Source organism: Streptomyces sp. NPDC127108 (assembly GCF_042677545.1).
In the GTDB taxonomy this organism is placed as follows: Bacteria; Actinomycetota; Actinomycetes; order Streptomycetales; family Streptomycetaceae; genus Streptomyces.
The window spans coordinates 57,060-114,730 of the sequence record NZ_JBHXTE010000005.1 but is presented as its reverse complement, the minus strand read 5'-3'; the positions used below and the strand labels follow the sequence as shown (position 1 = coordinate 114,730).

Here is a 57,671-nt window from a genome sequence, read left to right as displayed (position 1 = left end):
ATCACGTCACGGTCGCCGGAAAGGACCACGGACTGCGGCCCGTTGACCGCGGCGACGGAGAGGCGGTCGCCCCACCGGGCGACCTTCGTGTCCAGGTACGCCCGCGTGGCCGTCACCGAGATCATCCCGCCGAGGCCCGCGAGCCGCGCCTGCGCCTTGCTCCACAGCGACACCACCCGCGCCCCGTCGTCCAGGGACAGGCCGCCCGCGACCACGGCCGCCGCGATCTCGCCGACGCTGTGCCCGAGCACCGCGGCCGGCCGCACCCCGAAGGACCGCCACAGCTCGGCCAGGCCCACCATCACGGCGAACAGGGCGGGCTGCACCACGTCGTCGCGGTCCAGGGACGCCGCGTCGGGCGTACCGCGCAGCACGTCCTCCAGGGACCAGTCGATGTACGGGGCGAGCGCGCGGGTGCTCGCGTCGACCGAGGCACGGAACACGTCGGAGTCGTCGAGGAGTCCGGCCGCCATGCCGAGCCACTGCGGGCCCTGGCCGGGGAAGACGAACACGGCCCGGTCGAGCGCCCCGGCGACCCCGCTGATCCGGGTGGCGCTGCGGCCGCCCTCGGCGAGCGCCGTCAACTCCTCGACGAGTCGGCCCTCGTCGTCGGCCCACAGGACGGCCCGGTGCCGCGCCGACGTCGGTGCGCGCCCGGCGTGCTCCTCGGCGGCGTCGGGGGGAGCGGAGGCGTGGGCGGCCGCCAGGGACAGGCCGAGGTCCCGCACCGCGGGCCGGTCCTCGGCGTGGAGCGCGAGCAGCCGCTCCGCCCGCGTGCGTACGGCCTCCGGGGTGGCCCCGGAGACGACCAGCGGGATCGTGCCGCTGCGGAAGAGGGGTTCCCCGGCGGGCCCGGCATCGGTGCGCGTGCGGTCGGCAGACACGGTTCTACTCGCTCTCGGTCTAGGCGGATGCCGTGCGGCGGCACGGGGCGGAAGGGGCGGCCGTGGCGGAACTCGTCGGAGCGGTCCGAAAGAAGGCCGTGCGGTATTTGGGCGGCGTTATTTCTCCGTCAGGAAATCGCGGGGGCCCGGTCCAGGTCCAAAAACTCTGGGTCTCATAGCGAGACGTGCCGCGCCCCGATTCGACACATGCCGTCGGGCCGCACTCGGGCTGAGTCCGAACGTACCCCGTCGCCGAGCCCTGGTGAACCGAGGAAAGGCTCACCGAGGAGGGCTGTCCCGGTGACGGGACACGGCTGGCCAGGGCTTGTACGGACTGCGTGGACTGGCCGTTCCGAAGGTCATTCCCGCACCCCGTGAAAGTGGCGTGAGAACGGTCATTGCGCCACCTCTGACCTGCGGTTAAGTGCATCTGGAACACCTCTCTGAATCGGGTGTTGAGAAAGTACAGTCACCCCCTTTGGGAAATATCGAGCGACGCATCGCGGTGAAGGCGTGAGAAAGGACATTCACGCCATCTGCGCAGGACGCGTCCGATGTGCCGGGCAACGGCCCGTCAGGTTGAGAACGGTGGGCGGTCCGACGGGTGAAATCCGGTGGTCGGACGGCCCCGAACTCGTTGCGTTACGGTTCCCCGGCAGGCAAGCGAGACCGGAAACCAATGGGGGAGTGGAGAGACGGTCCGGGCCGACGGAAGTGCGCCGCACTTTGAGTCGATCCGCCTTTCTCCACGGCTCTCCGAGGCACCGGCGAATGCTGGGTTCCGTTGCGCTGCCATGGCTCGCCGCCGCCCCACCGGCGCCGCGAACTGTTCGCTCACCGCGTCCCGCTACGGAATTTCTGAGCCTCTGGAGCCTTCGTGACCGACCCCCATGAGTCTTCCGCCACAGCCCTGCCCGTCCCCGACGTGACCGTCGCCGCGCTCTTCGAGCGACAAGCGGCCACGACACCGGACGCGGTGGCGGTCGTCGGCGGAACCGACGTCGCGTGGACCTACCGTCAGCTCGACGAGCGCGCCGACCGCCTCGCACGGGTGCTCACCGGGCACGGCGTGCGCCAGGAGTCGGTCGTCGGCGTGGCGCTGCGCCGGTCGCCCGAGTACGTCGTATCGGTCCTCGCCGTGCTCAAGGCGGGCGGCGTCTATCTGCCGGTCGACCCCGACTACCCGGCCGAACGCCTCGACTTCATGCTGGGCGACGCCGCGCCGACGGTCCTGGTGACCGACACCGAGTCCGCCCGCACCCTGCCCCCGAGCGCCGTCCCGCACCTCGTCCTCGACGAGCCCGGCACGAGCGGGACGATCGCGCGGAGCGAGCCGCGCACGACCGACGCCCCGCAGGCCCCGGCCGCGACCATGCACGGACACCCCGACAACCTCGCCTACGTCATCTACACCTCCGGCTCGACCGGCACCCCCAAAGGCGTGGCCGTCACCCACCGCGACGTGGTGACCCTGGCCCTGGACGGCCGCTACGCGGGCGGCGCGCACACCCGCGTCCTGCAGCACGCCCCGCTCGCCTTCGACGCCTCGACGTACGAACTGTGGGTGCCCCTGCTCTCCGGCGGCACCCTCGTCGTGGCCCCGCCGGGCGTCCTCGACGCGACCGCCCTGGCCGCCCTCATCACCGAACACCGCGTCACCGCCGCCTTCATGTCCGCCGGTCTGTTCAAGGTGGTCGCCGAGGAGCGGCCGGAGAGCTTCACCGGGATGCGGGAGGTGTGGGCCGGCGGCGACGTGGTGTCGCCCGAAGCGGTGCGGCGGGTCCTTCGCGGCTGCCCGGACCTGACCGTCGTCAACGGCTACGGCCCGACCGAGACGACGACGTTCGCCCTGTGCCGCCCGGTGTCCGAACCCGCCGACGTGGCCGAGCCGTTCCCGGTCGGCTGGGCGATGGACAGCATCGACGCGTACGTCCTGGACGACGCGCTGCGCCCGGTGGCGCCCGGCACCAGCGGCGAGCTCTACCTGGCGGGCCCGGGCCTCGCCCGCGGCTACCTGAACCGCCACTCCCTGACCGCCGAGCGCTTCGTGGCCTGCCCCTTCGGCGAGCCCGGGGAGCGCATGTACCGCACCGGCGACGTCGTCTCCAGCACCCCGGACGGCGAAGTGAGCTTCGAGGGCCGCTCGGACGCCCAGGTGAAGATCCGCGGCTTCCGCATCGAGCCCGGCGAGATCGAGGCCGCCCTGGAACTGCACCCCCGGGTGGCGCACGCCGTGGTCGTCCCGCACGAGGGACGCGGCGGCAAGCAACTGGTCGGCTACGTCGTCCCGGCCGCCGCCGACGCCGCCCAGTCGGCCGAACGCGGCGGCGGCACGGGCCACTTCGCCCTGGAGGCGGGCCTCGGCCCCGGCGAGCTGCGCGCCTTCCTGGCCCGCACCCTCCCCGAGTACCTGATCCCGGCCGCGTTCGTGGTCATCGACGCGCTGCCGCTCACGGCCAACGGCAAGCTCGACCGGGCGGGGCTGCCGCAGCCGGAGTTCCGCGGCGCCGCCTACCGGGCGCCGCGCACGGAGCGGGAGGAGATACTCGCGGCGCTGTTCGCCGAGGTCCTCGGCGTGGAACGGGTCGGCGTCGACGACGACTTCTTCGTCATCGGTGGCGACAGCATCCAGTCCATCCAGCTCGTCACCCGGGCGCGCGCCCGCGGCGTGGCGCTCAGCACCCGGGAGGTCTTCGAGCGGCGCACGGTCGCCGACCTCGCCGAGAGCGCGGCCGCGAACGCGGCGGACTCCGCCGGGACCGGTGAGGACGCCCCGGTCCTTGAGGAGTTCGAGAGCGGCGGCATCGGCTTCGTACCGCATCTGCCGGTGACGCGCTGGCTGCGCGACCGCGGCCCCGGCTTCGAACGGTTCCTCCAGGCGATGGTCCTCGACCTGCCCCAGGGCATCGACGAGGCCGGGCTCGCGGCGACCCTCGGCGCGGTCGTCGACCGGCACGACCTGCTGCGGGCCCGCCTGGTGGACGGCGTACTCAGCGGCCTGGTCACCCAGGCCCCGGGGTCGGTCGACACGGCGTCGCTCGTCCGGCGCGTCGAGTGCGCGGGCCAGTGGGACGCGGACGAGTGGCACAAGTCGCTGCTCGCCGAACTGGACGCCGCCGCCGGGCGCCTCGACCCCGTCGCCGGGACCGTCGCGCAGTTCGTCTGGTTCGACGCCGGACCGGAGCGGGCCGGACGGCTGCTCCTTGCCCTGCACCACCTCGTCGTCGACGGTGTCTCCTGGCGCATCCTGATGCCGGACCTGGCGGCGGCCTGGCAGCAGGTCAGCGAGGGCCGGGCACCCGAACTCGCGCCGGTCGCGACCTCCGTGCGCCGCTGGTCGCACGCCCTCGTCGAGGAGGCGGGCCGCCCCGGCCGCACCGCCGAACTGGCGCACTGGAAGTCCGTCGTCGACGGCCCCGACCCGGTCCTCGGCACCCGGCGGCTCGACCCCGCCGTCGACGTCGTCGCCACCCTCGGCAAGGTGCGGGTGCAACTGCCCCCCGCCGTCACCGAGGCGCTCCTGACCACCCTGCCCGCGACCTACCGGGGCGGCGTGAACGACGGCCTGCTCGCCGCCCTGGCGATGGCGGTCGCGCGGTGGCGGCGTGGGCGGGGCGTCGCTGAGCCGTCCACGCTGATCCGGCTCGAAGGGCACGGCCGTGAGGAGGCCGTGGCGCCGGGCGCCGATCTGTCGCGCACCGTCGGCTGGTTCACCAGTGTCTTCCCGGTCCGCCTGGACCTCGCGGGCACAGACCTCGACGAGGCCTTCGCGGGCGGCGCCGCCGCGGGCCGCGTCGTCAAGACCGTCAAGGAACACCTGGCAGGCATCCCCGACAAGGGCATGGGCTACGGCCTCCTGCGCTACCTCAACCCCGAGACCACCGACGCCCTCAAGGGCCACGAGGCCGGCCAGATCTCCTTCAACTACCTGGGCCGCTTCTCCGCCGCCGCCGACATGCCCGAGAACCTGCGCGGCCTCGGCTTCACGCAGACCCCCGGCCTGACGGAACTGGCCGAACTGGACGCGGGCCAGGACCCCCGCATGGCCGCCCTCGCCGAACTCGACATCAACGCCCACGTCACCGACACCCCCGAAGGCCCGTGCCTCGGCGCCCTGTTCACCGCCCCCCAAGGTGTGCTCAGCGCCGCGGAGGTGCGCGAACTCGCCGACCTGTGGTGCACCGCCCTCACCGGCCTCGCCCGGCACACCGCCGACCCCGACGCCGGTGGCCTCACCCCCTCCGACGTGCTCCTCACCCCCGTCCGGCAGGGCGACATCGAGGACTGGGAGCAGCGCTACCCCGGCCTGTCCGACGTCTGGCCGGCCTCGCCCCTGCAGTCCGGACTGCTCTTCCACTCCAAGCTGGTCGCCGAGTCCGGATCCGACTTCGACGCCTACCACGAGCAGTACGTCCTGCACCTGACAGGCCCCGTGGACACCACCCGCCTCCGCACCGCCGCGCAGGCCCTGCTCGACCGCCACCCCGCCCTGCGCGTCGCCTTCGTGCCCGGCCCCGACGGCGACCTGGTCCAGCTCGTCGTCGACGGCGTCGAGGTGCCCTGGCGCCACCTCGACCTCACCGGCCACGCCGAGGCCGAACGCGCCACGGCGTACGAGGACTTCCTCGCCGAGGACCTCAAGGCCCACTTCGACCCGGCCGCGCCGCCGATGCTGCGCCTGGCCCACATCACCACGGAGAGCGGCCGGCACGCCGTCGTCCTGACCGTGCACCACGTGCTGGTGGACGGCTGGTCGCTGCCGCTGATCATCCAGGACCTGCTGCAGCTCTACGCCGCCGACGGCGACGCCTCGACGCTCGGCCGGGCCCGCAGCTACCGGGAGTACCTGGCCTGGCTGGAGCGGCAGGACCCCGAGGAGTCCCTCCGCGCCTGGGCCGACGAACTGGAAGGCGTCACGGAGCCGACGCTGATCGCGCCCGCCGCCCTCGACACCGCGAGCACCGGCATCGACCAGACCGACGTCCCGCTCGCCCCCGCCCAGGTCCGTGAACTCGCCGCCCGCGCCGCCGAGGCGGGCGTCACCCTGAACACCCTCGTCCAGGGCGCCTGGGGAGTCCTGCTCGGCCAGCTCACCGGACGGCAGGACGTGGTGTTCTCCGCGACCGTGTCCGGACGGCCGCCCACACTGCCGGGCGTGGACTCCGTCGTCGGCATGTTCCTCAACACCGTTCCCGTACGCGTCCGCTGCGCACCCGCGAACCCGTTCACGGCGGTCCTGACGGAACTCCAGGACCGGCAGGCCGCCCTCCTCGACCACCACCACCTCGGCCTCACCGACATCCAGCGCGGCACCGGGCTCGCGGCGCTCTTCGACACCGTGGTCGCCTTCGAGTCGTTCCCGCTGGACCGCACCGGCATCGCCGAGGCGAGCGAGGCCGCCGGGATCGCGGTGAGCGGCCTGCGCTCCTTCACCGCGAGCCACTACCCGGTGACCCTGTTCGTCTACCCCGACGGCGCCCACCCGCGCCTGACCGTCCAGTACCAGCGGCACGCCCTCGACGCGGCCGCCGCCGACGACCTGGCCACCCGCCTCGGCCGCGTCCTGACGAGGCTCACCGAGGCACCGGGCACCCCCGTGGGCCTCGTCGACCTCCTCGACGACGGCGAGCGCCACCGGATCGTCGGCGAGTGGAACGACACCGCGGAGCCGACGGCCGCGCACACGATCCCCGAGCTGATCGAGAAGCAGGTCGCCGAGACGCCCGACGCCACCGCCGTGGTCTGCGGCGAACACTCCCTCACGTACCGGGAGCTGAACGCCCGCGCCAACGTCCTCGCCCGTGAGCTGTGCGCGCGCGGCGCCGGACCCGAACAGGTGGTGGGCCTGGCCCTGCCGCGCACGGCGGACCTCGTCACCGGCATGCTCGCCGTCCTCAAGTCGGGCGCCGGGTACCTCCCGATCGACCCCGCCTACCCCAGCCACCGCCTGGACTTCATCCTCGCCCAGGCCCGCCCGGCGCTGATCCTCACGGACTCCGCGACCGTCGGCGTGCTGCCGAGGACGGACACGCCGTGCCTCCACCTCGACGACGTGGACCTCCAGGGCGCGCCGGACCGGCAGGGGCACGACGACCCCGGCAGGATCGAGCCGCCGAGCCCGGACCACCTGGCGTACGTGATGTACACCTCCGGCTCCACCGGCACCCCCAAGGGCGTCATGATCACGCACGCCAACGTGGTCAACGGCGTCGCCCGGCTCGCCCGGCGCGTGGGCGTGGACGCGTCCACCCGGATGCTGGCCGGCACCTCGGTCAACTTCGACGTGTCCGTGTTCGAGATCGTCACCACCCTCTCCCGGGGCGGCTGCGTCGAAGTGGTCCGCGACGCCATGGTCCTCGGCGAACGGAACTCCCTGACCGCCGACGTGATCAGCACGGTGCCGTCGGTGTTCGCCGAACTCCGCGACCAGATGGCCACCATCACCGGCCTCAGGACCGTCGTGTTCGCCGGTGAGGCACTGCCCGCGTCCCTCGTCGCCAAGGTGCGCGCGGCCCTGCCCGGCGTGCGCGTGATCAACGCCTACGGCCAGAGCGAGTCGTTCTACGCCACCACCTTCACCGCCGACGACACCTGGCAGGGCACCGGCAGCGCGCCCATCGGCACCCCGATCGGCAACATGCGCACCTACGTCCTCGGCCCCGGCCTCACCCCCGTACCGCCGGGCGTGGTCGGCGAGTTGTACGTGGCGGGCAGCCTCGGCCGCGGCTATCACCGGCACCCGACCCTGACCGCCGAGCGCTTCGTCGCCGACCCCTACGGTCCGGCGGGCGCGCGCATGTACCGCACCGGCGACCTGGCCCGCTGGAACGCCGAAGGGCAGCTCGAATACGCCGGGCGCGCCGACGACCAGATCAAGATCCGCGGGGTGCGCGTCGAGCCCGCCGAGGTCGAGGCCGCCCTCGTGGGCCACCCCGATGTGGCGCAGGCCGTGGTCGTGGCGCGGGACGTCACGGGCAAGGCGGGCAAGCAACTCGTCGGCTACGTGGTGCCGGAACCGGAGGCGGACGCCGGAGCCGGGGGACAGGGCGGGGCAGGCCGTACCGGCGCCGCGGTCACCGCCGGCACCCGCACGGCCGGAAGCGCCGACGCCCTGAACGCCGCCCTGCGCGAGCACCTCACCGCGCTCCTCCCGGCCCACCTGGTGCCCACGGGCCTGGTGGCCCTCGCCGAGATCCCCCTGACCGCCAACGGCAAGGTGGACCGCAAGGCCCTGCCCGACCCCGCGCCCGCCGCGCGGAGCGCCGGGCGGGCCCCGCGCACTCCGCAGGAGGCGCAGCTCTGCTCGTTGTTCGCCGAGGTGCTCGGTCTCGACCGGGTCGGCATCGACGACAACTTCTTCGACCTGGGCGGCCACTCCTTGCTCGCCACCCGTCTGACCAATCACATCCGCGACAGCTTCGGCGTCGACGTTCCCATCCGCGCGGTGCTCGACTCCCGCGACGTCGCCGACCTCTCGCGCACCGTCCTGGGGGCATCGACCACCAGGCGGCCCCGTCTGCAGAAGATGAACAGGAGTGCAAAGTAAATGATCCCGTTGTCCTATGCACAGCGCCGCCTGTGGTTCATCGACCGTTTCGAGGGTCCTTCGGCCACATACAACCTCCCGTTCCTCATCGAGCTGACGGGTGAGCTGAACGTGGCGGCGCTCACCGCGGCCGTACGGGACGTGGTGGTCCGGCACGAGAGCCTGCGCACCCTGATCATCGACAACGCCGACGGCGTACCGGCTCAGGAAGTGGTCGCCGCCGAGGACGTCCGCCTGGACGTGCCGCTCGTCGAGGTGGCGCCCGCCGACCGGGACGCGGCCGTCACGGACGCGGCCCAGTACGCGTTCACGCTGGCCGAGGAGATCCCCGTACGGGCCACCCTGTTCCGCAGCGGCCCCCAGGACCACCAGTTGCTCCTGCTCGCCCACCACATCGCCACCGACGGCGAGTCCATGGCCCCGCTGGTCCGTGACCTCGCCGCCGCGTACGCCGCGCGCGCCGACGGCGCGGCGCCCGACTGGCCCGAACTCCCCGTGCAGTACGTCGACTACACGATGTGGCAGCGCGACCTGCTCGGCGACGAGAACGACCCCAAGAGCATCCTCGCCACCCAGCTCGACTACTGGCGCGGCGAACTCACCGGCGTCCCGCAGCCGCTGCGCCTGCCCGCCGACCGGCCGCGCCCGCCCGTGGCCGGACGCCACGGCGACGTGGTGGACTTCCGAATCGACGCGGAGCTCTACGGCCGCGCCGAGGAGCTCGCCCACCGCACCGGCGTGACCGCGCCGATGGTCTTCCAGGCGGCGCTCGCGGCGCTCCTGCAGCAGCTCGGCGCGGGCGCGGACGTCACCATCGGCTCCACCGTCGCGGGCCGCATGGACAGCCAGCTCGACGACCTGGTCGGCTTCTTCGTCAACACCTGGGTCCTGCGCACCGACCTGTCCGGCACCCCGTCCTTCGAGGACCTGCTCGGCCGGGTCCGCGAGAAGGCCATGGCCGCCTACGACCACCAGGACGCCCCCTTCGAGCGCCTGGTGGAGATGCTCAACCCCGAGCGGTCCACGGCCTACCACCCGCTGTTCCAGACGATGTTCACCTGGGAGACCCACCGCTCGGTCACCCTCGAACTCAGCGGCGGCCTCACCGCCCGCTGCACCGGCCTGCCGACGCCGACCGCCAAGTTCGACCTGGAGTTCAGCTGCTTCGCGGACCCCGACGAGCCGGGCCTCTCCGTGTCCCTGGAGTACGCCACCGAGCTGTTCGACCGGTCCACGGCCGAAGCCGTCGCCGAGCGCTACGTCCGCCTGGTGCGCCACCTCGTGGACGCGCCGGAGCGGCCCGTCGCCCTCGCGGACGTCCTGGAGGCCGGGGAGCGCGAACTCGTCCTCGGCACGTTCAACGAGACGTCGGCGCAGACGCCAGAGGTGAGCATCGCGGGCCTGGTCGAGGACCGGGCCGCGGCGACACCCGACGCGCTCGCCGTGGTCCACGACGACACCGAACTGACCTACGCCGAACTCGACGCGCGGGCCACGCTGCTCGCCCGTGAGCTGATGGCGCGCGGCGCCGGACCCGAGAACGTCGTCGGCCTGGCGCTGCCGCGCTCCGCCGACCTGGTCGTGGCGATGCTCGGCATCCTCAAGTCCGGTGCCGCCTATCTGCCGATCGACCCCCGCTACCCCAGCACCCGCCTGGACCACATCCTCCGCGACGCCCGCCCGTGCCTGGTCCTGACCAGCGCCGACACCGTGGGCGTGCTGCCGACGACGGACGTGCCGACGCTGTTCGTCGACGACGTCGACTTCGACGCGGACGGCTCGGGTGCGGCGGACGGCGAACTGCCGCGTGTGCGGCCCGGGAACGCGGCGTACGTGATGTACACCTCCGGATCCACGGGCGTGCCCAAGGGCGTGACCATCACACACCGCGACGTCGTCAACGGCGTGCTGCGCCTGGCCGACGCCATCGGCATCGACGCGGGCACCCGCACGCTCGCGGGCACCTCCGTCAACTTCGACGTGTCCGTCTTCGAGACCATCACCACGCTGGCCGTCGGCGGCACCCTCGAAGTGGTGCGCGACATCCTGGTCGTCGGCGAGCGCGGCGGCTGGTCCGGCGGCATCATCAGCACCGTCCCCTCCGTCTTCGCCGAACTCCTCGACCAGGTCGGCGGGAAGCTCCAGGCCGACGCGGTGGTCTTCGCGGGCGAGGCCCTGCCCGCCTCGCTCGTGGAGCGGGTGCGCGAGGCCATCCCGGGCGTGCGCGTCGTCAACGCCTACGGCCAGACCGAGTCGTTCTACGCCACCACCTTCACCGCCGACGACACCTGGAGCGGCACGGGCAGCGCGCCCATCGGCACCCCGCTCGGCAACATGCGCGCCTACGTACTCGGCCCCGGCCTCGAGCCGGTGGCACCGGGCGTCGTGGGCGAGCTGTACGTCGCGGGCAACGTGGCCCGCGGCTACCACGGCCGGGCCGCGCTCACCGCCGAACGCTTCGTCCCCGACCCCTACGGCGGGCCCGGCGCGCGCATGTACCGCACCGGCGACCTCGCCCGCTGGACCCCGGACGGACACCTGGAGTACGCGGGCCGCGACGACGCGCAGGTCAAGGTGCGCGGCTTCCGCATCGAGCCCGGCGAGATCGAGGCGGCCCTCACCGCCCACCCGGGCGTCGCGCAGGCCGTGGTGACCACCCACTCCGGCCGCGGCTCCACCCGACTGGTCGGCTACGTCGTGCCGGTGGACTCCGGCGAGGGCGGCCTCGACAGCGTCTCCAGCCTCGGCGACCTGGACCTGGACCTCACGGCGATCGTGTCCGCGCGGGACCTGCGCCGGTTCGTCGCCGGGCGGCTGCCGGAGTTCATGGTGCCGTCGGTGTTCGTCATGCTCGACCGCCTTCCGCTGGCGCCCAACGGCAAGCTCGACCACAAGGCGCTGCCGGAGCCGGAGTTCACCGGCGGCGAGTACCGCGCCCCGCGCACCGCCGAGGAACACACCCTCGCCGCCGTCTACGCCGAGGTCCTCGGCCTCGAACGCGTCGGCGTCGACGACGACTTCTTCGCCATCGGCGGCGACAGCATCCGCTCCATCCAGGTGGTCTCCCGCGCCCGCGCCCAGGGCGTCGACGTCACACCCCGGCAGATCTTCGAGTGCCGCACCGTGGCCGAGCTGGCGCAGGCGGCGGGCGAGGGCCCGGGCCGTGCCGTCCTCGACGAGCTGGACGGCGGCGGCGTCGGCTTCGTACCCCTGCTGCCCATCGGGCACTACCTGACCCAACTGGGCGGCGGCACCGACCGGTTCACCATGTCGATGACCGTGGACCTGCCCGCGGGCATCGACGAGCGCGGCCTGCTCGCCACCCTCGGCGCGGTCCTCGACCGGCACGACATCCTCCGCTCCCGCCTCGTGACCGAGCCCGCCCCCGGACTGGACGTGACAGGACCCGGCACGGTCGACGCGGGCGCGCTCCTGCGCCGCGTCACCTGGAGCGGTGACTGGGACGGCGCCTGGCGCGACCAGGCCGCCGCCGAACTCGACGCCGCCGCGGACCGCCTCGACGCGCGGCGCGGCGTGATGGCGCAGTTCGTGTGGTTCGACACGGGCACCGACGCCCCGGGGCGGCTCCTGATCCTGCTGCACCACTTCGTCGTCGACGGCGTGTCCTGGCGCATCCTGCTGCCCGACCTCGCCGAGGCCTGGCGCCAGGTCCGCGAAGGACACACCCCCGAACTCCCCGAGGTCACCACCTCCGTACGGCGCTGGGCACACGCCCTCACCGACGAGGCGGCCACCGAGCGGCGCACGGGCGAGCTGGCGCTCTGGCGCGCCATCGTCACCGGCCCCGACCCGGACCTCGGCGGGCGGCCGTTCGACCCGGCGGTGGACGTGTGCGCCACCGTGCGGACGGTGCACATGGACCTGCCGACGGCGGCCACCGAAACGCTGCTCACCACCCTGCCCGGCGCGTTCCGCGGCGGCGTGAACGACGGCCTGCTCGCCGCCCTCGCCCTCGCCGTCGCCAAGTGGCGGCGCGGCCGGGGCATCGCCGACGACGCGTCGGCCTCGACCCTGATCCGCCTGGAGGGCCACGGCCGCGAGGAGTCGGCGGCACCGGGCGCGGACCTGTCCCGCACGGTCGGCTGGTTCACCAGCGTCTACCCGGTGCGCCTGGACGTGGCGGGCGTGGACGTCGACGACGCCCTCGCGGGCGGCCGCGCCGCCGGTGCCGCCGTCAAGGCCGTCAAGGAACAGCTCCTCGCCGTGCCGGACAAGGGCGTCGGCTACGGCATGCTGCGCCACCTCAACCCCGAGACAGCCGAGATCCTGGAGCGCTACCCCACCGGGCAGATCTCCTTCAACTACCTGGGCCACTACACGGGTTCCGGCAACATGCCCGAGAACCTGCGCGGCCTCGGCTTCACCCAGGCCGACGGCACCACCGAGCTGATCGCCGACCTCGACGCCGACATGCCCGCCCTCGCGACCCTCGCGGTGAGCGCCTACGTCACCGACACCCCGCGGGGCCCCCGCCTGGACGCCCGCCTCGACTTCCCCTCCGGCCTGCTGTCCGAGGCCGAGGCCGAGGAACTCGCCGCCCTGTGGCGCACGGCCCTCGAAGGCGTCGCCCGGCACGCCGAACAGCCGGACGCGGGCGGCCTGACGCCCTCCGACGTGCCGCTGGTCACCGCCGACCAGGCGCAGCTCGAGGCCTGGGAGGAGCGCCACCCGCACCTCGCCGACGTCTGGCCGCTGACCGCCATGCAGGACGGGCTGCTCTTCCACGCGGAACTGGCCGGCGCCTCCTTCGACGCCTACCAGATGCAGCTCGTCTTCCACCTGAACGGCGAGGTCGACGGCGCCCGGATGCGCGCCGCCGGACAGGCGCTCCTGGAGCGCTACCCGACCCTGCGGGCCTCGTTCGTCATGGCCGACAACGGCCGCCGCGTCCAGCTCGTGCACGAGCACGTCGAGCTGCCCTGGGACGAGTACGACCTCAGCGGCCTCCCCGACGGCGAGCGCGAGCAGCGGCTCAAGCGCCACCTCGCCGAGGAGCACGCCCGCCACTTCGACCCGGCCACCGCGCCCCTGGTGCGGATGTCCCTGGTCAAGCTGGCCGCCGACCGGTGGGAGCTGGTCTTCACCGCCCACCACGTCCTGTTCGACGGCTGGTCGCTGCCCCTCGTCATGGAGGACCTGCTGCGCCTGTACGGCTCGGGGGGCGACGCGAGCGGCCTCGGCAGGATCCGCGACTACCGCGACTTCCTGACCTGGCTCGCGGACCGGGACGAGGGCGCGGCCGCCCGCGCCTGGGCCACCGAGCTGTCCGGCGTCGAGTCACCGACGCTCCTCGCGCCGGGCGCGGCCGACAGCGACGCGGAACCGGCCGGCATCGCCATGGCGGACGTACCGCTGTCCCCGGAGACGGGCCGCGACCTTGCGCGCCGGGCCGCCGACCTCGGCATCACCCTCAACACCCTGATCCAGGGCTCCTGGGCGGTCCTCCTCGCGGGCCTGACCGGACGCCAGGACGTGGTGTTCGGCACCACGGTCTCCGGCCGTCCGCCCCAGGTCACGGGGGCCGACGAGATGGTCGGCCTGTTCATCAACTCGCTGCCGGTGCGGGTGAACTGCGCCCCGGGCACCACCCTGCGGGAGCTCCTCACCGAGCTGCAGGAGCGCCAGAGCGCGCTGCTCGACCACCATCACCACGGGCTGCTCGACATCCACCAGGCGGTGGGTCTGCCGACGCTCTTCGACACCATGGTCGGCTACGAGTCCTTCCCGATCGACGCCGTCGCCCTCAGCGAGGCCGGTGCCGCCGCCGGCATCGAGCTGACCGGCATCAGCCCGCTCAGCGGCGCGCACTACCCGCTGGTCGTCATGGCGCTCGCCGAGCCGCACCTGAAGGTGGGCATCGAGTACCGGCCGCACGTGTTCGACTCCGCCCAGGTCGGCGCCATCGCGGGCCGCCTCGCGCGGATCCTCGAGCTCCTGGCGCGCGACGCGGACACCCCGGTGGCCGCCCTCGGCATCCTGGAGGACGACGAGCGCAAGCGGATCCTCACCGACTGGAACGACACCCCCGCCGCGATCGCCGAGCAGACCGTCCCGCAGGTCTTCGAGACGCACGTCGCGCGGACCCCGGACGCCCCCGCCGTGGTGGACGGCGCCCGCACCCTGACGTACCGGGACCTGGACGAGCGGGCCAACCGCCTGGCCCGGGTCCTGGCCGCGCGGGGCGTGGGGCAGGAGTCCGTGGTCGGGCTCGCCCTGCCGCGCTCCGTGGAGCAGATCGTGTCGCTCCTGGCCATCGAGAAGGCGGGCGGCGCCTATCTGCCCGTCGACCCCGAGTACCCGGCCGACCGCCTCGCGTTCATGCTCGGCGACGCCGACCCCACCCTCGTCGTCACCGACGCGCGCATCGCCGCCGGTCTGCCCGAGAGCCCCTGCCCGTTCCTGGTCCTCGACGAGCCCGACACGGCCGCCGAGATCACCGCGGCCTCGACGGAGCCGCTGGCCTCCGCGCAGGCCGGGCACCTGGACCAGCTCGCCTACCTGATGTACACCTCCGGCTCCACGGGCCGCCCCAAGGGTGTGGGCGTGACCCACCGGGGCGTCGTGAGCCTCGCGGCCGACAGCTGCTACGCGGGCGGCAACCACGAGCGCGTCCTCATGCACAACGCGCAGGCCTTCGACGCCTCCACCTACGACCAGTGGATCCCCCTGCTCGGCGGCGGCACCATCGTCATCACCCCGCCGGGACGCCTGGACGCGGCCACCCTGGCCGCGGCCGCGCGCGAGCACGACGTGACCGGCGTCGTCATGACGGCCGGCCTGTTCATGGTCATCGCCGACGAGATGCCCGAGGCCTTCACCGGCGTGCGCGAGGTCTGGTCGGCCGGTGACGCGGTGGCGCCCGCCCTGGTGCGGCGCGTCCTCGACACCTGCCCCGGCCTGCGGGTCGTCAACGGCTACGGGCCCACCGAGGCCACCATGGCCACCTCCATCCACAACATGGACACCCACGAGGACATCGGCGAGGTCGTACCGATCGGCCGCCCCCTCGACAGCACCCAGGTCTACGTCCTCGACGCCGCGCTGCGGCCGGTGCTGCCCGGCGTGCCCGGCGAGCTGTACATCGGCGGGGAGCGCCTGGCCCGCGGCTACCGCAACCGCCCGGGCCTGACCGCCGAGCGCTTCGTGGCCTGCCCCTTCGGCGCGCCGGGGGAGCGGATGTACCGCACCGGCGACGTCGTGGCCTGGACCGAGGAGGGCCTCCTCGTCTTCCACGGCCGCGTCGACACCCAGGTCAAGATCCGCGGCTTCCGCATCGAACCCGCCGAGGTCGAGGCCGCCCTCTCCACGCACCCGGGCGTCGCCCAGGCCGTGGTGACGGTCCAGGAGGACGAGGCCGGCGAGCGGCGCCTCATGGGCTACGTGGTGCCGCACCTGGACGGCACCGGCCAGAGCGCCGCCGCCGAGCGCCAGGTCGAGGAGTGGGAGACCATCTACGACCAGGTCTACTCCGCGGCGAACACCGTCTGGGGCGAGGACTTCACCGGCTGGGACTCCACCTACACCGACCGGCCGCTCGCCCTGCACGAGATGCGCGAGTGGCGGGACGCCGCGGTCCGGCAGATCCTCAGCCGGGGGCCGCGCCGCGTCCTCGAAATCGGCGTCGGCTCCGGCCTGTTGATGGCACACGTCCTGCCGCACGTCGAGCAGTACTGGGCCACCGACCTGTCCTCCGCCGTCATCGAGCGCCTCGCCCACGAGGCCGAGCAGGCCGGGTACGCCGACAAGGCGACCCTGCGCCACCGGGCCGCCGACGACGTGACCGGGCTGCCCCAGGGCCACTTCGACACCGTCGTGCTCAACTCGGTGGTGCAGTACTTCCCGGACGCCGACTACCTCGACCGCGTCCTGGCGCAGGCCTTCGAACTCCTCGCGCCCGGCGGCCGGATCATCGTCGGCGACGTCCGCAACGCCGCCACCCTGCGACTGTTCCGCGCGGGCGTCCAGCACGCCCACCAGCCGGAGGCCGCCACATCGCAGGCCAGGGCCGCGATCACCCGCGCCATGCTGATGGAGCAGGAACTGGTCCTGGACCCGGAGTGGTTCACCCAGTGGGCCGCGCGGCACGGCGCCGCCGGCGTGGACATCCGCCTCAAGCCCGGCCGCGCCCACAACGAACTCACCCGCCACCGCTACGAGGCCGTGCTGCACAAGCACCCCGCGGCGCCGGTGGAGTTCACCGAGGCGCCCCCGCTCTACTGGGGCCGTCAGGTCGGCGACCTGCGCGAACTGGCCCAGCTGTGCGCCGCTCGCGAGGACACCGAGGTGCTGCGGGTCGTGGGCATCCCCAACGCCCGCCTCACGGAGGAGGTGGACCTCGCGGTCGCCGCGGGGCTGATGACCGCCCCCGCCGTCACGGGTCCGGCCGTGGACCCGCAGGACGTCTGGGACCAGGCCGCCGAGCAGGGCTGGACGGTGCTCCTGACCTGGTCCGGAGCGGTGGCCGAGAGCTTCGACGTGCTGGTGTTCCCGCAGGGACCCGAGCTGCCCCACCAGTTGACGGGCCTCTTCGTGCCCGCCGGGCGCGCCGAGCGCGAGCTGGCCAGCGAACCGGCCGCGGCCGGACGCATCGGCACGCTCGTGGGCTCGCTGCGCGACTACCTCACCGAGCGCCTTCCCGCGCACCAGGTGCCCGCGTCGGTGGTGGCCATCGCCGAGGTGCCGCTGATGGCCAGCGGCAAGCTGGACCGCAAGGCGCTGCCCGTCGCCGACTTCGTGGCCCAGGCCACGGGACGGGACCCGCGCACCCCGCAGGAAGAGCTGCTGTGCGGCCTGTTCGCGGAGGTGCTCGGCCTGGACCGGGTCGGCATCGACGACGACTTCTTCGCGCTCGGCGGCCACTCGCTGCTCGCCACCCGCTTGGTGAGTCGCATCCGCGCCGTCCTCGGCGTGGAGCTGCCCATCCGCGCGGTGTTCGCCGCGCCGACGGTGGTTGGCCTGTCCGGTCACCTCTCCGAGGGCGACCGGGCCCGCCCGCCGATGGTCCGCGTCGACCCGCGCCCGGAGCAGGTGCCGCTGTCCTTCGCCCAGCGCCGCCTGTGGTTCCTCGACAAGTTCGAGGGCCCGTCGGCCACGTACAACGCGCCCTTCCCGCTGCGTCTCACGGGCGAGTTGGACCCGGACGCGCTCGCGGCGGCGGTACGCGACGTGGTGACCCGGCACGAGAGCCTGCGCACCCTCTTCGCCGAGGACGCCGACGGCACCCCCTACCAGCGGGTGCTCCCGGCCGCCGAGGTGCGCCTGGACGTGCCCGTCGTGGACGTGGCGGCTGCGGACCTGACCGCCGAGATCATGGAGTTCGCGTCCTACCGCTTCGACCTGGCCACGGAGATCCCCGTGCGCACGGTCCTCATGCGGCTCGCCGAGCGCGACCACGTCCTCGTCCTGATGGTCCATCACATCGCCAGTGACGGCTCGTCGATGGCGCCCATGTTCCGGGACCTCGCCGACGCCTACGCGGCCCGGCTCGCCGGGCAGGCACCCCGCTGGCCCGAACTCCCCGCCCAGTACGTCGACTACACCCTGTGGCAGCGCGACCTCCTCGGCGACGAGAACGACCCCGACAGCCTCCTGACCGCCCAGTTCGACTACTGGCGCGGCGAGCTGACCGGCGTACCGCAGCCCCTGCAACTGCCCACCGACCGCACCCGGCCGCCCAAGGCCAGCCACCGCGGCGCCCACGTCGACTTCGCCCTCGCCCCCGACACCGTCGCGGGCATCGGCGAACTCGCCCGGGAGCGCGGCGCGACCGTGGCGATCGTCCTGGAGGCGGCGCTCGCCGTGCTCCTGAACCGCCTCGGCGGTGGCGACGACGTCACCATCGGCTCGCCGATCGCCAACCGCACCGACGAGAACCTGACCGACATGGTCGGCTTCTTCGTCAACACCTGGGTGCTGCGCGCCCGCCTCGACGGCAACCCCACCTTCAACGACGTCCTCGACCAGGTGCGCACCAAGTCCCTGGCCGCCTACGACCACCAGGACGTGCCGTTCGAGCGCCTGGTGGAGGTCCTCAACCCGGAGCGCTCCACGGCGTACTCGCCGCTGTTCCAGGTGATGTTCGCCTGGCAGAACTTCAACCGGCAGGACTTCGAACTCTCCGGCCTGCAGGTCGAGTTCGAGCGCGTGCCCAACGACACGGTCAAGTTCGATCTGTTCTTCAACATGGCCGACCTGCCCGGACGGGGCGTCCTCGGCGTCCTGGAGTACGCCACCGACCTGTTCGACGAGGACACCGCCCGCACCATCGCCGACCGCTTCGTGCGGCTCCTCGACCGGCTCGCCGCCGAACCCGCGCGGCCCGTCGCCACCGTCGACCTCGTCGAGCCGCACGAACGCGACCTCGTCCTGCGCGGCTTCAACGACACCGCCGCCGAGACGCCCGACCTGACCGTGCCGCAGCTCGTCGCCGAGCAGGCGGCCCGGACCCCGGACGCGACGGCCGTCGTCTTCGGCGAGGAGCAGCTGACCTACGCCGAGCTGGAGGCCCGCACCGACCGGGTCGCCCACGCCCTCGCCGCGCGCGGCGTCGGCCCGGAGACGATCGTCGGCCTGAACCTGCCGCGCTCGGCCGACCTCGTGGTGGCCATGCTCGGCATCCTCAAGGCGGGCGGCGCCTACCTGCCGATCGACCCCAAGTACCCGAGCACCCGCCTGGACCACATCCTCGACGACGCCCGCCCCGCCCTGGTCCTCAAGAGCCTCGAAGACCTCGGCGACCTGCCGGACGGCGCCGCGGACGCCCCGGTCACGGCGGCCCGGCCCGCGAACGCGGCGTACGTGATGTACACCTCCGGGTCCACCGGCGTGCCCAAGGGCGTGACCATCACGCACCGGGACGTCGTCAACGGCGTGCTGCGCCTCGCGGAGTCCGTCGGCATCGACGCGGAAACCCGCACCCTGGCGGGCACCTCGGTCAACTTCGACGTGTCCGTCTTCGAGACCGTCACCACGCTCGCCAAGGGCGGCACCGTCGAGGTCGTCCGCGACGTCCTCGTCATCGGTGAGCAGGGCGGCTGGTCCGGCGGCGTGATCAGCACCGTCCCGTCCGTCCTCGCCGGGCTGCTCGACCAGGCCGACGTGGACATCACGGCGGACGCCGTGGTGTTCGCCGGCGAGGCCCTGCCCGCCTCGCTCGTGGAGCGGGTGCGCGAGGCCATCCCGGGCGTGCGCGTCGTCAACGCCTACGGCCAGACCGAGTCGTTCTACGCCACCACCAGCACCATCGCCGAGGACGGCACCGGCGCCGCGGGCGCCCCCATCGGCGCCCCGCTCGGCAACATGCGCGCCTACGTCCTCGGCCCGGGCCTCACGCCCGTACCCGTCGGCGTGGTGGGCGAGCTGTACGTCGCGGGCAACGTGGCCCGCGGCTACCACGGGCGGGCCGCGCTGACCGCCGAACGCTTCGTGCCCGACCCGTTCGGCGGGCCCGGCGCGCGCATGTACCGCACCGGCGACCTCGCCCGCTGGCGGGCCGACGGCCAGCTCGACTACGTCGGCCGAGGCGACGCGCAGGTCAAGGTGCGCGGCTTCCGTATCGAGCCCGGCGAGATCGAGGCGGCCCTCACCGCCCACCGCGCGGTGGCCCAGGCCGCCGTGGTCGCCCGGGAGGTGCGCGGCAGCACCCAGCTCGTCGGCTACGTCGTCCCGGTGGAGGTCGACGAGACGGGTGACAACTACGACATCACCGCCGGTGTCGAGGCCAGGGACCTGCGCAAGTTCGTGTCCGCGCGACTGCCCGAGTTCATGGTGCCCGCCGCCTTCGTGATGCTGGACCGCCTCCCGCTCGCCCTGAACGGCAAGCTGGACCACAAGGCGCTGCCGGAGCCGGAGTTCACCGGCGGCGCCTACCGGGCGCCGCGCACCGCCGAGGAGCACACCCTCGCCGCCGTGTACGCGGAGGTCCTCGGCCTGGAGAGCGTCGGTGTCGACGACGACTTCTTCGCCGTCGGCGGCGACAGCATCCGCTCCATCCAGGTGGTCTCCCGGGCCCGCGCCCAGGGCCTCGAGGTCACGCCCCGGCAGATCTTCGAGCTGCGCACGGTCGCGGAGCTGGCCGAGGCCGCGGCCGCGGGCCGCACCGGCACCGTCCTCGAGGAGCTGGAGGGCGGCGGCGTCGGCTTCATGCCGCTCCTCCCGATCGGGCACTACCTGCTCGAACTGGGCGGCGGCAGCGACCGGTTCACCATGTCGACCGTGGTCGACCTGCCCGCGGGCATCGACCACGACGGCCTGGCCGCCACCCTCGGCGCGGTGATCGACCGGCACGACATCCTCCGCTCCCGCCTCGTCCGCACCGGCGACAAGGGCCTGGAGGTCGCCGAGCCGGGCACGGTGGACGCGGCCGCGCTGATCCACCGCGTGCAGTGGCGGGACGGCTGGGACCGGCCCGACTGGCACGAGCGTGCCGCGGCCGAGCTGGACGCGGCGGCGGGCCGTCTCGACCCGGACGCCGGGGTGATGGCCCAGTTCGTCTGGTTCGACACCGCCGCCGCGTCCGATGACACCGAAGGCGCCGGTACGCCCGGACGCCTGATCCTCGTGCTGCACCACTTCGCCGTGGACGGCGTCTCCTGGCGCATCCTGCTGCCCGACCTCGCCGAGGCCTGGCAGCAGCTCGACCAGGGCCGCACCCCCGAACTCGCCCCGGTCACGACCTCCGTACGCCGCTGGTCGCACGCCCTTCAGGAGCACGCCACCGACGCCGACCGCGTCGCCGAACTCCCGCTGTGGCAGCGCATCCTGGACGGACCGGACCCGACCATCGGGTCCCGCCCGTTCGACCCGGCGCTCGACGTGCGCGCCACCGTGGAGACCGTCCACCTCGAACTTCCGGTGGCCGCGACCGACACGCTCCTCACCACGCTGCCCGCCGCCTTCCACGGCGGCGTCAACGACGGCCTGCTCACCGCGCTGACCGTCGCCCTGGCCCAGTGGCGGCGCGCACGCGGCGTCGACGAGCGCGAGGCCTCCTCGGCCCTGATCCGCCTGGAGGGCCACGGCCGTGAGGAGAGCGCCGCACCGGGCGCGGACCTGTCCCGCACGGTGGGCTGGTTCACCAGCATGTTCCCCGTACGCCTGGACGTCGGCGGCTTCGACCTCGACGACGCCGCCACCGGTGGCCGGGCCGCGGGCGGGGCCGTCAAGGCCGTCAAGGAGCAGCTGAACGCCGTACCGGACCACGGCATCGGATTCGGCCTGCTTCGCTATCTCAACGCCGAGACCGCGGCCGCGCTCCAGGGCCACGGCACCGGGCAGATCTCCTTCAACTACCTCGGCCGGTTCGCCGCCGCCGACATGCCGGAGAGCCTGCGGGGCCTCGGCTGGACCGCCGCCGCGGACGTGGACGACCTGTTCGCCCAGCCCGACGCGGACATGCCCGCCATGGCCACCCTCGAAGTCACCGCGTACGTCACCGACACCGAGGACGGACCGAGGCTGAGCGCGGGCATCGGCTTCCCCGGCGGGCTGCTCACCCGGGACGAGGCACAGCAGCTCGCGGACCTGTGGCGCACGGCCCTCGAAGGCCTCGCCCGGCACGCCGAGCGGCCCGACGCGGGCGGCCTCACGCCGTCGGACGTGCCGCTCGTCAAGGTCAGCCAGCGCGACCTCGAAGTGTGGGCGGAGAGCCACCCGGGCCTGGTGGACGTGTGGCCGGTGACGGCGATGCAGTCGGGCCTGCTGTTCCACAGCATGATGGCCGACTCGTCGTTCGACGCCTACCACGTCCAGCTGACCTTCCACCTCTCCGGCGACGTCGACCCCGAGCGCATGCGCAGGGCCGGTCAGGTCCTCCTCGACCGGTACCCGAACCTGGGCGCCGCGTTCGTGACCAGCGCGGCGGGCGAGCCCGTCCAGCTCATCCGCGACCGCGTCGAACTGCCGTACAAGGTCGTGGACCTGCGCGACCTCTCCGACGCGGCGCGCGACGCCGAGCTGGAACGGCTGCTCGCCGCCGACCACGCGGACCACTTCGACCCGGCGAAGCCGCCCCTGATGCGGCTGACCCTGGTCCTGATGGAGCCGGGCCGCTCGGAGCTGGTCTTCACCGCCAGCCACGCCCTGTACGACGGCTGGTCGATCCCGCACCTCCTGCAGGACCTGATCCGCGCCTACGGCACCGACGGCGACACCTCCGAGCTGCCGCGCGTACGCCCCTACCGGGACTTCCTGACCTGGCTCGCCGGGCAGGACCGCGACACCTCGGCCCGCGCCTGGGCCGCCGAGCTGGACGGCGTGGACACGCCGACGATGCTCGCCGGAGCGGGCGGCTCACCCGTCGGCGGCGACGGCGACGGCGGCTTCGGGTCGGCCGAGGTGCCGCTGTCCACGGAGACGTCCCGGTTGCTCTCGCAGCGGGCCGCCGAACTGGGCGTCACCCTCAACGTCCTGGTCCAGGGCACTTGGGGCGTGCTGCTCGGTGCCCTGACCGGGCGGCAGGACGTGGTGTTCGGCACCACCGTCTCCGGCCGCCCGCCGCAGGTGCCCGGCGTCGACGACATGGTGGGCCTGTTCATCAACGCCCTCCCGGTGCGCGTGCGTTACTCGCCCGAGGACACCCTCGCGCAGGTGCTCACCCGCCTCCAGCAGAGCCAGGCCGTCCTGATGGACCACCAGAACCACGGTCTGAGCGACATCCAGGACGCCGCGGGCCTCGGCACCCTCTTCGACACGATGGTGGTCTTCGAGTCCTACCCGATCGACCGGGCGGGCCTGGTCGAGGCGCACGACGAGGCAGGCATCGCCATCACCGGGGCCCGCCCCGTCACCGGCGCCCACTACCCGATGGGCGTCGCCGCGGAGGCCTCCCCGCACCTGCGCACGGGCCTGCACTACCAGGAGAGCCTGTTCGACCCGGCCACGGCCGCACGCATAGCCGCCGGCCTCGGCCGTCTCCTGGAGCAGCTGGCCACCGACCCCGCGACCCCGCTCGGCCGGCTCGACCTGATGCCGGAGGCCGAGCTCGAGCGGGTCGTCGCCGCCTGGAACGACACGGCCACCCCGGCGGCCGCACGGACCATCCAGGAGGCGTTCGCCGAGCAGGCCGCGCAGGGTCCGGACCGGATCGCGGTGACCCTCGGCGAGGAGCGGGTGACCTACCGGGAACTGGACGAGCGGACCGACCGGCTCGCCCGGGTGCTCGCCGCGCGCGGCGTCGGACAGGAGTCGGTGGTCGGACTCGCGCTGCCGCGTTCGGTGGCACAGGTCGCCGCGGTACTGGCCGTGTTGAAGGCGGGCGGCACCTATCTGCCCGTCGACCCGGACTACCCGGCCGAGCGCCTCGCGTACCTCCTCGGCGACGCCGCGCCGGTGCTCCTGGTGACCGACGCGGAGACGTCGGAGCGTCTCTTCGACAGCCCCTGCCCGCACCTGGTCATCGACGAGCCCGGCACCGCGGCCGAGATCGCCGGGGCCGACGCGGGACCGCTCGCCGCGGCCGGCGCGGGACACCCCGACCAGCTCGCCTACGTGATGTACACCTCCGGCTCGACGGGTCTGCCCAAGGGCGTCGGCACGACCCACCGCGACGTGGTGCTCCTGGCCGCCGACAGCTGCTTCCACAGCGGCCGCCACGAGCGGGTGCTGATGCACAACCCGCAGGCCTTCGACGCCTCGACGTACGAGATCTGGATCCCGCTGCTCGGCGGCGGCACGGTCGTCGTCGCCCCGCCCGGACGCCTGGACGCCGCGGCCCTCGCGAAGCTCGTCTCCGAGCAGGGCGTGACCGGCCTCGCCCTCGCGGCGGGACTGTTCATGACCATCGCCGACGAGAGCCCCGAGTCGTTCCGCGGGGCCCGCGAGGTGTGGACGGTCGGCGACGTGGTGGCCCCGGCCTCGCTGGAGCGGGCGCTGCGCACCTGCCCCGGTCTCCAGGTCGTCAACGGCTACGGCCCGACCGAGACCACCGCGGCGACCTCCCACCACTTCGTGACCGACCCCGAGAACATCCCCGGCACCGTGCCGATCGGGGGACCCATGGAGAACACCCGCCTGTACGTCCTCGACACGGCACTGCGGCCGGTTCCGCCCGGCGTCCCCGGCGAGCTGTACGTCGCCGGAGCGCGCCTGGCCCGCGGCTATCTGGGGCGGCACGCCCTGACCGCGGAGCGCTTCGTGGCCTGCCCCTTCGGCGGTCCCGGGGAGCGGATGTACCGCACCGGTGACGTGGTGGCCTGGACGGAGGACGGCGGCCTGGTCTTCCAGGGCCGCGCCGACACCCAGGTCAAGATCCGCGGCTTCCGCATCGAACCCGGCGAGGTCGAGGCCGTCATCGCCTCCCACCCCGGCGTCACCCAGGCCGTGGTGATCGCCCGCGACGACCGGGGCACCGGCAAGCGCCTCGTCGCCTACGTCACCCCGGCCGAGGGCGACGGGCCGGACACCGAGGCGCTGCGGGCCTTCGCCGCCGAGCGGCTGCCGGAGCACATGGTGCCGGCCGCGTTCGTCACCCTGGAGTCCATCCCGCTGTCCGGCGCCGGAAAGGTCGACCGCAAGGCGCTGCCCGCCCCCGAACTCGTCAGCGGCGCCGCCTACCGCGCCCCGCGCACCCCGCAGGAAGAGGTGCTCGCGGGCCTGTTCGCCCAGGTGCTCGGCGTGGAGAAGGTGGGCATCGACGACAACTTCTTCGACCTCGGCGGCCACTCGCTGCTCGCCACCAAACTCATCAGCCGCATCCGTACGGTCCTGATGGTCGAGGTGCCGATCCGCCTGGTGTTCCAGTCACCGACCGTCGCCGACGTGGCCGCGCACCTGACCGGGGGCTCCGAAGCCACCGGGCACAGCGACCCGTTCGGCGTGGTCCTTCCCCTGAAGACCGGCGGCACCAAGGCGCCGGTGTGGTTCATCCACCCGGGCTTCGGACTGTGCTGGTCCTACCTCGGCATGGCGACCCAGCTCGGCGACCGCCCGGCGTACGGCATCCAGGCGCGCGGCTTCGACGGGGCGCCCCTGCCGGAGACCTTCGCGGACATGGTCGCCGACTACGCCGACCAGATCCTCTCCGTCCAGCCCGAAGGCCCCTTCCACCTCGTCGGCCACTCCATCGGCGGCCCGATCGGCCAGGCCGTCGCCGTGGAGCTGCAGCGCCGGGGCCACGAGGTTCCCCTCGTCGTCCTCCTCGACGCCGTGCCGGGCGACTGGTTCGCCGCCCAGGAGGACGCGCGCCTGGACCTGTACGAGGCCAGGGACTTCCTGGAGAACTACCTGCCGGGCGAGGAGGACGGCGACGACCGGCGGGCGCTCATCGACAACGGCGCCGCGCTGATGGTCCAGCACGGCCGGATGGTCCGGGAGTTCAGCCAGCCGACCTACCGGGGCACGGCCCTGTTCTTCAAGGCCACGCAGAGCCCCGAGGCCCAGGCCGCCTTCTGGGAGCCGCACATCGAGGGCGACCTGCACACCTACGACATCGACGCCACGCACCTGGGCCTGAACGAGCCCGGGCCCGCGGCCGAGATGTGCTCCATCATCACCCGCCACCTCACGGACTAAGGACAAGGGAGCCAGCATGAGCACCAACCCCTTCGACGACGAGAACGGCACGTTCTTCGTCCTCGCCAACGACGACGAACAGCACTCCCTGTGGCCGCAGTTCGCCGAGGTCCCGCTGGGCTGGCGCGTCGTCTTCGGCGCCGCGGACCGCGCCGCCTGCCTCGCCTACATCGAGGAGCACTGGACGGACCTGCGGCCCAAGAGCCTGCGCGAGGCCATGGCCGCGGGCGCGTGACGACGGCCCCCGTCGGCCGCGTACGCCCGCGGACCCCGCACACCACCCACCGCGCACAACCCCCGAAAGCCGAGCAGTGCCCGAAGAGAGGGAACGAACGAACATGACCGAACTCGCCGACCGCTGGGGACTGAACCCGCTGCACTTCTGGATGTGGGGACGCAGCCCGGAGCACCCCGTGAAGATCGATGAAAACGGCGTGGTCCACATGTACGGCTACGACGAGATCGTCGGCGTCTACAGCAGCCCCAAGGAGTACTCGGCCAACGTGAGCGCCGCGCTCATGGGTGACTCCGCGGCCGCCGACGCCTTCAACCAGGGCACGCTCCTGCAGGCGGACCCGCCGGGCCACACCAAGCTGCGCAGGCTCATCAGCGGCGTGTTCACCCCGCGCATGGTGGCCGAGCTGGAGCCGCGCATCGTCGAGATCACCAAGGGTCTCCTCGACGAGGCGGAGGAGCGCGCCACCGGCAACCAGCTGGAGCTGGTCGACGCCCTCACCTACCCGATGCCGGTCATGGTCATCGCCGAGATGCTGGGCGTGCCGCAGAGCGACCGCGGCCTGTTCAAGCAGTGGGTCGACCAGATGATCGCCGCCGCCGGGGACATCTCGGTGGGCGGCGAGGAGTCGGCGGAGGACGCCGACGTGGCGGCCGCGCTGCGGCACGTACCGGAGTTCCTCGCCTACCTCCAGCAGCACGTGGACGAGCGCCGCTCGAAACCGCGGGAGGACCTGCTCACCAAGCTCGTCCAGGCGGAGGTCGACGGCGAGGGCCTGAGCGACGCGGCCGTCGTGAACTTCGCCAACGAGCTCCTCATCATCGGCCACACGACCACCAGCGCGCTGCTCGGCAACATGCTGCTGTGCCTGGACGCGCACCCCGAGCACTTCGCCCGGCTGCGCGAGAACCCCGAGATGGTCTCGGGCGTGGCCGAGGAGACCCTGCGGTTCCTGAGCCCGATCGCGGGCTCGTACCGCATCGCCGCCGCCGACACGGAGGCGGCCGGGGTCAAGGTGCCCAAGGGCTCGCTCGTCTCGCTGTGGCTCGGCGCGGCCAACCGCGACGAGCGGCGCTTTGAGCGTCCCCACGAGTTCGACCCCTACCGTGACCCCAACCCGCACCTGGACTTCGGCCGTGGCATGAAGTTCTGCATCGGCGCGCCGCTGGCCCGCCTGGAGGCGCGCATCGCCATCAACGCGCTCCTGGAGCGCTACCCCGTGCTGCGCACGGACCCCGCCAACCCGCCGGAGTTCCTGCCGGTGGAGCAGGCGATCGGCGCCACGAAGCTGCTGCTGCGCACCGACTGACGGGACGCGCCCGGCACACGACGGAGCGAGGCGGGACCGGTGTCGCACCGGCCCCGCCTCGCCCGCGTGCCCCAGGGCCTGGTGGCCATGGCCCCGGCACGCAGGACCTAGTGGACGGGGAGCGGCGCGCGCCGCTCGCTCTCCGGCCTGGGGCCGAAGATGCGCCGCTCCGCCTCCGTGATCGGCACGTCGTTGATGCTTGCCTCGCGGCGGGCCATCAGCCCTTCCGCCGTGAACTCCCACAGCTCGTTGCCGTAGCTGCGCCACCACTGGCCGTCCAGGGTCCGGCACTCGTACTGGAAGCGCACCGCGATCCGGGGGCCGTGGAAGTCCCACAGCTCCTTGCGCAAGGCGTACTCGCCCTCACGGGACCACTTGTCGCGCAGGAACGCGGTGATCTCGTCCCGGCCGGTGAGGAACCGGTCCCTGTTCCGCCAGACCGAGTCCACGGTGTACGCGAGCGCGACGCGCTCGGGGTCGCGGGTGTTCCAGGCGTCCTCGGCGGCCTGGACCTTCAGCAGTGCCGTCTCCTCGTCGAACGGGGGGAACGGAGGGCGTGACGTCATGTCGGCTCCTTCATGTGCTCATGCTGACCAGAGCTGGAGAACGCTCGTTCTCCGCCTCGTCGACTATCGTAGAGAACGCTCGTTCTCATGGGTAGCGAACTTGCCTCCGAGGCAAACGGAGGCCCGAGGGAGGCCGTCGACCGATGGACGCCACAGCCACAGCCACCGCCGCCGAGCGGGCCCTTGACGCGGCCGAGCGGCTCTTCTACCAGCGGGGCATCCAGTCCGTCGGCATGGACCAGATCCGCACCGCGTCCGGCCTGTCCCTCAAACGCCTCTACCAGCTCTTCCCCGCGAAGGAACGCCTGGTTGAGGCCTACCTGGAGCGCCGCGACAAGCGCTGGCGCCGCGACCTCGCCGAGCACGTCGAGCGGCACGAGGACCCCGAGCGGCGCATCCTGGCCGTCTTCGACTGGCTGGGGGAGTGGTTCGCGGAACCCGACTTCAACGGCTGCGCCTGGATCAACTCGTACGGAGAGCTGGGCGCCAGCTCGGAGCCGGTCGCCCGCCAAGTTCGCCTGCACAAGGCGGCGTTCAAGGAGTACGTGGCGGACCTGGTGGCTCGCGCGGACCTCCCCGACAGCCTCGGCGAGCAGGTGTTCCTCCTCGCGGAGGGCGCGATGGCGACAGCAGCGATCACCGAATCCCCGTCCCCGGCCACCCACGCGTCCCAGGCCACCCGCCTCCTGATCACCGCGACCCGCAAGGCGTAGCCGGTCCCGACGAACGACCGGACCGCCCCCGCGTCCCCCTGCGCCCTGCCGTGCCCTAACGTCACGGGGATGACCGGGACACCTGGGACGGCGGAGCCCGCATACCTCGCTGCGGTCCGGAAGTCGTACGACACCGTGGCGGTCGACTACCTCCAACGCGTCAGACCTCCGGCGGAGTTGGACCCGCTGTCCCGCGCGATGCTGGCCGCGTTCGCGGCGGACGTGCGGGAAGCCGGTCGCGGGCCTGTCGCGGATGTGGGGTGCGGGCCTGGGCTGGTGACGGCGTATCTGGCCGGGCTAGGTGTGCCCGTTTTCGGTGTCGATCTGTCGGCCAAGATGGTCGAACTGGCCCAACGGGCCTTCCCCGAGCTGCGCTTCATGGTGGGGTCGAGCACCGCCCTGGACATCGAGGACGACACCCTCGGCGGCATCCTCGCCTACTACTCCACCCACCACACCCCACCCGAGCTGCTGCCCCTCGTGTACCGAGAGTTCCACCGCGCGCTCGCTCCCGGCGGCCGCCTGATGATGGTCGGCCACGTGGGTGACGGTGAGTGTGTCCGCCCCACGCATGCGTACGGTGGCCATCCGGTGTCGTTCGCGTCGCACCTGGTGCCCGTGGAGCGGATCGTGGAACTCCTGGGCCTGGCCGGACTCGTCGTCACGGCACGGCTGGTGGAGGAGCCCGAGGCAGGGGCGACGAGAACGCTCGCCACGTTCCTTGCGCGGAAACCGGCAAGTGGCGCGAGGCGGCGATGAGGAAGAGGGGAGGACGGGGACGGGTGTGATCGACAGCTGGGAATGGGACGAGACCTTGTTCGCGGGGGCGGCCGCCTACTACGCGCGGGGAAGGCTCCCCTACGCCCCCGGCCTTGCGGAGGTGCTCGCCGAGGCCCTGCGGCTCGACGGGCGGGGTCGCCTCCTCGACGTGGGGTGCGGCCCGGGCACGGTCGCGCTGACTCTGGCCGACCTGTTCCGTGAGGTCGTGGGTGTGGACCCGGACGCAGGCATGATCGCCGAGGCGGGGCGGCAGGCGGAGAGGGCGGGTCTTGCCGGGAGGACGCGTTGGGTGCGGGCCCGCGCCGAGGACCTGCCCGCGGGCCTCGGCACGTTCACGGCGGTCAGCTTCGCCCAGTCGTTCCACTGGATGGACCGCGACCTGGTCGCGGCGACCGTGCGGGACATGCTCCGCCCCGGCGGCGTACTCCTGCACGTCTCGGACCTCAAGACGGAACCCCCCGCCACAGAGGCCCTGCCCGACCCGGCGCCGCCCCGCGCCGCGATCGACGACCTGGTCAGGGCCTACCTCGGCCCGGTCAGGCGAGCGGGTCGGGGGACCTTGCCGCAGGGCACGCCCGGCGGCGAGGCGGCGGTGTTCACCCGCGCCGGATTCTCCGGCCCGGAACGGTACGTCGTGCCCGGCGGCCAGGCCCTGGCCCGCGACCACGACGACGTGGTGGCCGCGGTCTTCTCGATGTCCTTCTCGGCCCCGCACCTGTTCGGCCCGCACCGCGCCGCCTTCGAGGCGGACCTGCGCCAAGTGCTCCAGGAAGCCTCCCCGTCGGGCCGGTTCTCGGAACGCCGGCCGGGGACGGAGGTCTTCGTCTGGCACAAGCGGCCGTCCGGGGGAGCGGTGGGGTGACGCACGGCTGCCCCTGAGCACGTGATGGCTCGGCCATCACGCGTCAGCTACCGCAACCGCCTCCTCCTCGCCCGTCAGTCGGCGTGGCGCAGTGCCCGCAGGAGGCGTTCGAGGGCCGCCCAGGTCTCGGCCGGGTCGGTGGGGCCGTCGGCGGAGGCCAGCCACAGGGCGGCCTCGTTCATGGCGCCGGACAGGAGATGGGTGAGGGGTGCCACGGGCTGTGGGGGGAGGGTGCCCTCGGTGATGAGGGCGGTCAGGGCGTCGCTCAGGTGCTGGGCCGAAGACGCCTCGTCCATGGCGCGCCAGGCGCTCCAGCCCAGGACGGCAGGGCCGTCCACGAGCATGATCCGCTGAATGTCCGGCTCGGCGGTCACGGTGAGGAACTCACGGCAGCCCGCCGTGAGTTGATCCCAGCGTTCGGTGTGTGCCTCGGCCGCCTCGGCCACGCGTCGGCCCACCTCCCGCTGCACCTCTTCGAGGACGGCGCCGAAGAGGTCGGCCTTGCTGTCGAAGTGGTGGTACAGCGCGCCCTTGGTCACGCCCGCGGCCTCGACGATCTGCGCGAGGCCCACCGTGCCGTAGCCCTGGGCGGCGAACAGCTGCCTGCCCTCCCGCAGCAACGTCCGTCTGGTGTGCTCCCGTTGCTGTGCCCGGACGCCCCGCTGGTTCATCGCGCTCCACTCGGTCGACGGTTGACGTACCGATAGTACGCGACTACCGTCTTTCGCATACCAACGGTATGCGAACTAGGGGCGACCATGAAACTGACCGGCTTCTATCCCGTGATCGGCACCGCCCGCCTGGCGGAGTCCCGGGACTTCTACACCCGGCTCCTCGGCTTCGAGACCACCTTCGAGGCCGACTGGTACGTGAGCCTGCGCCGCCCGGGCGACTCGCCGTACGAGCTGGCCCTCCTCGACCACACCCACCCGACCGTCCCGGAGGCCTACCGCCTCCCCGTCCAGGGCCTGCTGCTCAACTTCGAGGTCGAGGACGTCGACGCGGAGTGGGAGCGACTCGTCGTACGCGAAGGACTGACCCCCGCCCTGGAGCTGCGCAGCGAGGACTTCGGGCAGCGGCACTTCATCGTGGCCGACCCCTCGGGGGTCCTCGTCGACGTCATCACTCCCATACCGCCGAGCGGTGAGTACGTCAGTCAGTACGTGGAGGAGTGAGGGAGAGGGTCAGATCAGCCGCCACAGATGGTCCGCGGTGCCGTTGTCCTCGTACTGCACGACCTGAGCGCTGTTCGACGTCGACATGCCGTCCACCCCGAGGACCTTCCCGCTGTGGCGGTTGCGGAGCAGGAACCAGCCGTCGCCCTTGTCGACCCGCTCCCAGCGCAGATGCGCGGCGCCGTCGTCGCTGTACTGCACGCACCGGGCGCTGTTGGCCGTCGAGGCGCCTTCGACGCCGAGTACCTTCCCGCTGTGCCCGTTGCGCAGGGTGTGACCGCCTTCGCCGCGGTCGACCAGCTGCCACGCGTGGTCGCCCGTGCCGGAGTTGTCGAATTGCACCACGCGTCCGCCGTCGTCCAGGGACATGCCGTCGACCGCCAGGACCTTGCCGCTGTGCCGGTTCCCGATCCGGTGGTAGGCGGGCTCGGGCGTCCAGGGGCGGCCGTCGGGGGCCGCCGTGGGGAACGCGGTGACGCGCAGGCGTGCCGCGCCCATCGGGATGAGCGTCACCTCCTCCCGCGGTGCGGTGGCACGGGCCGGACCGCGCTGGAGCGGGGCCACCACGTGTTCGTCGTCCGCGACCCATTCCTTGAGGCGCCGGGCGCGGCCCCGCATGCGTACCGGAGTGCCCTCCTGCGTGAAGGGGTCGCCGGTCAGCGGCCCTGCTTCGGAGATGAAGGAGAGGTCCGCCTGCGGGGCGGGTGCGAGCGCGTAGTTCCACGGCGTGGTGGCGTGCACCGCCAGGTGCGGGAAGGCGTCCGTACCGGCGTACCGCTCGTAGGACTCGCCGATGCGCAGAGAGTAGGTCAGGGGCCCGTGGTCGACGCTGACCGCTCCGTTCTTCCACGTGCGCACGGTGGTGCGCTGGGGCAGCCGGAGCGTGACCCGGTCCCCGTCGCGCCAGGTCCGCTCGACCTCGGCGAAGGCCGGTCCGTCCGGTGCCCGAAGGCGCGTGCCGTTCACGGCGAGGCGGGGCCGGTCGCACCAGCCGGGGATGCGCAGGCGGAGCGGGAAGCGGACGGGCTCGTCCAGGGCCAGGGTGAGGGTGACGGTCTCCTTGAAGGGGTAGTCGGTGTCCTCGGTGACGGTGACAGAGGTGCCGTCGCCGACTCTCGCGGTCACGCGGCACGGCGCGTACATCGCCGCCGCGAGTCCTCGGTCCGGGGTGGCGAGCCACAGCTCCTCGGTGAAGTAGGGCCAGCCCATGCCGTAGTTGTGCGGACAGCAGCGGTACTGGTCCACGCCGGGCTGGAACGCCTGCATCGCGAAGCCGTTCTGGAACTGCCCTTGCGTCTTGCGGCGGTTGTCGAGGTCGACGCTGTTGGCGCTGGTGACGTAGTGGACGCCTGATCCGGTGGGGTCCGTCGCGGCGGGGAGCAGGTTGAAGGCCAGTTCCTCGCAGAGATCGGCCCACACCGGGTCACCGGTGATGCGGGTGAGGAGTTCATGGCTGGCCATGAACTCGACGATCCCGCAGGTCTCGAAGCCCTGCCGCGGGTCGCCGAAGCCGGGCCGCGCGTTCTCGTCCCCCGCGAAGCCGCCGCCGGGGAACTGGCCGTACGTTCCGATCGCGGTCGCGTAGTTCCGGTACGCGGCCCGGGTGTGCGCGTCCTTCCCGGAGCGCAGCGCGTACTGGGCGGGCTCGCGGAAGCCCTGTGCCACATTGACGTTGTGCCAGTCGGCGACGCCCGCGGACCAGTCGACGCCATGGGTGTGCATCTTGTCGGCGAGGTCCAGGAGGAACGGCTCCTTCGTGTGGTTGTAGAGCCAGAAGGCGACGTCGAGGCCGTCGCCCCAACGCTTGGCCACCCAACCGGAGTCGAAAGCGGTGGGGCCCTGGGCGTTCATGAAACGCAGGAAGCGCGTCATGAGCGGCACGATCCGCTCGTCCCCCGTGAACTCCTGGTGTGAGCGCAGCGCTTGGAGAAGCGGCAGGTACGGCCAGAAGTCCGGGCCGCCGTGGTGCTGGGTGCGCAGCCGTCCGGGCCCGAAGAACCCGTCCGGCTCCTGGGTCGCGACGATCGCGTCGATCCACCTGCGGCCGGCGGCCAGCGCGGCGCGGTCCCCGGTGAGAGCGGCGAGATCCACGTATCCCCGCAGCCAGTAGGGCACCTCCTCCCACCCCGGCTTGTCCGGGTGCACCCAGCCGGATTCGTCGAAGGCGAGGAAGTGCGAGACCTCCGCGTACCTCCCGAAAAGACCGCCGAGCAGGAGGTCGAGCTGACCGCGTAACCAACCGCGCGCGGTGACGCTGCCCAGCGGAAGCCGCTGGAAGGCCATGGGTGCCAGGGGTGCGAGGTTCGGGCCGTACAGCCCGGCGCGTGGCGGGGAGGCCGCTTGTGCGAGGGCGCCGGTCGCCGCGTTCATCCCGCCGGCCGCGCCGAGGGTGACCGCGCCGGAGCGCAGGAGGAAGTGCCGTCGCCCGAGCTGCGTCATGGCTACCGTCCCGTTGTGGTCCGTGCTCACTGGTGGGTGGCGCGCTGTGCGACGAGGGAAAGGCAGGGACGGCCTCGCTGCGGTGGCCGCTCCGGACCTTCTTGCAACGTTGGAAACGAGGGCTGTGGGCATCCCAGCACCGAGTGCCGGTGTTGTCCAGGGGGTGCGCGGGGCGGGAGCTCGTGGAGGGTGCGGCCCGGCGGCGGGAGTCAGCTGAGGTCGCCAGGTGGCGCCATGGCCTTCTCCCTGGGTGTGCCGCACCCAGGCACCGCCCCCGCTCCGCCGCCTAGCCTGGCTCCATGTACGTCAACCACCTGGGAGAATTCCTGCGCGCATGCCGAGCCGGGCTGCGGCCCGAAGACGTGGGCATGCCCAGCCACGGGCTCCGCAGGGTCGCCGGGCTGCGCCGCGAAGAGGTCGCCGTCCTCGCCGGTGTGAACGCCGATTACTACACGCGCCTGGAACAAGGACGAGAGCGTCACCCCTCGGCCCAGGTGCTCGCGGCACTCAGCGGCGCCCTCTGCCTGGACGCGGACGCCCGAGCACACCTGTACCGGCTCGCCGGCATCACGTCGGGCGACCAGCCCTCCGCCCCCTCGGCCGAAATGGTCAGCCCGGCGCTGCGGCAACTGATGGACGGCTACGCGCACACGCCCGCGGTCGTGCTCAGCCGGACACTTGACTTCCTCGCCGGCAATGCCCTGTGCGACGCCTTGTACGCCCCCTTCGAGGCGGCCGACAATCTGGCCCGGATGGTCTTCGCGGACAGTGCGGCCAGGCAGTTCTTCGTGGACTGGGGCCGCGTGGCCGGGGAGACCGTTGCCCATCTCCGGCTGGCGGTCGGCTTCGACCCGGAAAGCCCGCGGCTGGACGAACTCGTGAGGTCTCTCACGGAAAGCAGCCCGGACTTCGCCCGGCTCTGGAACGCGCACGCCGTGCGCGCCAAGACCCGGGACGACAAGAGGCTCCTGCACCCGGACGTCGGCCCGATCACCCTCACGTACCAGGTCTTCGACGTACGGGAGGCCGTCGGTCAGCAACTCGTCATCTACCACGCCGAACCGGGCAGCTCCAGCGCCCAGGCACTGCACCTGCTCGGCTCCCTCCACGCCACACGGGGAAATGCCGAATTCCGTAATGACTACGCAGACGGGGAATCCGGAGATGCCGGGGTGCAGCGAAGGAATACTTAAGTAACGTAGTTTGCCCCCTCGGGTGACGGGATTCCTTAAGCGGTGCACTATTTCTGCTTTCTGTGTGTGCTGCTCGCATCCAGGCGCATTTAAGAATGCTGAAGCTCTGTTACGGTGGGCGGCATGAAATCGCAGAACGAAGAAGTCGTCTCGAATGAAACGCCGGAATTGCCGAGTAATTGGGGACGGTGGGGTCTCGACGACCAGCTCGGGACGCTGAATCTCATCACGGAGGAGACCCGGGCCAGGGGAGCGGCCGAGGTGCGCACCGGACGCACCGTGTCGCTCGCGCTGCCGATCCGGCCGACGCCGCTCATCAGCGGCCCCTTCGCCCCGGCCAGCCAGGAGGCGTCCCCCGTCCGGCAGGTCATGCAGTACACGGGCTTCCCGCCGATAGCGACCGCCGAAGTGCTCACGGTCATCCCGCACCATCCCCGCTCCACACACATCGACGCCGTCGCGCACATGCCCCGGGCGGGACAGGTCTACCCCGGGCGCCCCCTGGACGAGTGCGTGTCGATGGTCGGTGTGCGGCACGGTTCCACGACGGCGTTCGCCGCCGGGGTGGTCACGCGCGGGGTGCTGCTCGACCTCGCGGTGGACGAGCCGCTGCCGAGCGGATACGCGGTCACCGCGGCCGACCTCGACTCCGCCGAGCAGCGGCAGGGCGTCCGCCTGGAGCCCGGGGACGCCCTCGTCGTGCGCTGCGGATGGGACATGACCCCTGTGCCCGGGCGCCCCATGCCCGGCATGAGCCTGGACGCGGTGCGGTGGATGCACCGGCGCGGCGCGTCCCTGTACGCCGGTGACATCGGCGACGCCCACCCCGCCCTGGACCCGGCCTGCCCGGCCCCCCTGCATGGCGTCGCCCTGCCCCTCCTCGGCCTGCCCCTGATCGACGCCGCCAACGTCGACGAACTCGCCGCCGTCTGCGCGGAGTTGGAACGCCATGCCTTTCTGCTGACCGTGGCGCCGCCGCGCATCCACGGACTCACCGGCGTCCCCGTCAACCCGCTCGCCCTCTTCTGAAAGAGCTTCTGGAACCCGGAGCGGTCGCCTTGGGTGAGTCCCCAGGGCAGACTGATGTCACTAAGTGACGTTCCGGTCGAGGTCGAGGTGGCAGGCGCCGCCCTCTGGCCACAGCCAGCACTGCCACCCCCACAGCACCGCAGAAGGCCGACCCGTCATGAATGCCCCCGACCCGCACCCGCCGGCCCGCCCCGCACCGCACGAGAGCCATCCGATGAACGAGCAGCACCACTTCCCTCCGCGGAGGACCGTGCGAGGGGAGTTCGTGGCCCGACAGGACGAGCGAGGCGTCATCGACCAGCTGACGGCCGCAGCCGCAGCCGGACGCGGCGGGTCCCTGGTCGTGGCCGGTGACGCGGGGATCGGCAAGTCGACGCTGATCGACACGGCGACGGAGGCGCTGGACCAGTACGAGGTGCTGCGGACCAGCGGCGCCGAATTCGAGCAGGACCTCCTCTACGCCGCTCTGTACCAGCTGTGCGCCCCCGTCCTCGACCGGCGGGCGAAGCTCCCCCCGGTGCAACGGGAAGCGCTGGAGGCCGTGTTCGGACTCGGCAAACAGACCTCCCCGGAGCCCTTGACGGTAGGACTCGCCGTGCTCGGGCTGCTGCACGAGGTCGCGCGCAAGCGCCCCGTGTGCTGTGTGGTCGACGACGCCCAGTGGATCGACGACGCGTCCCGCCAGGTGCTGGTGTTCGTGGCCCGGCGCGTGGAGGCCGAGCGGATCGCGGTGGTGTTCGCCGCCCGCGACGCCGCCGGGGTCCCGGGCCTCGCGGCTCTGCCGCAGCTGCCCCTCGTGGGGCTGAGCCACGAGGACGCGCGCCGTCTCCTCGGCACCGTGGCGCGGTCCGGCCTCGACGCCGAACTCGTGGAGCGCATCCTGGCCGAGGCCGCCGGCAACCCGCTCGCGCTGCTGGAATTCGCACACGACGACGGGGTGTTCGGGGTGCCCGGCACGCGCCCTTCGCTGTCCCACGTCGGGACCGCGCTGGAAGCGCAGTTCGTCCACCGCTTCGAGCAACTGCCGCCCGACACCCGGTCGGTCGTGGTGCTCGCGGCAGCGGAGCCCGTCGGAGACCTCGCCTTGCTGCGACGGGCGGCGAAGGTCCTGAAGCTGGATCCCGAGGCCCTCTCCGTCGCGGAGGACGCGGGACTGGTGGAACTCGGCCCTCAGCTGCGGTTCCGGCACCCCCTCGTGCGCTCGGCGCTGTACACCTCGGCAACCCCGAGACTGCGTCGGAAGGTGCACGGCGCCCTCGCCGAGGCGACCGACGCCGCGACGGATCCCGACCGCCAGGTGTGGCACCGGGCCCACGCCGTCGTCGAGGCCGACGAGAACGTCGCCTCGGAGCTGGAGCGGTCCTCCGAAAGAGCACGTACGCGGGGCGGATTCGCGGCGGCGGCGGCCTTCATGGAGCGGGCCGCGCAACTGACGCCCGAGGCCGGACGCCAGTCCGGGCGGCTCATCGCGGCCGCACGGCTGCGACTCCAGGCCGGCTCACCCGCGACGGCTCGCACGCTCGTCGCCCGGGCCGAGCTCCGGCTGAAGGACCACAGGCGCACACAGGCACGTCTGTTGCGGGCCCGGATCGACTTCCAGCTCGGCCACACCCCGCAGGCGACCGCCGCGCTCGTCGACATCGCCGCACAACTGCCGCCGGACCAGGCCAGGGAGGTGTACCTGGAGGCATTCGCGTCGATCATGTTCAACGACAACCGGCCCGGTCTGCTCAAGCGCCTCGGCACCGCCATCCGAAGACAGGACATGCCGCGTGGGGCCGCCCGGCCCGTCGACCTGCTGTTGCAGGCCCTGTTGGACCAGATCACGCTGCCCGTCGAACAGGCGGTGCCCGCGATGCTCGGCGCGGTGACCGCGTGTCGCACCGCGACCGACCCCTTCGCGGGCAGTCCCTGGCGGATGAACCTGGTCTGCCAGCTCATCCTCGACCTGCGCGAGGACGAGGTCCTGCGGGAGGTGACCGATCGGCAGGTCAAGGCGGCCCGCAGCCAAGGATCCCTGTCCACACTGCCGCAGGCACTGCGCTACCAGGCACTCTCGAGAATCGCGGGAGGGAGCCTGCACGAGGCGGCCGGCATCCTCGCCGAAGCCCAGGCCCTCGACGAAGCCGCGGGTACGGTGCGCGTCATCGGCGTCGACCTGATCCTCGCCGCGTTCCGCGGCGACGCGTACCACTACAGCGAGCTCAAGGGGCTCATGGGCCACGACGGACAACCGTCCGAAACGGTCGGGGAGCAGTTCGCCCGGGCAGTCCTGCACAACGGTCTGGGCAACCACGAAGCCGCATTGCAGGCGGCTCTCGCGGCGCAGAGCCGCCACCAGGCGGGCTCCTACACCATCTGGGGCGTCTACCCCGAGCTCGTCGAGGCCGCTGTGCGCGCGGGGCGCCCCGAGGAAGCCGCGGACGCGGCGGACCTCCTGGAGAAACTGGCACACGCCAACCCCGTCCCCTGGGCCGTCGCCGAATGGCTGCAGGCGAAGGCGCTCCTCGGCCGGGCCGAGGACTGCGACGCGCTGTACCGGGAAGCGGCCGCACACTTCGCGCGGACCGGTGCCCACATCCACCACGCGCGGTCGCGACTCGTGTACGGCGAATGGCTGGACGGCGAGGGCCGCCCCGCGGAGGCCCGTGTCGAACTGCGGGCCGCCCAGGAGACGCTGTCCTCCTTGGGCGCCGGTGCCTTCGCCGAACGTGCCGCGAGGAGACTGCGAGCCGCGGGCGAGAAGCCGCGCCCACCGGAAGCAGATGACGACCCGCTCGGTGTGCTCACCGCGAGGGAGCGCCTCATCGTGAACAAGGTGGCCGCGGGCGGGTCGTCCAGGGAAGTGGCCGCGGCGCTGTTCCTCAGCCCGCGCACGGTCGACACGCACCTGCACAACGCCTACCGCAAGCTGGGAATCTCCTCACGCCAACAGCTCCGCAAGCTGTCGAGCTGAGCGTCGTCCGCCTTCAGGGGCACGTGTGGCTTTCCGGCAGTAACCCGAAGTTGGCGCTGTTTTCCTGCAAGATTCATGCCTCTTCGCATGCCACCATCACGATGGTCGCGTTCGCCGCCATGGCCGCCCCACACCACGGGGCGCACGACTGCCGCTCGGCGCCGGACCCGCGTGTCCGGCGGGCGCACCCATGTCGGCGTCCACCCCCACCTGCAGGAAGGCAAGGAGGCATGATGTCTCGACCACGTTCCGTACGACCGGGCCGCCGCACCACCGCCCTGGCGCTCAGCGTCGCCGCGGTGCTCGGAGCGGCGGGCGCCACGAACGCGACCCCGCGCCCCGACACACCGGCTGCGGCCGACGCGGCACCGGTCCCGACCATCGACTGGAAGTCCTGCGGCAAGCCGGAGTTGGCCGACTTCCAGTGCGCGACCACCGAGGTCCCCACCGACTACGACTCCCCGCGCGGCGCGACCACCACCATCGCGCTCACCAGACTCCCGGCGACCGACCCCAAGAAGCGTATCGGTTCGCTGTTCACCAACCCCGGCGGCCCGGGCGCCTCCGGGGTCGAGTTCGTGCAGCGCGCGGGCAAGACCGCGTACGAACCCAGCGTGCGCGAGCACTTCGACATCGTCGGCTTCGACCCCCGGGGCGTCGCGGGGTCGGATCCGGTCACCTGTTTCGCCAACGCCAAGGACGAAGCGGCCGTCATGGGCAAGCTCCCGGCGTTCCCGGTGACGCCGAAGCAGGAGCAGCAGTACATCCGCGAACTGCCGCAGGTCCCCGAAGGGTGCCTGCGGCGTTCGCGCGAGCGGATCGAGCACGCCTCGACGGCGAATGTAGCGCGGGACATGGACCTGCTCCGCCAGGAGGTCGGCGACAAGAAGCTCACCTATGCCGGGTACTCGTACGGCACCTTCCTGGGCGCGACGTACGCCAAGCTCTTCCCCGACAACGTCCGCGCGCTGATGCTCGACGGCACCGTGGAGCCGGAGGGCCGCACGGGGCAGAACGGAGACCCGCGCTCGGTGGTGACCCGGTCCGGTCAGGGCCCGGCAGCGAGCCGCACCTACGGCGAGTTCCTCCGGCTGTGCGGGAAGGCGGGTCCGGACCGGTGTGCGCTGGCCAAGCTGGGCGATCCGCGCCAGGTCACCGAGCGGCTGCTCCAGAACCTCAAGTCCCGTCCGGTGACGATCGACCCGCCGGACGGACCGCCGATCGAGGTCACCTACCCCTACGCCGTGCGGACGCTCTTCGAGGCCATGTCCGCGCCGCGGAACTGGAAGACCCTCGCCGAGACACTCGCGACCGTGGCCACCACCGGCAAGGCCCTCCACCGGCCCTCGCCCAAGGTGACCAAGTACCTCCGCGCCCTGCGCGGACACGACGGTGAGGACTACGCGTCGATCGGAGGGACCCTGGCCAACCTGTGCGTCGACACGCAGAACCGGGTCCAGCCGAAGGACTTCCCGGCGGAGGCCGCGGCAGAGGACGCCAAGGGTCCGCACTTCGGCCGCTACCGCGCCTGGCAGGGCCTGTCCTGCACGGTGATCCACAACGAGGACCACGACGCCTACATGGGCGACTGGAAGCAGACGGTCGACGTGCCGGTGATGGTGGTCGGGACCCGCTACGACCCGGCGACGCCGTACGAGTTCACCCGGCCGTTCGCCGACCACTTCCCCGACGCGCGGGTGGCGACCCTCGAAGGCTGGGGGCACGGGGGAACCCTGCTGCAGAGCACGTGCATGAACCAGCTGGCCGCGCGCTACCTGGTGGAGGTGAAGGCGACCGACGGCGCGAGCTGTCGGCCGGACGCCGAGCCGTTCGCCCCCGTTCCCGCGTCGGCACGACGGTGATGCCGCCCCTGGAGGGACGCCTGGCCGCGTCCTGAGCAGCACCGTCCCGGAGCGGCGACGCCGACAGAGGCCCGGTACTCCTGCGCTCTTCTTGCCCGCGCAGGGGTACCGGGCCTCGCGCGGTTCCGTCGCCGCCCGCGTTCAGGCACGGCCGACGGTCGGCAGGGCGAGCGGAACGTACCGGGTGGCGCGGCCGTGGGCGTCGAGGAGCCAGCCCATGCGTTTGGGCGTGTGCAGGGCGATGGTGCGGTCGCCCACCTCGAGGTGGGGGAATCGCTCGGCGAGGTGGGCCTCGAAGGGACTGATGCCGCCCAGGTCGTGGAGCCAGACCATGACGAGGAGGTTGTGGGGGCCGCTGACGGAGACGGACAGGCGGACCTGTTCCATCCGCGCCAGGGCGGCGCCGATGTGTTCGAGGCGCTGGTGGGGGACCCGCACGCGATAGAGGGCCACGGCGCGGTAACCGGCCATCGGGTGCGCGAGGTCGCAGCGCAACGTGATCTCGTGGTCGCGGAGCATGCGCAGCAGGCGCCGCCGGGCGGCGTACTCGCTGGCGCCGACGGCCGCGCCGAGATCCTTGTAGCTCATCCGGCCGTCACTGCCGAGCGCGGTGCGCAGGGCGTGGTCGTGCGGCGTGTCCCGGGTGCGGGTGTGGATGCCGTACGTGTCACGGCTGCCGGTGCCGCTTTCCGGCAGCAGGGCCCGGCTGGCGGAGGGGATGGCGTGGGTGCGCCAGTCGCCGCCCTCGCTGAAGACGGTCAGGCCGAGGCGTGTGTGCGTGGAACGGACGCCGCGCAGCCCGCCGATGGTGCCGTGCACGGCCCGGCCCAGGGAGTGGAGGTCGGCGGCGGTGACGGAGAGGAACAGGTCGTAGTCGCCTGTCATCTGTTCGACGCTGATCACCCAGGGGAGCTGGGTGAGCGTGTCACTGACGGCGTCGAACTGCCGTGGACTGCAGTGGACGTCGACGAAGGCCACGATCGCCGTGCGCGGCGTCTCGTGGGCGGTGACCCAGGCCAGGCCCTGGGAGCGCAGCCGGTCCCAGTGCCGGGCAGCGGTGGTGGCGTCGACGCCCAGGGCCCGGCCGAGCTGGGACCAGGTGGCGCGGGGCGCGGACTGGAGGGCGTCGACCAGGGCGAGGTCCAGTTCGGAGAAGCCGGTGTCACTTTCCTGCATGAATTCGTGACGGGCGCTGTTTTCCTGCAAGTTTCCGGCCCTTCTGCATGCGAGTCGGACGATGTGGGGGTTCCCCACCAAGGCCGAGTATCGGCCACTTCAGGTAAGGAGCGGCAGGTGCCCCTTCCGCGTTCCCCCGCCGGGCGATCGACCCCGCTGAGCGGGCCGGCCCGCACCACGGTGATATTGCTGTTCGCGGCCTGGTTCATCGATTACGCGGACCGGTTGGTGATCAACTTCGTACTGCCGTCGATCGGCGACGAGTTCGACCTCAGCCGCAGCGAGCAGGGTCTTGTCGTCTCCGTGTTCTTCCTGGCGTACGCGCTGAGCCAGATCCCCGGGGGCGTCCTCGCGGACCGGATCGGCGGCCGCCGGATGGCTCTCTGGGCGCTCGCCGTATGGACCGTGTTCACCGCACTGACCGGGCTCGCCTGGTCGTTCGCCGCGCTGCTCGTGCTGCGGGTCCTGTTCGGACTGGCGCAGGGCGTGTTCCCGTCCGCCGCCACCAAGGTCCTGGTCGAGCGGTCGCAGCCGCAGGAGCGGATGCGGGCCAATGGCCTGATCCTCAGCTCCAACTCGCTCGCGGCGGTGTTCACGCCGTTGGCCGTGGCGCCGCTGGTCGCGGCCTTCGGCTGGCGCTCGGTGTACATCTCCGTCGCCGCGCTGGGCGTCTTCGTCTACATGGCGCTGCGGCTGCGCCTGCCGCCGCCGCTGGTCGACCGGCGGAGCCTGCCCTCCGCCACGCCGGGAGCCGATACCAAGACGCTCCTGAAGTGGGGTGTGCTGTGGCGGTTCGCCGCGATGATGTTCGGCTACAGCCTGATCATCTGGGGTCTCAGCAGCTGGGTCCCGACGTACCTGAAGGACGAACGCGGCGTCGATCTGCACGCGGCGGGCGCGCTGATGGCGATCCCCGCCCTGGCCGCGGCGCTGGCCACGGTGATCGGCGGCCGCTGGGCGGACGGGACGGGCGGTCGGCACCGGAAGATCGTGCTCCCCGCGATGACCGTGGCCGCCGTGTCGCTGCCGATCATGGCGAACGCCTCCAGCGTCGCCCTGTTCATCGCGCTCGGCACCGTGGCCGTGTTCGCCGCGGCGCTGTGCTACATGCCGATCATGGCGGTGCCGATCCGGAGCCTGTCGGCCCTGCACATCGGCGTGGCCAGCGGAATCCTGGTCTTCGGCGGTCAGCTCGCGGGCATCGTCGCACCGACCGTCATGGGCGTGCTCGCAGACGCCTTCTCCTTCCAGGCGGCCTTCACCTTCCTCGCGCTAGGGCCGGTGATCGCCGCGGTCATGGCCTGCCTGACGCCGCAGGACACGGACACCTTCCTCGCCGCGGCCGACGACCGCATCCGCGCCGCGGCACCGGCCGCCGCCCGCCCGACCGAAAAGGAACTGGCATGAGAGTCGTCTTTGCCGACGCGACCGCGCTCGGAGGGGATGCGGCGTGAGCGAGCTGATCATCCAGGACGCCGCCCTCCTCGACCTGGAGTCGGGTGAGATCGTCGCCGGCTCCTCGGTCCGCGTCTCGGGCGAACGCATCGTGGAGGTGGCGCCCGGCGGCCGGATCACCGGCGACGCCCCGGTCCTCGACGCGGCCGGGCGGACCCTGATGCCCGGCCTGATCGACGCCCATGTGCACGCCGCCGTCACCACTCTCGACATGCCGGTCATGGCGCGGCGGCCAGCCTCGCGCATCGGCATCGAGGCCGCCGGGCTCCTGGAGGCCATGGTCCGGCGGGGGTTCACGACCGTACGCGACGCCGGCGGCCTGGACCGCGGCGTCACCGACGCCCTCGACGCCGGTCTCGTCACAGGCCCGCGGGTGTTCCGCTCCGGCCGCGTCATCAGCCAGACCGGCGGTCACGGCGACTTCACCGAGGCCGGCCCGGGCGATCCGCGGCTGTGCGCCTGCCACATCCACAGCGACTGGTTCGCCCACGTCGCCGACGGGGCCGACGCCGTGCGCCGCGCGGTCCGCGAGGAACTCAAGAACGGCGCGCACCAGATCAAGATCATGGCCAGCGGCGGGATCTCCTCACCGACCGACCCCATCGACATGGTGCAGTACACCCACGACGAGATACGGGCCGCCACCTCCGAGGCGGCGGCGCGCGGCACGTACGTCCTGGCTCACGCCTTCGCGCCGCAAGCCATCGTCCGGGCCGTGACCGCCGGAGTGAAGTCGATCGAGCACGGCTTCCTGCTGGACGCCGCGTCCGCGCGCGTCATGGCCGAGCACGGGTCCTTCCTCGTCCCCACCCTGGTGGTCCTGGAGCAACTGGCCGAGTTCGGCCGACGGTGCAACTACCCGGCGGAGAGCCTCGACAAGGTGCATGCCGTGCTGACGGCGGGGACGAACGCCGTCCAGGTGGCTCTGGACGCCGGCGTGCGGGTGGGCTTCGGCACCGACCTGCTCGGCGAGACGCACCCGGCGCAGGGACGCGAGCTGCTGCTCAGGGCACGGGTGCAGTCACCCCTCGACGTCCTGAGGTCGGCCACCACGGTGAACGCCGATCTCCTTGGCCGCTCCGGCGAGCTGGGGACGGTGGCCCCCGGCGCCTTCGCCGACCTCCTCCTGGTCTCGGGAAACCCGCTCGAGGACCTGTCTCTGCTGGCCGACTCCGGTGCCGGGATCGACCTCGTCGTGCGGGGCGGGAAGGCCGTCCACGGTGAGCTGTCCTAGCGACACCGGCTGGCGGCGGGCCCAGCCGCCCCGTGGCCCCGCCGGGCGGCAGCAGGCCCGGCCGACGACGCCCGTCACCGATCCACCGCGAAAGGAAACCCCATGACGTCAGCCGCCCCCCTCATTCCCGTCGAGGACTTCTTCAGGAGCCCGGTCGCCACCGCCGGTTCGATCTCGCCGGACGGTACAAAGATCGCGTACCTGGCGCCCGAGCAGGGTCGGCTGAACGTCTGGATCCGCGGCGTCGACTCCGACGAGGCCGTGTGCGTGACCCACGACCACCACCGCGACGTGCACAGCTACCACTGGACCGACGATCCCCGCCTGCTGCTCTACACCCAGGACGGGGACGGTGACGAGAACTGGCACCTCTTCCGCGTCGACCTGGACGATCCCGACGCCCCCGCGACGGACCTCACCCCCTTCCCCGGAGCCAGACTGCAGGACTTCTGGCAGCCCGCCGGCCTTCCCGGCACCGTCGTCGCCGTCCTCAACGCGCGCAGGCCGGACCAGTTCGACGTCCATCGCATCGACATCGCCACGGGCGGGATCAGCACGGTGGCGCGGAACCCCGGGCATGTCGGCGGCTGGCTGTGCGGCAGGAACGGCGAGCTGTTCGCGACGGTGATACCGACCACCGGTGGTCACGAGATCCACGCGTGGGACACCGACACCGGCACCATGCGGCTCATCACCGCCTATGACGGCGCCGACCTGCCCATGGGACTCACCCCGACCACCGTCACCCCCGACGGCACCGGCATCTGGATCGGCTCCAACCGCGACAGCGACCTCATCCGCCTGGTCCGGCTCGACACGGCCACCGGCGAGGAGACCGTCGTCGACAGCCACCCCACGTACGAACTCGACACCCGCAGCGGCGTCAACCCGGACTACCCGGACCCGCTGATCCTCAGCGGGCGCACCGGCGAGATCCTCGCCGTCCGCTACCTGGGCGCGCGGCAGGTCGTCCACCCCCTCGACCCGCACTTCGCGGCGGTCCACCGGCAGTTGTCCCGGCTGTCCGACGGCGACCTCGCCTCCGTCAGCTGCGACACCGGTGAACGCCGCTGGGTGGTGAGCTTCACCCACGACACCGACCCCGGCGTCACGTACTACTACGACCACGAGACCGGCGAGAGCCGTGAACTCTTCCGCCCGTACCCGCACCTGGACCCGAAGACGCTGGCAGAGAAGCTGCCTGTCTCCTTCACCGCGCGTGACGGCCTCACGGTGCACGGATACCTGACCCAGCCGATCGGCGCCGGACCCGCCCAACTGCCCCTGGTCCTGCACGTGCACGGCGGTCCCTGGTTCCGCGACAGCTACGGATACGAACCCCGCGTGCAGCTGCTCGCCAACCGTGGGTACGCCGTGCTGCAGGTCAACATGCGGGGCTCGTCCGGCTACGGCAAGGCCTTCACCCGCGCGGCCATCGGCGAGTTCGCAGGCCGGATGCACGACGACCTCGTCGACGCCGTCGAATGGGCGGTGAAGCAGGGGTACGCCGACCGGGATCGCGTCGCCATCTGCGGCGGCTCGTACGGCGGTTACTCGGCGCTCGTCGGCGTCACCTTCACCCCGGACGTCTTCGCCGCCGCCGTCGACCTCTGCGGCATCTCCAACCTGGCGAACTTCATCCGCACGCTGCCGGAATTCGCGCGCATCCAGATCGGCAACAACTTCCTCACCTACGTCGGCGACCCCGACGTCCCGGAGCAGGAGGCCGACATGCTGGCCCGCTCGCCGATCACCAAGGTGGATCGGGTCCGTTCGCCGCTGATGGTGGTCCAGGGGGCCAACGACGTCCGCGTGGTGCAGGAGGAGTCCGACCTGATGGTGGCGGCGCTGCGCGCCCGCGGAGTGGAGGTCGAGTACCTGGTCAAGGACGACGAGGGACACCGCTTCCAGAATCCGGAGAACCTCAGGGAGATACACCGTCTCCTGGAGCGCTTCCTGGCCCGCCATCTGGGCGGCGACCAGCCGCCCGCCCGGGAGAGTCGAACGACGGGTGGCTGACAGGCACCCGAGGGGCGCGAGCGGTCATACAGGACGGATCCATCTCGGACTTGAGGAGGCAACGTGAGCAGCATCGCTGAGGGCCGGGAGGCAGAAGGCTGGGAGTACGACCTCGTGCCGCTGCCCGACGGTCGGGTGACGGAAGTGCTGACCTACGGCACGGCGACGGCGGGCACGCTGCTCTGCCACACCGGCACCCCCGGGGGCCTGGTGCCCCGGCCCTTGTTCGGGCGGGTCTGCGACGACCTCGGCCTGCGCTTCGTCATGGCGGGCCGCCCGGGATACGCACGGAGCTCGCCCCGGCCGGGGCGGGTGATCGCGGACATCGCCGAGGACACGGCCCCGGTCCTCGACCACCTGGGCGTCGACACCTTCGTCACCATGGGCGGCTCCGGCGGCGGTCCGAACGCCCTCGCCTGCGCCGCGCTGCTCCCGGACCGCTGCGAGGCCGCGGCGGCCGTGGTCAGTCCGGCGCCGATCGACGCTGACGGCCTCGACTACTACGCCGGGATGGGACCGGAGAACGTCGAGGAGTGGAAGCTGGCCGAGCGGGGCCGGGAGCTCATCGGGCCGTGGCTGAAGCGGACCGTGGCCGGTTGGGGCGACCTCAGCGCCGCGGACTTCGTCGACTCCTACCGCGGTGCGCTGCCGCCCGTCGACCAGGAGCTCTGCACGACCGAGTTCGGTGACGCCTTCGTGGCGAGCACCCGCAAGGCGACGTCGACCGGCGTCGAGGGCTGGGTCGAGGACGACCTGGCGCTGGTCACGCCCTGGGGCTTCGACCTCGGCGCGATCACCACCCCGGTCGCCGTCTGGACCGGCAAGCTCGATCGGATGATCAGCTACGAGCACTCGGTCTGGCTCGCCCGCGCCGTGCCCGGCGCCGATCTGCACGTCATCGCCGGGCACGGCCATCTCAGCGTCGTACCGGCGTATCTGCCGGACATCGTCAGCGACCTGCTGCGGAAGGCGGCGGCACGCCGGGAGTCGGAGGCGAACGATGACAGCGCTGCATGACGAGTCCCTGGTGGCCGACCTCCACAACGACCTCATCCTCCTGGTCGACCACTTCGACCGCCGCGGCCGCACGGACTACTTCGGCGACTTCTGGCTGCCCGAGCTGCGGGCCGGGGGCGTGAACGTCCAGGTGCTGCCGATCTTCATCGACGAGCAGTTCCAGTCCGAGGGCGCCCTGCGCCGGACGCTGCTGCTCATCGAGCGCGTCCACGGGCTGGCCGAGCAGTATCCGCAACTGAGGGTCTGCCACACCGGAGCCGACATCGCGCGAGCGACGGCGGACGGCAGGATCGCGCTGGTCATCGCCCTCGAAGGCGCGCACGCACTCGGCCAGGACCCCGCGTTGATCCGCACCATGGAGCGGGTCGGCGTGCGGGTGGTGTCGCTGGCCCACATGGGCCGCACCCTGCTCGCCGACGGCAGCGGCGTCGACGACTCCTCGTGCGGCGGGCTCACCCCGCAAGGCCTGGAAGTCCTGGCCGAGATGGAGCGCCTGGGCATCGTCTTCGACATCAGCCACCTCGGCGTCGCGGGCGTCGAGGACGTACTGGAGCACGCCCGCCGGCCGCTCCTCGCGACGCACTCGGCGTGCCGTGCCGTCACCGACATCCACCGCAACCTCACCGACGCCCAGCTCAAGGGCATCGCCGCCCTCGGCGGAGTGATCGGGGTGGCGGCAGCCATCCCGCCCTTCATCGACCCGGGCCGCCCCACGGCGGCCCGGGTGGTCGACCACATCGAACACCTCGCCTCGGTCACCTCCCTCGACGCCATCGCGCTCGGCCCCGACTTCATCGACGACTACTACCGGGAGGTCTACGGCGGCTGGGTGATCCCCGGCATGGACGTCACGTGGGCGGAGAGCGAGATCCGGCGGCCCTCCGACCTGCCCAGGATCACCGAGGAGATGGCAGAGCGGGGCTTTGCCGACGCCGACATCAAGAAGGTCCTCGGCGGCAACGCGATGCGGGTGCTCGACGCGGTGATGGGCGTACCCGCGACCGCTGCCGCCCGGACACCGGAGCGAGCCCGGACACCGGAGCGAGCGTCGGCGCACGAGCCGCGATCGCGTGACTGAACACCGCGCACGGCATCAACTCCACTGGAAAGGAAGGGCCATGGTGAGCAACGGCTGGGACGTCATCGTCGTGGGAGCGGGTTCCGCGGGCGCCGCGCTCGCGGCACGCACGGCGGCACGCGGCAGACGGGTGCTGCTGGTGGAGGCGGGACCGGACTACCGGTCGGCGGAGATGAAGGACGTCTGGCGTTCGCCCAATCCGGCGCTCGCGCTCCTCGACCCGGCGGCGAGCGAGGAGCTGATCTGGCCCGACCTGAACGCCGCGCGCACGGACCGGCAGGGGCAGGAGCTGTACTGGCGCGGCCGCGGCACCGGGGGCAGTTCGGCGGTCAACGGGCAGATCGCCATCCGCCCGCCGATGGTCGACTACGAGGAGTGGGCGGCCCTCGGATGCAAGGGCTGGGCCCCCGATGACGTCCTGCCGTACTTCGCCCGACTGGAGGACGACGAGCGGTTCGGCGACGAGCCGTACCACGGCCGCGGAGGCCCGATCCCGGTGCACCGGATGCCGCAGGAGAAGTGGGGAGGCGTCGACAAGGCCCTGGCGCAGACCTGCTGTGCCGCCGGCTACTGCTGGACCGAGGACGTCAACGCGCCCCGGGGGACCGGTGTCTCGCCGTATCCCATCAACTCGCGCGACGGCCTGCGCGTGAGCGTCAACGACGGCTATCTGGAGTGGGCCCGCGACCTGGACACCCTCACCGTACGCGGCGACAGCCTGGTGGACCGGGTGCTGTTCGACGGCGACCGGGCTGTCGGCGTGCGGTTGATCAGCGGGGGAGCGGCGCGCGTCGAGCACGCGGACACCGTCGTGCTCAGCGCCGGTGTCATCCACTCGCCGGCGATCCTGATGCGCTCGGGCATCGGCCCCGCCACACGACTGCGCGAACTCGGCATCGAGGCACGGCAGGACCTGCCCGTCGGCCAGGGGCTGCAGGACCACCCGATGGCGTCGGTGATGCTCCTGCTCACGGAGGAGGCCAGCGGCAAGACCCCGCACGACCGGCACACCAATGTGTGCGTTCGTTGGACCAGCGGTCCCGGCGCGCCCGAGAACGACATGATGTTCGTCGCTCTCAACGAGAACGTGCTGGCCATGGGCTCGGCGACGCCCGGAGCGCGGGTGGGGTCCTACGGCGTGTGGCTGAACCGTGTCCACTCGCGCGGTGTGCTGACGCTGACGTCCGCCGACCCCGCGAAGCAGCCGCTGGTGCGCGAGCGCATGCTGTCCGATCCGAGGGACCTGCCCCGGCTGCGTACGGGCGTACGCGAGCTGGTCGAGCTGGCCCGCGGGCCCGAGACGGAGCAGATCCTGACGGCACCGCTGGAGGAGGCGAACCGGGAGCTGCTCGCGGCGCTGGACGACGACAGCGCGCTCGACGACCACCTCCTGGCCACGGTGGTGGACACGCAGCACGGAACCAGCACGTGCCGTATGGGCGCTGCCGACTCCCCGCACACGGTGGTGGACAGCGACTGCCGGGTCCTCGGCGTGGACGGGCTGCGGGTGGTCGACGCGTCGATCTTCCCGTTCGTGCCCCGCGCCAACACCAACCTCGCCTCGATCATGGCCGGCGAATTGATGGCCGATCGCCTCACGTGAAGGGAACGAACTCGTGCGTACCGCAAAGAACTTGATCGACGGCGTCTGGGCGGACACCGCTCGGGACGCCCTGCTCGACGTCGTGGACCCGGCGACCGAGGAGGTCATCGCCCGGGCGCCCGCCGGGTGCGCGGCGGATGTGGACCGGGCCGTGGCGGCCGCGGTGGCGGCGCAGCCGGCCTGGGCGGCGCTGCCGGTCGCCGAGCGGGTGGCGCGCATCGGCGCGTGGGCGGACGCCATCGCCGCGCACGCGGACGAGCTCGCCGACATCGAGCGCCGGGAGATGGGCAAGCCGCTCGATCTCGGCAGGTCCTTCATCGAGGGCTCGGCCGCCGGGCTGAAGCTCGCGGCGGAGCGGGCGCTGTCCTACGCCTTCGAGGAGACGCTGCCGCACGAGGACGGCGAGACACGGATCGTCCGGCACCCGCTGGGCGCCACCGCGGTGATCACCCCGTGGAACTTCCCGGTCGCGATCCTGCTGAGCGCCCTGGGCCCGCTGCTCGCCGCGGGCAACACCGTCGTCGTCAAACCCTCCGAGCACTCCCCGCTGTCCGCCGTGCGGCTGTGCGAGCTGCTGACGTTGCCGGACGGGGTCGTGAACCTGGTCCTGGGCGACGCCCGTGCCGGTGTGCCGCTGGCCGAGCACGACCGGATCCAGCTCGTGCACTTCACCGGCTCCGTCGCGTCCGGACGGGAGGTGGGCGCCGCGTCCGGCCGTCGGCTGCACCGGGCGGTGCTCGAACTCGGCGGCAAGGACGCCGTGGTGGTGGACGCGGGCGTCGACGTCAAGTCCACCGCGGCGGCCGTCGCGCTCGGCGCCTTCCTCAACACCGGCCAGATCTGCACCTCCATGGAGCGCGTCTACGTCCACCAGGACATCGCCGAGGAGTTCACCGATGCCCTCGTCGCGGCGGCCGCCGCATACGCCCCGGGCGAGGTGCTGGGCCCGCTGGTCGACGAGCGGCAGCGGGACACCGTCCACCGGCACGTGACCGACGCCGTCGAACGCGGCGCCACGGTCCGCACCGGAGGCGAAAAGGCCCCGGGCAAGGGCTACTTCTACCCGCCGACGGTCCTCACCGGCGTCGACGACTCGATGCTGGTGATGACGGAGGAGACCTTCGGCCCCCTCGCGCCCGTCGCCGTCGTGGCCGACTTCGCCGAGGGCCTCAAGCGCGCCGCCGACTCCCGCTTCGGCCTCGCCGCGACCGTCTACACCCGCGACGCGGACCACGTCGCGGCGGCGGCCCGGCTCCCCGCGGCCCTCGTATGGATCAACCAATGGCAAGGCAACAGCCCCGAGATGATCTGGGAGCCCGCAGGTGACAGCGGCACGGGAGCCACCGGCGCGAACGCCGCCTACGACGCGGCCACCCGCCCGTCCTCCGTCATCGTCGCCGCCGCCGATCAGGGACGCGGCGAGTGAGCCGACTCGCGGGGAGTCCGCCAGGGGCACGGCCGACGCTCTCCCGCGCCCCGGGCGGACACCCTGGCGCGGCCTTCGACCGCCGTCAGCGTTCCGCCACCAGCTCGTGCGCCAGGCGGATCAGGTCCGGGATCGACGGATGCGCCGGGGTGCCGCGGTGCCAGGCCAGGACCAGGGGGACCGGCGGGGCGTCGGTGAGGGGGCGGTAGGCGATCGCGGGGTGCGTGTGCATGCGGGGGGTCGCCGACGTGGAGATGCCCACGGCCCGGCCCGCCGCGATGGCCGTCAGCCACTCGTCCGTGTTGGCGACCTCGATCACCGTCCTGGGGCGCGAGGCGGGGGGCCACAGGTCGAGCGTGGTCGTGCCCGCCACCGTGTTGAGGGCGACCGGCCAGGGCGCGAGGTCGGCGAGGGCGAGCTCGTCGCGTGCGGCGAGGGCGCTGTCGGCGGGCACCACCGCCACCCGCTCCTCCCGCATCAGCAGTTCCGTGACCAGGTCCGGAGACCTCAGCTCGCCGCGCAGCAACGCGACGTCGACCTTGCCCCGCGTGAGCCCCGCCGTACGGTCGTCGACGCGGCGCAGCTCCAGCGGCACGTCGGGATGCTGCTCGTCCCAGTGGCGCAGCAGCGGCAGGGTCAGGTCGCCGAGCGCGGCCCAGGGGTGCCCGAGGCGCAGCGGCAGGGCGGCCAGCGAACGGGGATCGAAGGCCGTGTCCACGGCGGCCAGCGCGGCCGCGGCCTGGTCGCGGAACGCCCTGCCTGCGGCCGTGAGTTCCAGATGGTGCGTGGACCGGTCGACCAGGCGCACCCCGAGATGCGTCTCGAGCTGGCGCAGCGTGCGGGAGAGCGCGGGCTGGCCCGTGTGCAGCCGGGTCGCGGCGCGCGTGATCGTGCCCTCCTCGGCGATGGCGAGGAAGGCCCGCAGGTGGCGCAGTTCCATGGTCATGCCTCACAAGCATAACCACCGTTCAGATGGCATTTCACGTGGCGCGTCCGGCTTTCTAGCGTGGGGGCATGACAAACACGAGGGTTCAGGTGGGGACCGCGGCGGCAGGCTCCGCGGTGACGGGGGGCGGGACGGCGGGTCCCACGGGGGCGGGGGTTACGAGTCCCACGGCGGCAGGGGCTGCGAGTCCCACGGCGGGAACCGCCGGTTCCGCGGGGGCGACGCCCGCGACCGGGCGGGGCGCGTCCGCCGCCGGCAGGATACGCAAGGCGGCCGCCCCCGCCAGCGCCGGCAGTCTCGGCGGCATCGGCCTGGTGCTCGGCGGTGTCCTCTCGGTGCAGTTCGGCTCCGCGGCGGCGGCCCTGCTCTTCCCGCGCGCGGGCGCGCTCGGCGTGGTGGCGCTGCGGGTGACGATCGCCGCCGTCCTCCTGCTGGTCGTCTGCCGTCCCCGGCTGCGCGGCCACAGCCGTACGGACTGGGGAGTCGTCGGCGCCTTCGGGCTCGCCCTCGGCGGCATGAACGTCCTCTTCTACCAGGCCATCGACCGCATTCCGCTGGGCCCGGCGGTGACGCTGGAGGTCCTCGGCCCGCTGCTGCTCTCCGTCGTCACCGCGCGGCGGGCGGCGAGCCTGGTGTGGGCCGGGATGGCGTTCGCGGGCGTGTTCCTGCTCGGGCAGGGCAGCTTCGGCGAGATCGGCCTGGCGGGCGCCGGGTTCGCGCTCGGGGCGGGCGCCATGTGGGCGGCGTACATCGTCTTCAGCTCCCGGGCCGGTGCCCGCTTCCCGCGGCTGGACGGGCTGGCCCTGGCGATGGCCGTGGCCGCGCTGGTGAGCCTGCCGCTGGGGATCGGAGCCGCGGGCACCACCCTCCTCGAGCCGAAGGTCCTCGCGATCGGCCTGGTCGTCGCCCTGCTGTCGTCCGGCGTCCCGTACACGCTGGAACTGCTCGCGCTGCGCAGGCTGCCCGCGGCCACCTTCGCCGTCCTCATGAGCCTGGCCCCGGCGGTCGCCGCGCTGGCCGGATTCCTGGTCCTCGGGCAGACGCTGTCGGCGCTGCAGTGCGTGGCCATCGCACTGGTGGTGGGGGCCAGCGCGGGGGCGGTACGGGCCCAGGGAGCGGGGCGGAAGTGAGGGGCGGGGCGGCGGCGGGGCGGGGCCCTTCACCAGCCCCGCCCCGGCCGAGGTGCTCGAACGAGCCCGCAACCTGACCTGAGACCCGGCCCGTTGTAGGGGACGCCGGGACGCCGCCCGGATCTTTGTGGCTTCTGTGAGTACGACCGGCTGCCGAGGCGCGAGAAGACTGCCCGCCAGCGGCCGCGGCCTGCCCCGAGGGGCGGGGCCGGGGCCGGAGCCATGACGAGGCACACGGGAGGGCGGCGCGGTGAGCGTGCAGCAGTACGACGAGATCGGTGAGGCGTTCGAGGGCTTCAAGGCCCTGCCCCTCGCCCGGTACGGAGAGGTGCCCAGCTTCCTGGCGATGGTCGGTGACGTGCGCGGCAAGTCGGTCCTCGACCTCGCCTCCGGCACCGGCTTCTACAGCAGGGAGCTCAAGCGGCGCGGTGCCGCCGAGGTGTTCGGAGTCGACATCTCCGGCGAGATGGTCGCCGCGGCCCGGGCGTTCGAGGACGCCGATCCGCTGGGCGTGCGCTACGAGGTCGGGGACGTCGCCGAACTGCGGCCACAGGAACGGCCCTTCGACGTCGCCCTCGGCGTGCAACTGCTCAACTACGCGCCGGACATCGCCGCCATGGAGCGGATGTGCCACAACGTGCGCCGGAGCCTGAAACCCGGCGGCGCGTTCTTCGTGCTCGCCCAGACACCCGAATACCGCTACGACGGGCCGTCCTTGGCCAAGTACGGCTTCCTCTGCGAGGCGACCGGCGAGGAGATCGAGACCGGCCCGCGCGTGCGGATCACGGCGCTGCTCGACCCGCCGATCTCCTTCATCGGCGCCTGCCCGCGCCGCGAGGTCTACGAACAGGCCCTGCGGGCCGCCGGGTTCAGCGAGGTGACCTGGGTCCCGCTGGAGGTGTCCGACGCGGGCCTGCGCGCGTTCGGCACGGAGTTCTGGGCGGACCTCCTCGCCAACCCGCCGCTGGTGATGCTGCGCTGCCGCGCCTGACCGACCGGCCCGGCGTGGCGAGTCGGTGACGCGGCGGCTCAGCCGGACGCGGTGACGCCGGACTGGACCGCGAGGACCGCCAGCCGGATCCGGTTGTCGCAGCCCGTCTTGGCCATCAGGTTCGCCACGTGCGTCTTGACGGTGGTCACCCCCAGGTGCAGCCGGTCGCCGATCTCCTTGTTCGACAGGCCCTGGCCGAGGAGGCTCAGCACCTCCCGCTCGCGGGGCGTGAGCCCGGCGGGCGGCGTCGCGGCGCTCCGCGCGGGCGGTGCCGTGCCGGTGTGCAGGGCACGCGCGACGATGCGGTCCAACGCGGCCTGGCTGAAGGGGGCCTCGCCGCGGGCCGCGCGCCGTACGCCGTCCAGGAGCTGGGGCGGCGGAGTGTCCTTCACCAGGAAGCCGCAGGCCCCGGCGGCGAGCGCCGGGTAGAGGTGATCGTCGTCGTCGAACGTGGTCAGGGCGAGGACCCGGGTGGCCGGGCGTGCGGCGACGATGCGCCGGGTGGCGGTGATGCCGTCCACGCCCGGCATCCGCAGGTCCATCAGGACGACGTCGGGGGTGAGGTGTGCGGCGAGGCGGACGGCGTCCTGGCCGCCTGCCGCCTCGCCCACGAGGTCGATGTCGTCGGGCTGCTCGAAGAGCATGCGGAGTCCCATGCGGACGAGTTGCTGGTCGTCTACGACGAGAAGGCGGATCACGGGCGCCGCTCCGTGGCTGTCCTGGTCGTGCCCGGTGCGGGTCCTGTGGCGCGCACGGCTCCCGAGGCGGCCACGGCCCCGGAGGCGGCCACGGCCCCGGAGGCGGCCACGGCCCCGGAGGCGGCGACGGCTGGTGCGGTGCTCGTGGTTCCTGTGGTGCTGTTCATGGTTCCTGAAGTTTCCGTGGCTCGGACGGATTCGCTCACAGCCTCGGCGAGGTCGCCGGACCCGGCGGCATCCGAGAGGCTCACGCCCCGCACGCCTGCCTCCTCGTCCGTCGCCTCCTCGTCCGTCACACCACCTTCGAGGAGCGGCAGTTCGGCCCGCAGCCGCCACCCCCGCCCCACGGGCCCGGCCTCCAACCGCCCGCCGAGCAGCCGCACCCGCTCCCGCAGGCCCACGAGCCCGTGCCCGGACGGCCCGGCCGCCCGCACCGCGGCGGCCCGGTGCCCCGAGCGACCCCCGCCGCCGTCGTCCCCACCACCGGCACCGGCACCACTGCCACCGGCGCCCACACCCCCACCGTCGTCCTCCACATCGACCCGCACACCCCCGTCCTCACCGACCCGCACCGTCAGCCACGCCCGTGCCCCCGCACCGGCGTGCTGCCTCACGTTCGCCAACCCCTCCTGGGCGAGCCGCAGCACCGCGAGCCCGCGTGCGGTGTCGACCCGTGCGAGTTCCCCTTCGTCCACGGCGGCCTCGACCGCCGGGCCGGAGCGCGCGCTCTGGGCCACGACCGACTCCAGGGCCGTGGCCAGCGCGCCGGGGGACAGGAGCGGGGAGGCGTCCGGGGCGATGCTGTCGGGGTCCCGCAACACTGCGACCAGGCGGCGCAGGTCGGCCATCGCGGCGGTGCCACCGGCGTGCAGGTCGTCGAGGACGGCGGTGACACGGGGGTCGGGCGCGCCCTCGGTGCCCGCGGCGGGCAGGACGTGCCGGGCGATCCCGACACGTACCACCATGGACGAGACGTGGTGCGCCACCAGGTCGTGCAGCTCACGGGCGATGGCCGTGCGTTCGGCGGTGCTGGCCGTCAGGAGGCGCTGCTCGGCGCGTGCCTGCTCCTGCTCGGCGTGCTCGCGGGCGCGGCGGGCGGCGTCCCGGGTGGTTCGGACGTACGCGCCGAGCAGCAGGGGGACCCCGGCGACGACGCTCATCTTGTAGAGCACGGAAGGAAGTTCGCCGGGGAGGTCGTCCAGCCGGTTCACGACGACGGCACACGCCAGCACGGCGGCCGCGACCACCGGCCGCCGCCCCGCGTGCCGTACCGACACCTCGAAGACGCCGAGTGCGGCCAGCACCTTGAAGGCCACGACCGGCTCCGCGCCCCAGGCGTGCGCGGCGACAAGCAGCCCCGACCGCGCCACCGCCGCCGCGAACACCCACCTGACCCCGGCCGGACACAGCGCGACACCCACGGCCGCCCACACCCAGTCGGCCGCCTGTGAGGGCCGCTGGACCAGGAGGAGATAGCCGAGCAGCGCGCCCGCGGCGACCAGGACGCGTACCGGCGCGTGCTGACGGTCGAAAGCGGCTTCCACCCATGATCGGTTCACCGGGACAACGATAGGCGCCGCCGCGGCACCGGGGTCCTGCCGAGGGAGGAGGCCCCCCGCGCCCGCCTCCTCCCAGTGGCCGCCGCACCGCCCCGTCGCAGGAAGCACCCGCCCGCCCGCGCTGACAGCGTGGACCGCATGAACGCACACGACACGACCCGGCGCTCCCTCCTCGGCGGCGCCGCCGCGCTCGGGCTCGCCTCCCTGACGCTCGACGGCACCGCGCGTGCCGCCACGGCCCGCCCGGGCCCCCGGGCGAGA

General features: G+C 72.7%; 30 protein-coding genes (2 of these 30 cut by a window edge). 22 read left to right on the top strand and 8 right to left on the bottom strand.

What is annotated here, in order from left to right; genetic code table 11:
• Window positions 1–884 carry the beginning of an SDR family NAD(P)-dependent oxidoreductase gene (locus ACFVHO_RS06300; protein ID WP_385710796.1) on the bottom strand. 12,082 nt of this gene lie to the left of the window's left edge, so only the first 884 of its 12,966 coding nucleotides appear in the window; its start codon is at window positions 882–884; its stop codon lies beyond the left edge, outside the window.
• A gap of 877 nt (window positions 885–1,761) precedes the next feature.
• Here ACFVHO_RS06300 and ACFVHO_RS06295 point away from each other — a divergent pair.
• The 4 genes from ACFVHO_RS06295 to ACFVHO_RS06280 all read left to right on the top strand — a co-directional run bounded on the left by ACFVHO_RS06295 (window position 1,762) and on the right by ACFVHO_RS06280 (window position 27,503).
• Window positions 1,762–8,430, top strand: coding sequence for an amino acid adenylation domain-containing protein (locus tag ACFVHO_RS06295; protein ID WP_385710794.1), 6,669 nt, complete (start codon window positions 1,762–1,764; stop codon window positions 8,428–8,430).
• The gene (locus ACFVHO_RS06290) at window positions 8,431–25,959 is read left to right on the top strand and encodes an amino acid adenylation domain-containing protein (RefSeq protein WP_385710792.1); all 17,529 of its coding nucleotides are present in this window, start codon (window positions 8,431–8,433) and stop codon (window positions 25,957–25,959) included.
• A 16-nt stretch (window positions 25,960–25,975) separates the two neighbouring features.
• On the top strand, window positions 25,976–26,194 hold the full coding sequence (locus ACFVHO_RS06285; protein WP_385710790.1) for an MbtH family protein: 219 nt from the start codon (window positions 25,976–25,978) through the stop codon (window positions 26,192–26,194).
• Window positions 26,195–26,297: 103 nt separating this feature from the next.
• Window positions 26,298–27,503, top strand: coding sequence for a cytochrome P450 (locus ACFVHO_RS06280; RefSeq protein WP_385710788.1), 1,206 nt, complete (start codon window positions 26,298–26,300; stop codon window positions 27,501–27,503).
• Window positions 27,504–27,610: 107 nt separating this feature from the next.
• Here the strand turns inward: ACFVHO_RS06280 and ACFVHO_RS06275 are convergent, their stop codons facing one another.
• Window positions 27,611–28,069, bottom strand: coding sequence for a nuclear transport factor 2 family protein (locus tag ACFVHO_RS06275; RefSeq protein ID WP_385710786.1), 459 nt, complete (start codon window positions 28,067–28,069; stop codon window positions 27,611–27,613).
• A gap of 143 nt (window positions 28,070–28,212) precedes the next feature.
• On the opposite strand from ACFVHO_RS06275, the gene ACFVHO_RS06270 reads away from it, so the two are divergent.
• The 3 genes from ACFVHO_RS06270 (at window position 28,213) to ACFVHO_RS06260 (ending at window position 30,424) form a co-directional block, all read left to right on the top strand.
• Window positions 28,213–28,782: a TetR/AcrR family transcriptional regulator gene (locus ACFVHO_RS06270; RefSeq protein ID WP_385710785.1), complete on the top strand. Its 570-nt coding sequence runs from the start codon at window positions 28,213–28,215 to the stop codon at window positions 28,780–28,782.
• Between the two features lie 69 nt (window positions 28,783–28,851).
• Window positions 28,852–29,541 (top strand): class I SAM-dependent methyltransferase, encoded by a 690-nt coding sequence (locus ACFVHO_RS06265; RefSeq protein WP_385710783.1) that lies wholly within the window; start codon window positions 28,852–28,854, stop codon window positions 29,539–29,541.
• 25 nt (window positions 29,542–29,566) lie between these two features.
• Window positions 29,567–30,424, top strand: coding sequence for a class I SAM-dependent methyltransferase (locus tag ACFVHO_RS06260; protein WP_385710781.1), 858 nt, complete (start codon window positions 29,567–29,569; stop codon window positions 30,422–30,424).
• 74 nt (window positions 30,425–30,498) lie between these two features.
• Here ACFVHO_RS06260 and ACFVHO_RS06255 read toward each other — a convergent pair whose 3' ends face one another.
• Window positions 30,499–31,095, bottom strand: a complete 597-nt coding sequence (locus ACFVHO_RS06255; RefSeq protein ID WP_385710779.1) for a TetR/AcrR family transcriptional regulator — start codon at window positions 31,093–31,095, stop codon at window positions 30,499–30,501.
• 87 nt (window positions 31,096–31,182) lie between these two features.
• Between ACFVHO_RS06255 and ACFVHO_RS06250 the strand changes: the two genes are divergently transcribed.
• A complete protein-coding gene (locus tag ACFVHO_RS06250) occupies window positions 31,183–31,599 on the top strand; it encodes a VOC family protein (RefSeq protein WP_385710777.1) in 417 nt (138 codons plus the stop codon).
• Between the two features lie 9 nt (window positions 31,600–31,608).
• On the opposite strand, the gene ACFVHO_RS06245 is transcribed toward ACFVHO_RS06250, so the two are convergent.
• A complete protein-coding gene (locus tag ACFVHO_RS06245) occupies window positions 31,609–34,038 on the bottom strand; it encodes an RICIN domain-containing protein (protein ID WP_385710775.1) in 2,430 nt (809 codons plus the stop codon).
• Window positions 34,039–34,337: 299 nt separating this feature from the next.
• On the opposite strand from ACFVHO_RS06245, the gene ACFVHO_RS06240 reads away from it, so the two are divergent.
• From ACFVHO_RS06240 to ACFVHO_RS06225, 4 genes are all read left to right on the top strand, one after another.
• Window positions 34,338–35,231 (top strand): helix-turn-helix transcriptional regulator, encoded by an 894-nt coding sequence (locus ACFVHO_RS06240; protein WP_385710773.1) that lies wholly within the window; start codon window positions 34,338–34,340, stop codon window positions 35,229–35,231.
• Between the two features lie 123 nt (window positions 35,232–35,354).
• On the top strand, window positions 35,355–36,260 hold the full coding sequence (locus ACFVHO_RS06235) for a cyclase family protein (RefSeq protein WP_385710771.1): 906 nt from the start codon (window positions 35,355–35,357) through the stop codon (window positions 36,258–36,260).
• Window positions 36,261–36,525: 265 nt separating this feature from the next.
• Window positions 36,526–39,216, top strand: a complete 2,691-nt coding sequence (locus ACFVHO_RS06230; protein ID WP_385710769.1) for an AAA family ATPase — start codon at window positions 36,526–36,528, stop codon at window positions 39,214–39,216.
• Between the two features lie 233 nt (window positions 39,217–39,449).
• Complete coding sequence (locus tag ACFVHO_RS06225; protein ID WP_385710768.1) at window positions 39,450–41,078, top strand: alpha/beta hydrolase; 1,629 nt, start codon at window positions 39,450–39,452, stop codon at window positions 41,076–41,078.
• A gap of 141 nt (window positions 41,079–41,219) precedes the next feature.
• Here the strand turns inward: ACFVHO_RS06225 and ACFVHO_RS06220 are convergent, their stop codons facing one another.
• Window positions 41,220–42,254, bottom strand: a complete 1,035-nt coding sequence (locus tag ACFVHO_RS06220) for an Lrp/AsnC family transcriptional regulator (protein WP_385710766.1) — start codon at window positions 42,252–42,254, stop codon at window positions 41,220–41,222.
• Window positions 42,255–42,371: 117 nt separating this feature from the next.
• Between ACFVHO_RS06220 and ACFVHO_RS06215 the strand changes: the two genes are divergently transcribed.
• The 7 genes from ACFVHO_RS06215 to ACFVHO_RS06185 all read left to right on the top strand — a co-directional run bounded on the left by ACFVHO_RS06215 (window position 42,372) and on the right by ACFVHO_RS06185 (window position 52,086).
• A complete protein-coding gene (locus ACFVHO_RS06215) occupies window positions 42,372–43,661 on the top strand; it encodes an MFS transporter (RefSeq protein ID WP_385710764.1) in 1,290 nt (429 codons plus the stop codon).
• A 43-nt stretch (window positions 43,662–43,704) separates the two neighbouring features.
• Window positions 43,705–44,943 carry an amidohydrolase family protein gene (locus ACFVHO_RS06210; protein ID WP_385710762.1) on the top strand — a complete coding sequence of 413 codons (1,239 nt, stop codon included), beginning with the start codon at window positions 43,705–43,707 and terminating at the stop codon, window positions 44,941–44,943.
• 102 nt (window positions 44,944–45,045) lie between these two features.
• The gene (locus tag ACFVHO_RS06205) at window positions 45,046–46,962 is read left to right on the top strand and encodes a S9 family peptidase (RefSeq protein ID WP_385710760.1); all 1,917 of its coding nucleotides are present in this window, start codon (window positions 45,046–45,048) and stop codon (window positions 46,960–46,962) included.
• Between the two features lie 63 nt (window positions 46,963–47,025).
• Window positions 47,026–47,979, top strand: a complete 954-nt coding sequence (locus ACFVHO_RS06200) for an alpha/beta fold hydrolase (protein WP_385710758.1) — start codon at window positions 47,026–47,028, stop codon at window positions 47,977–47,979.
• Window positions 47,963–49,057, top strand: a complete 1,095-nt coding sequence (locus tag ACFVHO_RS06195; protein WP_385710756.1) for a dipeptidase — start codon at window positions 47,963–47,965, stop codon at window positions 49,055–49,057. The genes ACFVHO_RS06200 and ACFVHO_RS06195 overlap by 17 nt, the downstream gene beginning before the upstream one ends.
• Window positions 49,058–49,097: 40 nt before the next feature.
• Window positions 49,098–50,660 (top strand): GMC family oxidoreductase, encoded by a 1,563-nt coding sequence (locus tag ACFVHO_RS06190; RefSeq protein ID WP_385710754.1) that lies wholly within the window; start codon window positions 49,098–49,100, stop codon window positions 50,658–50,660.
• 13 nt (window positions 50,661–50,673) lie between these two features.
• Window positions 50,674–52,086, top strand: a complete 1,413-nt coding sequence (locus tag ACFVHO_RS06185) for an aldehyde dehydrogenase family protein (RefSeq protein WP_385710752.1) — start codon at window positions 50,674–50,676, stop codon at window positions 52,084–52,086.
• A gap of 85 nt (window positions 52,087–52,171) precedes the next feature.
• Here the strand turns inward: ACFVHO_RS06185 and ACFVHO_RS06180 are convergent, their stop codons facing one another.
• Complete coding sequence (locus tag ACFVHO_RS06180; RefSeq protein ID WP_385710750.1) at window positions 52,172–53,032, bottom strand: LysR family transcriptional regulator; 861 nt, start codon at window positions 53,030–53,032, stop codon at window positions 52,172–52,174.
• Window positions 53,033–53,100: 68 nt separating this feature from the next.
• On the opposite strand from ACFVHO_RS06180, the gene ACFVHO_RS06175 reads away from it, so the two are divergent.
• Together ACFVHO_RS06175 and ACFVHO_RS06170 are read left to right on the top strand one after the other, a co-directional pair.
• The gene (locus ACFVHO_RS06175; RefSeq protein WP_385710748.1) at window positions 53,101–54,162 is read left to right on the top strand and encodes a DMT family transporter; all 1,062 of its coding nucleotides are present in this window, start codon (window positions 53,101–53,103) and stop codon (window positions 54,160–54,162) included.
• A 250-nt stretch (window positions 54,163–54,412) separates the two neighbouring features.
• Window positions 54,413–55,153, top strand: a complete 741-nt coding sequence (locus ACFVHO_RS06170; RefSeq protein WP_385710746.1) for a class I SAM-dependent methyltransferase — start codon at window positions 54,413–54,415, stop codon at window positions 55,151–55,153.
• 38 nt (window positions 55,154–55,191) lie between these two features.
• Here ACFVHO_RS06170 and ACFVHO_RS06165 read toward each other — a convergent pair whose 3' ends face one another.
• Together ACFVHO_RS06165 and ACFVHO_RS06160 are read right to left on the bottom strand one after the other, a co-directional pair.
• Entirely contained in the window at window positions 55,192–55,851 is a 660-nt protein-coding gene (locus ACFVHO_RS06165; RefSeq protein ID WP_385710744.1) for a response regulator, read from the bottom strand.
• On the bottom strand, window positions 55,848–57,410 hold the full coding sequence (locus ACFVHO_RS06160) for a sensor histidine kinase (RefSeq protein WP_385710742.1): 1,563 nt from the start codon (window positions 57,408–57,410) through the stop codon (window positions 55,848–55,850). Before ACFVHO_RS06160 ends, ACFVHO_RS06165 begins: the two co-directional genes overlap by 4 nt.
• 138 nt (window positions 57,411–57,548) lie before the next feature.
• Between ACFVHO_RS06160 and ACFVHO_RS06155 the strand changes: the two genes are divergently transcribed.
• Window positions 57,549–57,671 carry the 5' end (the start) of an SDR family NAD(P)-dependent oxidoreductase gene (locus tag ACFVHO_RS06155; RefSeq protein ID WP_385710740.1) on the top strand. The gene runs 795 nt beyond the window's last position, so only the first 123 of its 918 coding nucleotides appear in the window; it begins with the start codon at window positions 57,549–57,551; the stop codon falls past the right edge of the window.

Bases quoted from the DNA above. Each gene is read 5' to 3' on its own strand.
- ACFVHO_RS06290 (WP_385710792.1), top strand. From the start codon at position 8,431: ATGATCCCGTTGTCCTATGCACAGCGCCGCCTGTGGTTCATCGACCGT.
- ACFVHO_RS06285 (WP_385710790.1), top strand. From the start codon at position 25,976: ATGAGCACCAACCCCTTCGACGACGAGAACGGCACGTTCTTCGTCCTC.
- ACFVHO_RS06280 (WP_385710788.1), top strand. From the start codon at position 26,298: ATGACCGAACTCGCCGACCGCTGGGGACTGAACCCGCTGCACTTCTGG.
- ACFVHO_RS06275 (WP_385710786.1), bottom strand. From the start codon at position 28,069: ATGACGTCACGCCCTCCGTTCCCCCCGTTCGACGAGGAGACGGCACTG.
- ACFVHO_RS06270 (WP_385710785.1), top strand. From the start codon at position 28,213: ATGGACGCCACAGCCACAGCCACCGCCGCCGAGCGGGCCCTTGACGCG.
- ACFVHO_RS06265 (WP_385710783.1), top strand. From the start codon at position 28,852: ATGACCGGGACACCTGGGACGGCGGAGCCCGCATACCTCGCTGCGGTC.
- ACFVHO_RS06255 (WP_385710779.1), bottom strand. From the start codon at position 31,095: ATGAACCAGCGGGGCGTCCGGGCACAGCAACGGGAGCACACCAGACGG.
- ACFVHO_RS06250 (WP_385710777.1), top strand. From the start codon at position 31,183: ATGAAACTGACCGGCTTCTATCCCGTGATCGGCACCGCCCGCCTGGCG.
- ACFVHO_RS06245 (WP_385710775.1), bottom strand. From the start codon at position 34,038: ATGACGCAGCTCGGGCGACGGCACTTCCTCCTGCGCTCCGGCGCGGTC.
- ACFVHO_RS06240 (WP_385710773.1), top strand. From the start codon at position 34,338: ATGTACGTCAACCACCTGGGAGAATTCCTGCGCGCATGCCGAGCCGGG.
- ACFVHO_RS06235 (WP_385710771.1), top strand. From the start codon at position 35,355: ATGAAATCGCAGAACGAAGAAGTCGTCTCGAATGAAACGCCGGAATTG.
- ACFVHO_RS06225 (WP_385710768.1), top strand. From the start codon at position 39,450: ATGTCTCGACCACGTTCCGTACGACCGGGCCGCCGCACCACCGCCCTG.
- ACFVHO_RS06220 (WP_385710766.1), bottom strand. From the start codon at position 42,254: ATGCAGGAAAGTGACACCGGCTTCTCCGAACTGGACCTCGCCCTGGTC.
- ACFVHO_RS06205 (WP_385710760.1), top strand. From the start codon at position 45,046: ATGACGTCAGCCGCCCCCCTCATTCCCGTCGAGGACTTCTTCAGGAGC.
- ACFVHO_RS06195 (WP_385710756.1), top strand. From the start codon at position 47,963: ATGACAGCGCTGCATGACGAGTCCCTGGTGGCCGACCTCCACAACGAC.
- ACFVHO_RS06190 (WP_385710754.1), top strand. From the start codon at position 49,098: ATGGTGAGCAACGGCTGGGACGTCATCGTCGTGGGAGCGGGTTCCGCG.
- ACFVHO_RS06180 (WP_385710750.1), bottom strand. From the start codon at position 53,032: ATGACCATGGAACTGCGCCACCTGCGGGCCTTCCTCGCCATCGCCGAG.
- ACFVHO_RS06175 (WP_385710748.1), top strand. From the start codon at position 53,101: ATGACAAACACGAGGGTTCAGGTGGGGACCGCGGCGGCAGGCTCCGCG.